The sequence below is a fragment of the Streptomyces sp. NPDC005878 genome, assembly GCF_040629815.1.
GTDB lineage: Bacteria > Actinomycetota > Actinomycetes > Streptomycetales > Streptomycetaceae > Streptomyces.
Map to the genome: position 1 here is coordinate 1 of NZ_JBEXWK010000003.1, position 57461 is coordinate 57461.

Below are 57461 nucleotides of genomic sequence, written 5' to 3' on the forward strand. Positions count from 1 at the left end.
CGACAGGGTCTCCTCGTCGATCCCGTTGCGCAACCGTCCATCGCGCCACCGCCGTATCCGCTTACGTTCTTCCCGCTGCGAGTCGCCGGTGCAACGGCGGCCGCCCACCAGGGAGATCGGGGGTGCGTACTGTGCGGATCGGACTGCTCACCGACGGCGGATACCCGTACACGACCGGCGAGTCCAGGCTGTGGTGCGACCGGCTCGTGCGCGGGCTCGCGCGGCACGAGTTCGACATATACGCGCTCAGCCGCACGGCGGCGCAGGAGGAACGCGGCTGGGTGGCCCTGCCCCCGCATGTCCGCAGGGTGCGCACGGCCCCGCTGTGGGGTACGCAGGACGGGGGGCACGTCCGCGCGCGCTCCTCGCGGGCCCGCCGCCTCGGCCGCCGCGAGCGCGACCGGTTCGCCACCTGCCTGCGTGAACTGGCCGGAGCGATCTGCATGGCCGGGCCGGGCGGCGCGGACGGCGAACGCGGCCTGCCCGGCGTGCCGGGACGGGCGGACGTGCCGACCGGCGTGCCGGGCCGGGGCGGACCGGTCGTCGCCGACCTGGGCGAACCCGGCCGTGGCGGCGACCCGGACGCGCTCACGGTCGCCTTCGAGACCGTGGCGAGCGGGGAGCTAGGCGCCCCCTCCCCGGGCGCGGGCGGCGGGTCCGCCCCGGGTGCGGGCGGCGGCTCCTCGCGATTCGCGGAAGCGCTGTACGGCCTGGCCGACTTGGCGTCGGAGTACGGCGGGCTGTCCACCGTCCTGCGCTCCGAGACGGCCGTGCGCGTCCTTGAGGCCGCCTGCCGCACCCCCGGCGCCGGCCGCGCGATGCAGGCCGCGCGCGTCCCCGACTACCTCGCCTTCGCCGACATACTGGAGCGCGCCCTGCGCCCCCTCTCGCTCGACTGGTACGACGCGGCCGGCCTCGGCGACGTCGACCTCTGCCACGCGGCCGGAGGCGGCTGCGCCGCCCTCCCGGGCCTGCTGGCCAAACGCTTCTTCGGAGTGCCGCTCCTGGTCACCGAGTACGGGGTGCGGCTGCGCGCCCAGTACCTCGCGGCGGGCGACGCGCGCGTCCCGGTCCGGGCGCTGACGGCCGCGTTCCACCGGCGGCTCGCCGCCGAGGTGTACGAACGGGCCGCGCTCATCACGCCCGGCAACACCCACACCCGCCGCTGGCAGGAGAAGTGCGGCGCCGACCGCGCCAAGCTGCGCACGGTGTACCCCGGCATGGCCGCCGACCGCTTCCAGTCGGTGGGCGAGGGCGAGGGCGCCGACGCGGGCGACCCCATGACGCTGGTCTGGGTCGGCCGCGTCGACCCGACCAAGGACCTCATCGCCCTGCTGCACGCCTTCGCGGAGATCCGGCGCGCGGAGCCGGACGCCCGCCTGCGGATCTTCTACGCGGGCCGGACCCCCGGGGCCGCCCCGGGCACCCAGCTCCACGGCCCGGGCCCGGGCCCGTACGGGTACGGCGACGCGCCGGGCGCGGGGCGCGACGGGGGAGCGGCGGGACCGGTCGGACCGGTGGGGCCGGTCGACGGGGACGCCGGCGCAGCGGCTCCCGGCGGGGAGGGGTTCCGCGGGGACGGGTTCGGTGGCGCGGTGGTCCGTGGTGCGGCGTTCGGCGGTGCGGCGTTCGGCGGCGGAGCTTTCGGCGCCGGGGCCAAGGGGTTCGGGGCCAACGGGTTCGGGGGAGTGGGCCGTTTCGGCGGGCCGGGGTGCTCGGGAAGTACGGGCCACGGGCCCGGAGGGGGCCGCGGGTCTCGTGCGGGGCACGGCGCGGGTTCGGGGTACGCGGCCGGGGCGGGTCGTGGGGTCGGTCCTGGCCGCGGGGATGGTGCTGGTTACGGGGCTGTTGGTGCCGGCTATGGAGCCGGGTCTGGTTCGGGGTACGCGGCCGGTTCGGGGTACGGGTCCGGCTCGGCGGACGCCGAGGGTGTGGGCTATGGCGACGGGCCTAATCACATGGGCGGTTATGGCGACGGGCCGGGGCACGCGGGCGGCTATGGCGGCGGCGCGCACGCTTTCGGTAGCCCTCTCTCGTCCTCCGCCTCCACGTCCGCGTCCGTCCTCTCGCCCGAGGCCGCCGCCTACCTCGCCCACTGCCGCGCCCTCGCGGCCCACCTCTTCCCCGACGAGGCCGTGGACGCGCACGCGGTCGGGGACAACCCGGTCTCCTTCGAGGAGATCGGCGGCCCGGGCGCGCCGGAGCTGGCCGACGCGTACGCGGGCGGCAGCGTCGTCGTCCTGTCCAGCGTCGTCGAGGGCTTCCCGGTCAGCCTGGTCGAGGCGATGCTCTGCGGCCGGGCCACGGTCTCCACGGACACGGGCGCGGTGGTCGAGGTCATCGGCGGTACCGGGCTCGTGGTCCCACCGCGCAACCCCCGTGCGCTCGCGGACGCGTGTCTGGCGCTGCTGCGCGACCCCGAGCGGCGCGAACGGCTCGGCGCCGCCGCCCGGGCCCGCGCCCTCGAACTCTTCACCGTCGAGCAGAACCTCGCGGCATTTCGCGGCATTTACCTGGAGCTGATGTCCCACTGCCCGGTGCGCCGGGAGGCCGTGGACGAGAGCGGCGCCCCCGTGCCCTTCGCCCATCCGGCCGAGTCCCACGTCCCCGGCAGTTGGACGGCCCTCACCGGCTCGGCCTCGTACGCCCTCCGCCGCCCCGGCTCCGCGCACGCCGAGGAGGCGACCCGATGACCCTCCCGCCGACGACCCGCCCGACGGACGGCCCCGCCGAGAACGACATCCCGCGCGCCCCCGAGAGCGCGGGCGCCTGGGACATCCGCTCGGAGGCCCTGCTGTCCGACCCGACCCCCAAGCGCCCCACAGGCGTACGAGGCCAACGCCTCCCGATCCCGAGGCCCGACGCGGGCGCACGCAGGGGGAGTTCGACGGGGGCAGGCACGGCGGAGCCGATGGCCGACCCGATGGCCGACCCGATGGCCGACCCGATGGCCGACCCGATGGCCGACCCGATGGCCGACCCGATGGCCGGACCGATGGCCGGACCGATGGCCGACCCGACGGCCGGACCAACGGCCGGACCGACGGCCGGACCGACGGCCGGACCAACGGCCGGACCAACGGCCGAGCCTGGCACCCAGTCCCCGGAGTCCCCGGAGGCCCCGCAGTCCCCGCAGTCCCTAGGGTTTCCGGAGTCCCCCAAGTCCCTAGAGCCCCCAGCCCCCAGAGATCCCCTCGCTTCCCAGGAGTCCCCCGCCCCCCAGGAACCCCCCGCCCCCCGGCGGCCCGCGTCCCCCGACCGGACCCCGGCGGCCGCCCCCCGCCCCCGCCCTCGCAGAGGCCCCGCAGACCCCGTCAAGGCGCTCATGCACCGGCACCGGGACCTCTGCGAGCGGGCCGTCGACCCGTTGGAGATCGCCGCCGGGCTCGAAGCGCACGGGGTGACCGACCGGACCGCCGCGCGTTTCCGGCACCGGGACGTGTTCTCGCTCGCCGAGGAGCTCTACGCGCGCGTGCCGCGTGGCACCGAACCGCCGCGCCACGACCTGGAACCCGCGCCCGAGCCCCCCGGACGGCCGTTCCGGGTGCTGCGGGCCCTGCTGCCGGGCGCCCTGTGCGCGCTCACCGTGACGGCCGCCCGGCTCACCGTCGGCGGGGCGCGCCTCGCCGTGATCGCGGCCGGTGCCGCCGGCGTCGGCGCGGCCCTCGCGTACGCCGTCCGGTGCGGCCCCCTGCGGACCGGGCGCGGCGCCGGGCTGCCGTGGGCGCTCTGGCTCGCCCTCTACGCGGTCGCGGGCAACGGCCTCCTGGACGCGCTGATCGCGGGCGGCCCGGACGGCGGCCCGGGCGCGCCCGACGGCTGGGGCGCCGACCCGGCGGCCGCGGTCGGCCTCGCCCTGGCCGTCGCCCCCGCCACCTGGTGCGCCCGCCTCTTCGCCGTACGCGCCCGGCGCGGCCTCGCCACCAGCCGGGGACTCGAGGAGTTCGCCGACCGCTCCCGCCCGCTCCTGCTCGGCGCGGTCGCCGTGTTCCTGGCCGCCCTCACCGCCGTCCTGCTCACCGGCCGACTCGCGTACGGGCACGGCTCGTTCGCGTCCGCCGCCGCCCCCGGCGCGCTGCTCTTCCTGGCGCGGCTGCTCGCCCTGCACGGCCACGCGCCGGCCGCCGCCGCCGGACTGCGCGCGGCCGCCTGCGCGGAGGCCGCCGCCCTCGCGCTGGTGCTCGCCGGACGGCTGCCGGGCTGCGACGCCCTCGCCCGCCCGGTGACCGCCGCCGTCGAGGCGGGCGGCGCCGGAGCCGTCCCGGCGGCCGTCTGCGGCGCCGCCGCCCTTGCCCTCCTTGCCCGGGCCACCGCGGTCCTCGCCCGCGCGTCGGCCCACTCCGTACACCCCCCGACCCCCGAACAGCACCCCACGCGTTGACGCGCGTGCACGCCCGAAGGAGAACGAGACACATGACCGCCCTGCCCCCGGCCTGCTGCCGCCCGTACGGAAAGGCCGTGCGATGAGGGTGCTACTGCTCGGTGCCAACGGATACCTGGGCCGTTTCGTCGCCGACCGCCTGCTCGCCGACCCGGCCGTACAGCTCACCGCGCTCGGCCGCGGCGACGACGCCGACGTACGGTTCGACCTCGCCTCCGGCAGCCCGGGAGCCCTCACCCGCTTCCTGGACGCCGTCCACCCCGGAGTCGTGATCAACTGCGCCGGTGCCACCCGCGGCGGCGCCCGCGAGCTGACCCGGCACAACACGGTCGCCGTCGCCACCGTCTGCGAGGCCCTGCGCCGCAGCGGCTGCGGCGCCCGGCTCGTCCAGCTCGGCTGCGCCTCCGAATACGGCCCCTCGCAGCCCGGTTCCTCCACCGCCGAGGACGCGGTGCCGCGCCCCGGCGGCCCGTACGGCGTGAGCAAGCTCGCCGGGACCGAACTGGTCCTCGGCTCCGGCCTGGACGCCATCGTGCTGCGGGTCTTCTCCCCCGTGGGGCCCGGCACCCCCGCCGGGTCCCCGCTCGGCCGCCTCGCCGAGGCGATGCGCCGGGCCATGCAGTCCGGCGACGGGGAACTCAAGCTCGCCGGGCTCGGGGTGCAGCGCGACTTCGTCGACGTCCGCGACGTGGCCCGCGCCGTGCACGCCGCCTCCCTCTCGGCCGCCCAGGGCGTCGTCAACATCGGCACCGGCCGCTCGGTGAAGCTGCGCGACGCCGCCGCCGTCCTCGCCCGGGTCGCCGGGTACGGCGGCGCGCTGCACGAGCTGGACGCGGGCCCCGGTCTGCGCCCGGGTGTGATCGGCGCGCCCCGCCCGTCCGCCGACGCCATGGAGCATCTGGCGGCGCCCCCGGCCCCGTACCCCGACGGCTGCGGCAGCTGGCAGCAGGCCGACGTCCGCACCGCGCGCGACCGGCTCGGCTGGCGGCCCCGGATCAACCTGGAGGAGTCCCTGGCCGACATCTGGATGGAGGCGGCGTGCCGCATCTGACCCGCACCGGAGCCCCGCGCGCGGCGACCTCGGGCCGGCTCGGCTTCGGCGTCCCCGGCTGCGCGCACCCCCTGGTCGCCCCGGTCGAGTGGGCCGAGCTGACCCGCCCCGGCACCCCGCTGCACTGGGCGGTCCTGAACGTCGCGCAGGGGCCGGGCACCCGGCCGGACCCGCACTGCCTGGAGGCCGCCGGGAAGCTGCGCAACGCGGGCGTCCGCGTGCTCGGCCACCTCGACACCGCGTACGGCACGCGCCCCCTCGGCAAGCTGATCTCCGACGCGCACCGCTTCCTCGACTGGTACCGCGTCGACGGCTTCCTGCTGGACCGCTGTCCCACGGACCGGGACGCCCTGCCCGGGGTGCGGCGCACGGTGTCCGCCCTGCGGGCCCTGCGCGAGGGTGCCCACGTGGTCCTCGGCCAGGGCGCCCACCCGTACCCGGGCTACGCGGAGAGCGCCGACCAGCTGGTCACCTTCTCCGGGCCGTGGAGCGAGTACCGCTGGTCCCAGGTGGCCGAGTGGACCGCCGACCACCCGGCGGAGCGCTTCTGCCACTTCGTCCACGGAGTGCCCCGCACCCACCTCGACGAGGCGCTGCGGATCGCCCGCTGGCAGGGCGCGGGAACGATCTACTTCACCGACCGGGGCGACGACGGGGGACAAATGAACCCATTTGAAACACTGCCCGGCTACTGGGACGAAATCGTCTCGCGTATCGGACCAGGTATCTCGGAATGAGAAGTGGCGTGGCAGTGTTACGGAGAGAACAACCGTACTGACATACCGACCGACGGAGATTCCGTGTCGCTGCCACCCTTGGTCGAGCCGGCTGCCGAGCTCACCGTAGACGAGGTCCGCAGGTACTCGCGTCACCTGATCATTCCCGATGTCGGGATGGACGGGCAGAAGCGGCTGAAGAACGCCAAGGTGCTCTGCGTGGGCGCCGGCGGCCTCGGCTCGCCGGCCCTGATGTACCTGGCAGCCGCCGGTGTCGGCACCCTCGGCATCGTCGAGTTCGACGAGGTCGACGAGTCGAACCTGCAGCGCCAGATCATCCACAGCCAGGCCGACATCGGCCGCTCCAAGGCCGTGTCCGCCAAGGACTCGGTGCTCGGCATCAACCCGTACGTGAACGTGGTCCTGCACGAAGAGCGGCTCGAGGCCGACAACGTGATGGACATCTTCAGCCAGTACGACCTGATCGTCGACGGCACGGACAACTTCGCCACCCGGTACCTCGTCAACGACGCGTGCGTGCTGCTGAACAAGCCGTACGTATGGGGTTCGATCTACCGCTTCGACGGCCAGGCCTCGGTCTTCTGGTCCGAGCACGGCCCCTGCTACCGCTGCCTCTACCCGGAGCCCCCGCCGCCGGGCATGGTGCCCTCGTGCGCCGAGGGCGGCGTCCTGGGCGTGCTCTGCGCGTCCATCGGCTCCATCCAGGTCAACGAGGCGATCAAGCTCCTGGCGGGCATCGGCGAGCCGCTCGTCGGCCGACTGATGATCTACGACGCCCTGGAGATGCAGTACCGCCAGGTGAAGGTCCGCAAGGACCCCGACTGCGCGGTCTGCGGCGAGAACCCGACCGTCACCGAGCTCATCGACTACGAGGCCTTCTGCGGCGTCGTGTCCGAGGAGGCCCAGGAGGCGGCGCTCGGCTCGACCATCACTCCCCAGCAGCTCAAGGAGTGGATCGACGCCGACGAGAAGATCGAGATCATCGACGTCCGCGAGCCGAACGAGTACGAGATCGTCTCCATCCCGGGCGCCCGCCTGATCCCCAAGAACGAGTTCCTGATGGGCAACGCCCTGCAGGACCTGCCCCAGGACAAGCGCATCGTGCTGCACTGCAAGACGGGCGTCCGCTCGGCCGAGGTGCTCGCGGTCCTGAAGTCCGCGGGCTTCGCGGACGCGGTCCACGTCGGCGGCGGCGTGATCGGCTGGGTCCACCAGATCGAGCCCGAGAAGCCCGTCTACTGATCCCGGTCCGGTCCCGTGGGACATTTGTCCTGCGGGACCGAGGACGGTCATCTCTGCCGGGCCCGGTGCCCCCTGAGCGAAGCTCTTACCTGTCAGCAGGTGAGCGCACGCGAAGGGGGCACTGTGATGAGCACGGTGGCAGTCGAGAACCAGGTCCTTACGAGGGCGGCCGAGGTCCGGACGGAGACCGGGGCACCGGCCAAAGGCGCCCCGCGGCCCGAGATCAAGGGCCTTCCCGCCTGGTACTTCCCGTTGGTCGGTTGCTTCGCCGGGATCTTCGACATCGCCCGCGCGTACCCGGTCGTCTACTGGATGATCCCGGTCGTCGCCGCCGTGAACATCACCCTCACGTTCACCGTCCTGAGGGCCCGGATGCGGTACATGAAGGTGCTCTGGAAGAACAAGCGCACCCGACTGCTGGCCCTCGGGCTGCTGGCCCTGCGCTTCGCGGTCCGCTTCGGCCTGGGCATGGCCGGTCTCGCCATGGGCGCGGCGAGCGGCAGCCTCGCCGTCGGCGTCGTGATGGCGGTGCTGGGCACGGCGATGGCCTGGGGCGACCAGTGGCTGATCCTGCGCACCCTCAAGCGCGCCGGCGCCTGACGGCCACCCTCTACGGCTGGAGCCGCGCCCCGCCCGCCCCGCTAGGACGAGCAGACGGTCCCGTCCGCCGGCACCCGGCCCTCCAGCAGATACGCGTCGACGGTCCGCCGCACACAGGTGTTGTCCTCCGTGTACGCGCCATGGCCCTCGCCCTTGTTCGTCAGCAGCACCCCCACGCCCGCGCCCAGCTTCCGCGCCATCTTCCTCGCGCCCTCGTACGGGGTCGCCGGGTCGCCGGTGGTGCCCACCACCAGGACCGGGCCCGCCCCCGGGGCGCTCGCCTCCGGCACGTCCCGCTCGCCCGGCACCGGCCAGCCGGCACACCACCCGGCCGTGTCCCAGGCCAGGAACTCCCCGAAGACCGGCGATATGCGCCGGAACTCGGGCAGCAGCGCCTTCGCCTGCGCGGCGGTCGGCCGGACCTTGCTGTCGTCGCAGGAGATCGCCCGCTGTGCGTGGCTCTGCGTCCCGTAGTGCCCGTCCTTGGATCGGTCGTTGTACGAGTCGGCCATCGCGAGCAGCAGATTGCCGGTGCCGCGCCGGTCGACCTCGGCGAGCGCCTGGGTGAGGTAGGGCCAGTTCTCCTTCGAGTAGAGGGGCATGACGATGCCGGTCAGCGCCAGGGTCTGGGTGAGCCGGCGCCCGCTCGACGTCGGCAGCGGCCGCTCGTCGAGCCGGGCGAGCAGCTTCGCGATCCGCTCGGTGCCCTGCTCCGGGTCCTGTCCGGTCGACTTCAGGTAGTCCTCCAGCGCCCGCTGGAAGCCGGTGGCCTGGTTGCGGGCATGGCCCACCGCGTCGGCGGTCGGGTCGACCACCGCGTCCAGCACGGTGCGCCCCACCTGGTGCGGGAACAAGTGGGCGTAGGTGCCGCCCAGTTCGGTTCCGTACGATATTCCGAAGTAGTTGAGCTTCGCGTCGCCGAGGACCTGGCGGAGCAGGTCCATGTCCCGGGCCGCGTTGCTCGTCGACACATACGGCAGGACCTTCCCGGAGCGGCGCGCGCAGCCCGCGCCGACCTCGGCGCCGTCCTTGAGGAAGGCGGCCTCCTCGGCGGCGGTGTCCGGGGTGGCGTCGATCCGCCGCTCGGCGTCCGCCTGCTCCTTGTCGTCGCGGCACACCACGCCGGAGCTCTTGGCGACGCCGCGCGGGTCGAACCCCACGAGGTCGTAGCGGGAGTTGAGGGCGCTGTAGGTCTTCGCCGCCCGTGGCAGGATCTCGACGCCCGAGCCGCCGGGGCCGCCGAAGTTGAAGAGCAGCGAGCCGATCCGCTTGTCCTTCTCGCGCGCCTGCTTGCGCACGAGCGCGAGGGAAAGGGTGTCACCGGCCGGTTTCGTGTAGTCGAGCGGCACCTTGACCTCGGCGCACTGCCATCCCGGGCTCGCGCACGCACTCCACCGCGGCCGCTGGGCGGTGAGCGCCTGCGGAAGCGCCCGCGCCTCGCCCGCCGTGCCCGGCCGGGGCGCCGCGGAGACCGTGCTCTTCGGCGGGGCGCTCGGCCCCGCGCTCTTCCCGCCGGAATCGCAGCCCGCCAGGAGCCCGGCCCCAAGCACGGCGACGGCGGCCAGCGCTCCTGCCCGTACACGTACAAGACTGTTCATGGACGCCCCCCACAGGCCCGGCAGCGGACCGGCGTGTCGGGCCGGCCCGATCCGCGGAAATCCGATCAAGCGAATCAAGTCCCGTCATCGTAGGCGGGCCCACTGACAACGCCCCCGCGAGCCCGCCCCGAGGGCCCGGGGCTACTGGCAGACCGTCCCGGCCGCCGGGGCCCTGCCGTCCAGCAGATACGTGTTCACCGCGTCCTGCACGCACTTGCTGCCGCTGTTGTACGCGCCGTGGCCCTGCCCCTTGTACGTCAGCTCCACCCCGACGCCCGCCCCGAGCTTCTCCGCCATGTGCCGGGCGCCCTCGTACGGCGTGGCGGGGTCGCCGGTGTTGCCGACGACGACGATCGGCGCCGAGCCGGGCGCGCTCACATCGGGGGTGCTCCACTGCCCCGGCACCGGCCACGCGGTGCAGCCGATCAAGCCCCAGCCGAGGAAGTCGCCGAAGACGGGGGAGGCCTTGCGGAACTCGGGGAGCTTGGCCCTCGTTTGGTCGAGTGAGTAACGGTCCTTGAAATCAGCACAGTTGATGGCGGTGTTGGCCGCCTGGATGTTGCTGTACGTCCCGTCCTTGGCCCGGCCGTTCATCGCGTCGGAGAGGGCGAGCAGCAGGGATCCGTTCCCGCCCTGCGCCTCGTCGACGCCCTGTTCGAGGAGCTGCCAGTACTCCTTGGAGTAGAGGGCCTGGGCGATGCCGTTGGTGGCCTCGGTCTGCGTCAGCATGCGGATGCCGCTGCCGGGGATGGGCTGCTTGTCGAGGTCGGCGAGGAGCTTGACGATGCCGGCCTCGACCTCCTTCACGTTCGCCCCGGACAGCTGGCACTTGTCGCCCCGGTCCACGCAGTCCTGGGCGAAGTTGTCGAGGGCGAGCTGGAAGCCCTTGGCCTGCCCGAGCGCGCCCTGCTCGGAGGTGCTGGTGGGGTCGACGACGGCGTCGAAGACGGCCCGGCCGACGTTCTTGGGGAACAAGTGGGCGTACACCCCGCCCAGTTCCGTTCCGTAGGAGATGCCGAAGTAGTACAGCTTGTCGTCGCCCAGGACCTGGCGCATCAGATCCATGTCGCGTGCGGCGCTGGTGGTGCCGACATGGGGCAGGACCCGCCCCGAGTTGGACTGGCAGGTCGCGGCGAACGCCTTCATGTGGCCGGTGAGGGACTTCTCCTCGGCCGCGTCGTCGGGGGTGAAGTCCTGGGCGAAGTAGCGGTCGAGCTGGCTGTCGCTCTCGCACTGGACGGGGGCGCTGGAGCCGACCCCGCGCGGGTCGAAGCTCACCAGGTCGTAGCGGGCCCTGAGCTTGTCGTAGTCGCCCGCGGCGGCGGGCAGGGTGGTCACCCCGGAGCCGCCGGGGCCGCCGAAGTTGAAGATCAGCGACCCGATGCGCCGGCTCTTGTCGAGGGCCTCGGCGCGGATGAGCGCGAGTTCGACGGACCCGGCGTCGGGCTTGTCGTAGTCGAGAGGCACGCGCAGGGTGGCGCACTTCCACTCGCCCCCGCCGGGCGGCGGCGAGGGGGCGTCCCCGGTCCCCTCCGCCTGGGAGGGCGCGCCGCACTTCTTCCAGGTCGGCTTCTGGGAGGCCAGCGCCGAGGCCTTGGCCGGGGACGACTCCTTGGTCCCGCTGTCGGAGCAGCCGGTGGCGGCGAGCAGCAGGGCGGCGGTGGCCGTGGCGAGAGAGGCGGCACGCAGGGCGGCGGGGTTCTCCATGCTCCCCATCGTGGGCCCGTCAGCCGTGGCCCGCGCGAAACCGCAGGCCATGCGGGTGGCAGCGGCGTGTGCCGAGCCCGGTCAGAGCTCGCCCCTGCGGGTCAGGTAGTTGAAGCACAGCCATCCCGGCAGCACCGGCAGCCAGAAGGTGAGCAGCCGGTAGAGCAGCACGGCCGACGCCGCCGTCTCGGCCGGCAGGCCCGCGATGGTCAGGGCCGTGGAGAGCGCCAGCTCCACCGCGCCGACACCGCCCGGGGTCGGGGCGGCCGAGCCGAGCGCGTTGGCGGTGAGGAAGACGACCGCCACGCTCGCGTAGCTGAGCGAGTTGGTGCCCGATCCGAAGGCCCGGATGGACGCGTCCAGGCACATCACGAAGGTGCCGGTGATCAGCAGTATGCCGCCGAGGCCGGTAAGCAGCTTCTGGGGCCGCTGGAGCACGTCCAGCATGCGCGGCACCACACCGGCGAAGAGCGACCGCACCCGGGTGACGACGAACTTCCGCAGGAAGGGGATGGCGGTGACCACCAGGATCAGCACGGCGGCCGTCAGCAGACCGGCGATCACGGTCCGGGAGGGCGACAGGTCCGGGGTCTTCTCGGTGCCCGTCACATAGCCGAACACCAGCAGCAGCGAGATGTGCGAGGCGAGCCCGAAGAGCTGCGAGGCGCCCACGCTCGCCACGGCGAGGCCAGGGCGGACCCCGGCGCGCTGGAGGAACCGGGTGTTGAGGGCCACGCCGCCGACCGCCGCCGGGGCGACCAGCTTCACGAACGAGCCCGCGACCTGCGCGATCACGGCCCGCCCGAACGGCACCTTCTCGGGGACGAAGCCCAGCAGGCTCGCCGCCGCCGCCGGGTAGGAGAGCGCCGAGAAGAGCACGGCCGCCGCCACCCAGCCCCACTGCGCGTTCGCCACCAGATCGCCGAACTTGATGTGGGTGATCTGCACCAGCAGGTAGTACGCGGCGATGGCCCCGGCGACGAACGTCAGCAGCGTCTTCACCTTGATGCGCTCCAGGCGCACCGGCTCCACCGGCGCCTGCGGGCGGATCAGCAGCACCTGGGCGCGGATCTGGGTGAGCAGATCGTCCTCGCGCGCGTTCTCCAGCGCCTCGTCGATGGCCTCCTTCTCGGCCTTCTTCTCGGCGCGTACGGCCTTGTTGTCGGCCCGTACGGTCTTGCGCTCCTCCCCGGCGGCGAGCGGCTGCTCCTCGGGGACGCTGGCGGTCGCGGCCTCGCGCCGCCTGGCCTCGGCCGCCTCGGCGGCGCGCACCTCCTTGGCCGCCAGCGACGCCTCGATGACGGCCTCGCGCTCGCGCTGCGCCTGCTCGCGCGCCAGGCGCCGCAGCGTCGCGCGCGTGGAGCGGGTCAGCGCGATCGGCTGGAGCAGCGGAAGGCTGTCGGCGACGGTGTCGGGGCCGAGCACCTCCACGGCGGCGGCGACCGCCCGCTCGGCGCCGACCCGCAGCCCCAGGGTGACCAGGAGCTGGGCGATGTCCATGCGCAGGACCACGTCGCCGGCCGCGATCTCGCCGCCGCGCAGGTCCGTGAGGATGACGGTGCCGGAACGATCCACCAGGATCGCGTCCCCGGCGAGCCTGCGGTGGGCGATGCGCCGCGACTGGAGCGCCCGCACCTGCTGCCAGGCGCTGCGCATCAGGTCGTCGGTGATCTCCTTGTCGTCCAGCGAGTCCAGGGACCGCCCCCCGGTGTGCTCGTACACCAGCATCACGGCGTCGGGGCCGAGCTCGGAGGTGGCGATGAGCTTCGGCGCGTGGGCCCCGGCGGCGATCGCCGCGTACGCGAGCAGCGCCTCCTGCTCCAGGGCCTGGCGCAGCGACTGGATGGAGCGCCGGGTGGTGATGGAGCGCAGGGTCAGCCGCCGCCACACCCGGTAGAAGAAGCCCTGGGCCTGCTGCTCGCGGTCGACGACGGTCACGTCGAGCGGGGCCGCGTCCTCCAGGGTGACGAAGTAGCGCCGGCCCCGGTCGCCCTGCTCCATGGAGTCCGGGACGTCCTCGGCGCGCATGGCGGTGAGCGGCCGGAAGCCCACGTTCCGCAGTCCGGCGAGGAGGGTCTGGCCGGTGGGCCGGACGTTGGGCGAGCCCACCGCGTACAGCGTTCCGTAGGCCACGGTCCAGCCGAGCAGGACCGTGACGAGGATCGAGAACGCGGTCGTCTGGCCGCCGACGAGCACCGCGAAGGAGTTGAGCAGCAGGACCGCCCACAGGGCGACCCGCCAGCGTGGCCGGCGGGCCATGCCGACGGCCGTCATATAGGCGATGACCGGCGCGAGATAGCCGTGCACGGGGTCGGTGAGACCGCCCGTACCGGACTGCTGGGTGAGCGCGCTGGTGATCGAGTCGGGCGCCGACTTGGCCACCCACAGATCGGTGGCGAGGGCGGCGCCGTGGGCGAGCACGGCCGCGAGCACACCGTCCGCGATGCGCAGCCCGTCGCGTTTGATCAGCCGCTCGATGGCGAAGGCGACCGGCAGGATCAGCACGGCGATGGACGAGACCAGACCGGCCAGCCGGATCAGGACGTCCGGCGCCTGGTCCGAGCCCTTGCTGATGTCCTGTTCGAGGCCGGAGGTGGTGTGGTGGGCGATGGCGGCGATGGTGAGCACGATCGCGATGGCCAGCACACCGCTGATCAGCCGAACGAGGTCGGAGGGGCGGTGCACGCGCGCGGGGAGCAGGGGTTCGTCCACGGAGACGCGCTCGATGGCGCCCGCGTTCTCACACGCCTCGAAGTCCGTGTGTCCCGTGTGTGGCGTCCCGTGCGGCGCGGAGACGGCCGTCGCGCCCGAGGGCGGCACCGACGCGATCCTGGCGCCGGACGCGGGGGAGGGCCCGGCCGGGCCCGGGGACTCCGCTTCCGGGCCGGACGCGGAGGCGGGCGTGGCGCCGGAGGCGGGTACGTCGGACCGCGCCCCCGTCTCCGGGGTGCTGCCGGCCGCCGCTTCGGGTGGCTGCACGCCCCGCTCCTTCGCCGTCTGGTCCGCTGTCTCGCCGCTCTGGTCTTCGGTCTGCTCTTCGTGCTCTCGTATCACCGGTCACCGCCCGCATGATGGTGGCATGACCGGCCCCCGCCGGGAGGCATCAGGGTGCGCCGGGGGGACGTGCACCGCGCGGCGCGCGCCCGGCGGCCGCGGTGTGCGCGGTCGGCCGGAGCCCGCTTCCGGCCGCACTGTCGGTGGCGTACGGCAGGATGGACCGGGTGAGCGATGAGCTGCCGGAACTCCCGGAGTATGCCGAACGGGTGCTGGACGTCGCCGAGCAGATCCCGCCCGGCCGGGTGATGACGTACGGGGACGTCGCCGAATGGCTGGGCGAGGGCGGACCCCGCCAGGTCGGCCGCGTCATGGCGCTCTACGGCGGCGCCGCGCCCTGGTGGCGCGTGGTGCGCTCGGACGGCGCGCTGCTGCCCGGCCACGAGCTGCGTGCTCTTGGTCACTACCGGGAGGAGTCCACGCCGCTGCGCGAGGCGGGCCGCGCCGCCGAGGGGCATCTGCCGCGCCTCGACATGCGCCGCGCGCGCTGGGACGGCGGCGGGCGGGGCCCCGGGGGCCCTTCCGGGGATGCCGGGGACAGCGCGGGCACCGCGCGGACGGGCGCGGAACGCGAGGTCGGCGGCGAGGCGGCTCATATCTGACAGCTTCGGCCATCGGACGCCACCGGGGGCGGCCGCAGGCCCGTACGGATGACTCGCTGCGTGCCGGCCGCGCTTCGGCGTACCGTCGACAGTCGGCACGGCCCCCGTCCGCATCCTCATCACCAGCACACCCACCAGGACCGGCGATCCACGTGAGCTCCTCCTCCTCCACCGGGCGTACGACGTACCCCCAGGTACGACGGCGGTCCGCCGGCGCGTACCGACTGGTACGTACCCCGTTGAGGCCGGTGGACCCCCCTTTGCTGGACGCACGTCAGCGGGCGGTGGTTGACCACGCGCACGGGCCGCTGCTCGTCCTGGCCGGACCGGGCACCGGCAAGACCACCACGCTCGTCGAGGCGGTCGCCGCCCGGGTCGCCGCCGGGGCCGACCCCGAACGCATCCTCGTCCTCACCTTCAGCCGCAGGGCCGCGGTCGAGCTGCGCGACCGCATGGCGCTGCGGCTCGGCGGCGCGCGAGCCCCGCAGGCCACCACCTTCCACTCCTACTGCTACGCCCTGGTCCGCGCCCACCAGGACGCCGACCTGTTCGCGGAGCCGCTGCGGCTGCTGTCCGGCCCCGAGCAGGACGTGGCGGTACGCGACCTGCTGGCCGGGCAGCTCGGCCTGGAGCGCGAGGGGCTCGCCTCCGTGCGCTGGCCCGACGAGCTGCGCGCCTGTCTGACCACGCGCGGCTTCGCCGACGAGGTGCGCGCGGTGCTCGCCCGCAGCCGCGAGCTGGGCCTGGGGCCGCACGCGCTGGCCGACTTCGCCCGGCGCACCGGCCGCCCCGACTGGCGTGCGGCGGCCGCGTTCTTGGCCGAATATCTCGACGTCCTGGACCTCCAGGGCGTACTGGACTACGCGGAGCTGGTCCACCGGGCCGTCCTGCTCGCCGAGCGCGCCCCGTACTCCGGCACGTCGTCCCACGTCTCCTCCTCCGCCCCGCCGCACGGGCCCGCTCCGGCCGATGCGTACGACGCGGTGTTCGTCGACGAGTACCAGGACACCGACCCGGCTCAGGTCCGCCTGCTGCGGGCCCTCGCGGGCGGTGGCCGCACGCTGATCGCCTTCGGCGACCCGGACCAGTCGATCTACGCGTTCCGGGGCGCGGACGTCAACGGGATCCTCGACTTTCCGGACACGTTCCGGCGGGCGGGCGGCGCTCCGGCGCCGGTCGAGGTGCTGACGACGTCCCGCCGCTCCGGCGAGAAGCTGCTGGAGGCGACCCGGCTGCTGACCCGGCGGATGCCGATGCCGCGTCTGCCGTCCGAGAAGGTACGGGCCCACCGTGACCTCGCCCCGGTCCGCGCGGGCGGGCGCGTCGAGGCGTACACCTACCCGACGGCCTCCACGGAGCTGGAGAACATCGCGGACATCATCCGGCGCGCCCATCTGGAGGAGGGCGTTCCGTGGCACGACATCGCCGTCCTCACGCGCGCGGGCACCCGCGCCCTGCCGGCCCTGCGCCGCGCCCTGACGGCGGCGGGCGTTCCGGTGGAGGTGGACGGGATGGACATCCCCCTGCGCCACGAGCCCGCGGTGACACCCCTGCTGACGGCCCTGCGCGCGGTGGCGAGGGCGGCGCTGTCGGGGGCGGGGGAGGAGGAGCAGGAGTACGAGGGCGAGCAGGACGACGAGAGGGTGGTGCGGGGCGGGGGCGAGGGGCGTGACGGGGGTGAGGCGCGTGACGGGGCGTTCCCCGAGGATGACGCCTCCTCTGACGGTGACGCGTCCGTCGACGGCGACGCGATCTCTGCCGGCGAGGTGTCCTCTGGCGGCGACCTGTCCCCGGAGAGCGGCGCGTCCTTTGACGGTGACGTGTCCGTCGACGGCGACGCGATCTCTGTCGGCGAGGTGTCCTCTGGCGGCGACCTGTTCCCGGAGAGCGGCGCGTCCTTTGACGGTGACGCGTCCGCCGACGACGGCGGCGCGATCCCTGCCGGCGAGGTGTCCTCTGGCGGCGACCTGTCCCCGGAGAGCGACGTGCCCTCCGAAGGCGGCGCGTCCCCCGACGGTGACCCGTCCCCCGACGGCCACCCGGACGCCGCTCCCCCCGACGCCGCCCCCGCCTCCCATACCGCCCCGCCCTCCTGGCTCGACCCCGAGACCGCTCTCGATCTGCTCACCTCGCCCCTCGGGGGCATGGACAGCGCCGACATCCGTCGCCTCGGCCGGGCCCTGCGCGACGAGGAGCGGGCCGCCGGCACCCGGGTGCCGGCGCCCTCCGACGTCCTCCTCGCGCGCGTGCTCGCCGAGCCGGAGCGGCTGGTCGCGCACGACCCCGCGTACGCCCGGGGCGCGCAGCGTCTGAGCGCGCTGCTGCGCAAGGCGCGCGAACTCCTCCAAGGCGGTGGTACCGCGGCCGAGGCCCTGTGGGAGCTGTGGAGCGGCACGCCGTGGCCCCAGCGCCTCGAACGCGCCGCGCTGCGCCGCGGCACGGCGGGCCGCAACGCCCACCGCGACCTGGACGCCGTGTGCGCGCTGTTCGACACCGCGGCGCGCGCCGAGGAGCGCACCGGCGGCCGGGGCGCGCTCAACTTCCTGGAGGAGGTCGACGCCCAGGACATCGCCGCCGACACCCTCACCCGCCGCACCGTGCGCCCCGACGCCGTACGCCTCATGACCGCGCACCGCTCCAAGGGCCTGGAGTGGAGCCTGGTCGTCGTCGCGGGCGTCCAGGAAGGCCTCTGGCCCGATCTGCGCCGCCGCGGCTCGCTCCTGGAGGCCGACCGCATCGGCCGCGACGGTCTCGCCGAACCCCTCACCCCCGGCGCCCTTCTTGCCGAGGAGCGCCGCCTCTTCTACGTCGCCGCCACCCGCGCGCGCGACCGGCTCGTGGTGACGGCGGTCAAGGCCCCGGCCGACGACGGCGACCAGCCCTCCCGCTTCCTCTCCGAGCTGGGCGAGGAGCCGAAGGACGTCACCGGCAGGCCCCGGCGCCCGCTCGCCGTCGCCGCGCTGGTGGCGGAGCTGCGCGCGACCACCGTCGACCCCGAGGCGTCCGACGCGCTGCGGGACGCCGCCGCCCGCCGCCTCGCCCGCCTCGCCGCCCTCACCGACGACGAGGGCCAGCCGCTGGTGCCGGCGGCCCACCCGTACCGCTGGTGGGGATTGAACGAGCCGACGCGCTCCGCGGTTCCCCTGCGCGACCGCGATCACCCGGTCGTGCTCTCCGGCAGCGCGCTCGACCAGCTCGCCAACACCTGTGCGCTCCAGTGGTTCCTGGGCCGCGAGGTGAAGGCCGACGCGCCCGCGACGGCGGCCCAGGGCTTCGGCAACGTGGTGCACGTACTGGCCGACGAGGTCGCCTCCGGGCGTACGCCCGCCGATCTCGCCGTGCTGATGGAGCGGCTGGACTCGGTGTGGGACGCGTTGGCCTTCGACGCCCCCTGGAAGTCGGAGCAGGAGAAGAACAACGCGCGCGTGGCGCTGGAGCGGTTCCTGCGCTGGCACACCCTCGACCGGACGGGCCGCACCCCGGTGGCCACCGAGCACGACTTCGACGTGACGCTGGAGGCGGGCGAGTACGAGGTCCGTATCCGCGGCTCGATGGACCGCGTGGAGCAGGACGAGGCGGGCCGCGCCTACGTCGTCGACTTCAAGACCGGCAAGCAGGCGCCCACGGCGAGCGAGGTGGCGGCGCATCCGCAGCTGGCGGTCTACCAGCTGGCGGTCGAGCGGGGCGCGCTCGACGAGGTGTTCGCGGGTGAGCGCCCCGCGCCCGGCGGCGCCGAGCTGGTCCATCTGCGCCAGGCCGCCCCCAAGCGGGAGGGCGGCGAGGCGTACCCGAAGGTCCAGGCGCAGGAGCCGCTGGCGGGGGAGTGGGTCGGCGACCTCCTCGCCACCGCCGCGGGCCGCGTCCTGGACGAGCACTTCACCCCCAGCCCCGGCCAGCACTGCACGAACTGCACCTTCCGTACGTCGTGCTCCGCCCTGCCGGAGGGGCGGCAGGTGCTGGAGTGACGTTTTGGGCCAGGGGGCCGCTGTACTGACAGGGGCACCTCAATCGCTGATGTCTCCGGTTCACCAGCCTTGAGGAGAGACAGATGCGGGTCAGTCGGAACGCCCTGGTCGTCGCGGTGGTCGGGACGACCGCTGTCGCCGGTCTTGCCGGGTGCGGCACGGAGGGCGGCAACGGGGCCAAGGTCGCCTCCGTGGCCGCCAAGCCGTCCGTGACGGCCTCCCCGACACCCGCGGACCCGTTCGCGGGGATGACCGCCGACGCGATCGCCGAGAAGGCGGTCGGCGTGACGAAGGCGGCGAAGACCGTGAAGGTCGCCGGCGCGGGCGTCTCCGACGGCGTACACATGAGCCTGTCGGTCACCGTCACCCGGGTGGGTGACTGCTCCGGCAGCGTGCACGTCAAGAACGGCACGGCCCGGGTGCTCAAGGCCGACCCCAGGGCGTACTACATGCAGGGCGACGAGAAGTTCTACCGGGCCATGGCCAAGGAGGACGGCACGTCCAAGGAGGAGGCCGACGCCCTGGTCGAGCTCCTCAAGGGCCGCTGGGTGAAGATGCCGACGGAGGCGCCCTCGAAGTCCGGGAAGCGCCACGGCAAGAGCTCCGGCGACGACATGGGCCAGTTCTGCGTGCTCTCCGAGCTTGTCTCCGGCATGGACGACGACAAGGGCGACCGCACCGGGATGACCAAGGGCGCCGACACCGTCGTCGCCGGTGTGCCCGCCGTCACCCTCATCAAGAAGAAGAGCGACGGCTCCGCCGTGACGATGTACGTCGCCAAGCGGGGACCGGCGCATCTGCTGAAGGTCGCCGAGACGGGCGGCGACGAACCCGGCACCGTCACCTTCAGCGACTACGACAAGCCGGTGCGGATCATGGCACCGCCCGCTGACCAGGTCATGGACCTGGAGAAGCTCGGCATGAAGCCGGACGGCGGCACCGGATCCGGCTCCGAAGACACCGGCGGCCTGAAGGTCTGACGACCGACGGCCCGGTCGTCCGTCCCCTCCCGCACCCCGGCAGGGCCGCCCGCGCTCCCACCAGGGGGGCGGGGGCCTGGGGCGCGGGGAGTGTCACATCTGCCCCGCCGGGGCCGGGGATGGGGGAGCGTCACACCTGCCCGCCGGAAACCGGGGATGCGGGGAGTGTCACACCGGTCCCGGCGGGGACCGCCGTTGTCAGTGGTCCCCGTTAGCCTCTCTGGGGTGCCCATCCTCACCGACCCCGAGGAGCTCAAAGAGCTCCTCGGCATCCCGTTCACCCCGGAGCAGACGGCGTGCATCACCGCCCCGCCCGCCCCGCAGGTCGTCGTGGCTGGCGCCGGGTCCGGGAAGACCACCGTGATGGCGGCCCGGGTGGTCTGGCTGGTCGGCACCGGGCAGGTCGCCCCCGAGCAGGTCCTCGGCCTGACCTTCACCAACAAGGCCGCGGGCGAGCTCGCCGAGCGGGTGCGCACGGCCCTGGTCCGCGCGGGCATCACCGACCCCGACGCGATCGACCCGGACAACCCTCCGGGCGAGCCCCGCATCTCCACGTACCACGCGTTCGCCGGACAGCTCCTGACCGACCACGGCCTGCGCATAGGGCTCGAACCCACCTCCCGGCTGCTCGCGGACGCCACCCGCTACCAGCTCGCGGCCCGGGTGCTGCGCGAGGCCCCGGGGCCGTACCCGGCGCTGACCAAGTCCTTCGCCTCCCTCGTCAGCGATCTGCTGGCCCTGGACGCGGAGCTGGCCGAGCACCTCGTACGTCCCGAGGAGCTGCGGGCGTACGACCGGGAGCTGCTGCGGGACCTGGAAAGCGCGAAGCTCAGCAACGCCGATCTGCGCAAAGTGCCCGAAGCGGCCGAGGGCCGACTGGAACTCCTCGACCTCACCGAGCGTTACCGGGAGGCCAAGAAGTCCCGTGACCTGCTCGACTTCGGCGACCAGATCGCGCTCTCCGCCGAGCTCGCCCTCACCCGCCCCGAGGTCGGCCGGATCCTGCGCGACGAGTTCCGCGTCGTGCTGCTCGACGAGTACCAGGACACGTCGGTCGCCCAGCGCCGGCTGCTCGCCGCCCTGTTCGGCGGGGGGACCGGACACGCGGTGACCGCCGTGGGCGACCCCTGCCAGGCCATCTACGGCTGGCGCGGCGCCTCCGTCGCCAACCTCGACGACTTCCCCCGCCACTTCCCGTACGAGGACGGCCGCCCCGCCACCCGCCACTCGCTCAGCGAGAACCGCCGCAGCGGCGGCCGTCTGCTCGACCTCGCCAACTCCCTGGCCGCGCCGCTGCGCGCGATGCACGCCGGCGTGGAGGCACTGCGCCCCGCCCCCGGCGCCGAGCGCGACGGAGTGGTCCGCATCGCGCTGCTCGACACCCACCAGGAAGAGATCGACTGGCTCGCCGACTCCCTCGCCCACCTGGTGCGCACCGGCAAGGAGCCCGGCGAGATCGCCGTCCTGTGCCGGACCGCCGGTGACTTCCCGCAGATCCAGGGCGCGCTCGTGGCGCGCGACATCCCCGTCGAGGTCGTCGGCCTCTCCGGGCTGCTCCACCTGCCCGAGGTCGCCGACCTCGTGGCCGTGTGCGAGGTGCTCCAGGACCCGGGCGCCAACGCCTCCCTCGTACGGGTCCTCACCGGCCCGCGCTGGCGCATCGGCCCCCGCGACCTCGCCCTGCTGGGCCGTCGCGCCCGCCGTCTCGTCCGGCGGGAGAAGGCCGGGTCCGACGACCCCGACCAGCGGCTCGCGGACGCCGTGGAGGGCGTCGACCCGGCCGAGGTGATCTCGCTGGCGGACGCGCTCGACACCTTCCTGGAGGCGGGCGACGACGAGGACGACGGGCTGCCCTTCTCGGCCGAGGCGCGCGTGCGCTTCGCCCGGCTCGCCGCCGAGCTGCGCGATCTGCGCCGCTCGCTCGCGGACTCGCTCATGGACGTGCTCCACCGCGTACTGACCACCACCGGCCTGGAGGTCGAGCTCTCCGCCTCACCGCACGCCCTGGCCGCGCGCCGCCGCGAGACCCTCGGCAACTTCCTCGACATAGCGGCCGGTTTCGCGGCCCTGGACGGCGAGGCCTCGCTCCTGGCCTTCCTCGGCTTCCTGCGCACCGCCGCCCAGTACGAGAAGGGCCTGGACAACGCCCTGCCCGGCGGCGAGAACACGGTGAAGGTGCTCACCGCCCACAAGTCCAAGGGACTTGAGTGGGACGTGGTCGCCGTCCCCGGCCTGGTCAACGGGGTCTTCCCCTCCACCCAGTCGCGCGAGGCCTGGACGGCCCAGGCCAAGGTCCTCCCGCACGCCCTGCGCGGTGACGCCCCGACCCTCCCGGCCACTCCGGAGTGGGACGCCAAGGGCATCAAGGCATTCAAGGAGGAGCTGAAGGAGCACCAGCACACCGAGGAACTGCGCCTGGGCTACGTGACGTTCACCCGTCCCCGTACGCTGCTGCTCGGCTCGGGCCACTGGTGGGGACCGAGCCAGAAGAAGCCGCGGGGCCCGTCCGCGTTCCTGCACGCGCTGTACGCCCACTGCGAGGCGGGGCACGGCGAGATCGAGGCCTGGGCCGACGCCCCGGCCGAGGACGCGGAGAACCCGGCCCTGGGCGAGTCCGCCGCCACGCACGCGTGGCCGCTCCCGCTCGACCCCACCTCCCTGGCACGCCGACGGGCGGCGGCCGAGACGGTCCTGGCCCACCTGGACGCGGAGGGCGCGGAGGGCGCGGCGGGCACCGAAGAGCCGCACCACGCGCGCGAGAGTCGCCCCGAGGCGGACCTTCCGTACGTTCCGTACGAGGACGGGTTCGCCGACGACCCCTTCGACCTCGACCCGGCCTTCGGTCCCGCCTTCGGTCCCGCCTTCGATCCCGACTTCGGCCCTGACCTGGACCCCGGCTTCGATCCCCGTTTCGACGAGGACGGCCCCTTCCCTCCGGACGAGCCGCTGGACGAGCCGATGGACGGACCGGTGAACGGCGCGCGGGGCGAGCACCCGGAAGGGGCGGCGGCGGGGCGGGCCGCCGTGCCCCCGGACGCCTTCGGCGATCCCGACGCCCTCGACGACCTCGCCCTCCTCAAGGACGGCTGGGACTCCCTCCCCACCCAGCGCCCGGCCCCGGTGGACGGCCCGGCGGACAACGCCGCATCCCCTCGCCCCCACCCCGACGTCCCCGTCCAGCACACCCGCCCCGACGCTGACTCCCGCGACCACCGTCTCCTCACCCCCGAGGAGCGCCGGGCCATCGCCTCCTGGGACCGCGACCTGGAGACCCTCACCACCGAGCTGCGCCGCGCCCGCGCCACCAGCCACGAGGTGCCGGTGCCCGCCTCGCTCACCGCCTCGGACCTGCTGCGGCTCGCGGCGGACCCGGACGGCTTCGCCCAGGAGCTCGCCCGCCCGATGCCCAGGCCGCCGCAGCCCGCCGCCCGCCGCGGCACCCGCTTCCACGCCTGGGTGGAGTCCCGCTTCGAGGAGCTGCCGCTGCCCATGCTCGGCCCCGAGGAGGTCCCCGGCGGCGACGAGCGCGACGCGGACATCGCCGACGAACGCGACCTCGCGGCCCTCAAGGAAGCCTTCGAGCGCTCCCCGTACGCCCGGCGCACCCCGCTCCGCACCGAAGCGCCGGTCCAGGTCACGCTGGCGGGCCGGGTGGTCCGCGGCCGTATCGACGCGGTGTACCGGGGCGAGCGGCCGGACACGTACGAGATCGTCGACTGGAAGACCGGCCGCGGCGCCACCGGCGACCCGCTCCAGCTCGCCGTCTACCGCCTCGCCTGGGCCGAGCAGCACGGCATTCCCCTGGAGTCGGTCACCGCCGCTTTCCTCTACGTACGCACCGGGGAGACCGTCCGTCCCGCCCGCCTCCCGGGCCGCGCCGAACTGGAGCGCATCCTGCTGGGCGAGGGCCGCGGCGGGGCGGGGAGCGGCCACGCGCGCCAGGAGGCCGCCCTCGCGCGCGGGAGGGGCCCGGCCGGGACACCGGCGGACGAGCCACCACCGGCGGCCGGATAGGCTCCATGACATGAGCGAGACCCCGGACAGCGCCGTCCACACCGCAGCCGACGACGCGGTGCGCGCGTACATCGAGCAGCACCGCGCCGCCTTCCTCGACGACCTCGCCGAGTGGCTGCGGATCCCGTCCGTGTCGGCCCAGCCCGAGCACGACGGCGACGTACGGCGCAGCGCCGAGTGGCTGGCCGCCAAGCTTCGCGAGACCGGCTTCCCGGTCACCGAGGTCCTCGCGACCCCCGGCGCCCCGGCCGTCTACGCGGAGTGGCCCTCCGGCGACCCGGAGGCTCCCACCGTCCTGGTCTACGGCCACCACGACGTGCAGCCCGCCGCGCGCGAGGACGGCTGGCACACCGAGCCGTTCGAGCCCGAGCTGCGCGACGGACGGCTGTACGGACGGGGCGCGGCCGACGACAAGGGCCAGGTGTTCTTCCACACCCTGGGCGTACGGGCCCACCTCGCCGCCACCGGCCGCACCGCCCCCGCGGTCAACCTGAAGCTCCTGGTCGAGGGCGAGGAGGAGTCCGGCTCGCCGCACTTCCGCGCCCTCGTCGAGGCGCACGCCGACCGGTTCGCCGCCGACGCCGTGATCGTCTCCGACACCGGTATGTGGTCGGAGACGACGCCCACGGTGTGCACGGGCATGCGCGGCCTCGCCGAGTGCGAGATCCGGCTGTACGGACCGGACCAGGACATCCACTCCGGCTCCTTCGGCGGCGCCGTGCCCAACCCCGCCACCGCCGCCGCCCGGCTGGTCGCGGCGCTCCACGACGCCGACGAGCGGATCGCCGTGCCCGGCTTCTACGACGGTGTCGCCGAGCTCACGGACGCCGAGCGCGAACTCGTGGCCGAGCTGCCCTTCGACGAGGCCGAGTGGCTGCGTACAGCCAAGTCCCGCGCCGCCCACGGCGAGGCCGGATACTCGACCCTGGAGCGCGTCTGGGCCCGGCCGACCGCCGAGGTCAACGGCATCGGCGGGGGCTACCAGGGCCCGGGCGGCAAGACGGTCGTCCCTTCCTCGGCGATGGTGAAGCTGTCGTTCCGGCTGGTCGCCGGACAGGACCCGGACCGGATCGAGAAGCTCGTCACGGAGTGGGTCGCCACCCGGATCCCGGACGGCATCCGGCACGAGACCGTCTTCAGCGCCGGCACCCGCCCCTGTCTGACGCCGCTGGACCACCCGGCGCTGCGGTCGGTCGTGCGCTCCATGGAGCGCGCCTTCGGCCAGAAGGTCCGCTTCACGCGCGAGGGCGGCTCGGGCCCGGCCGCCGACCTCCAGGACGTGCTCGGCGCCCCGGTGCTCTTTCTGGGGATCTCCGTCCCGTCCGACGGCTGGCACGCGCCCAACGAGAAGGTCGAGGTCGACCTCCTCCTCAAGGGCGTCGAGACCACCGCCCACCTGTGGGGCGACCTCGCCGCCGTACGGCTGTGAGCGGCCGCGCGCCCCGCGCCGCCACCGCCGAACGAACACCGCTGAACCCATCCACCCGGGGGAGTTGGAAGCACCTGTGAGCACCACCAGCACCACCAGCAGTGACGCCGCCGCGGACCGGCCGATCGGCCTCACCACGCCCATCAGCCTCACCGAGGCCAGCGGCATCGACCGCGCGGCCCACCACCGCCTGGACGAGGCCTGGCTGGCGGCCGCCTGGAGCCACCCGACGACCAGGGTCTTCGTGGTCTCCGGCGGACAGGTCCTGATCGACGACACCGCCGACGGCCGTACGGAACTGGTGATGACCCCGGCCTTCGAGGCCCCCGTCACCGAGACCCACCGCTACTTCCTGGGCACCGACGACGACGGCGTCAGCTACTTCGCGCTCCAGAAGGACTCCCTGCCGGGCCGTATGGACCAGTCCGCGCGCGCGGCGGGCCTGCGCGAGGCCGGACTGCTCCTGTCGCCCCGGGACACGGGCCTGATGGTCCACGCGGTCGCCCTGGAGAACTGGCAGCGGCTGCACCGCTTCTGCTCCCGCTGCGGCGAGCGCACGGTCATCGCCGCCGCCGGCCACATCCGCCGCTGCCAGGCGTGCGGCGCCGAGCACTACCCGCGCACCGACCCGGCCGTGATCATGCTGGTCACGGACGAGCAGGACCGCGCGCTGCTCGGCCGCCAGGTGCACTGGCCGGAGGGCCGCTTCTCGACGCTGGCGGGCTTCGTCGAACCGGGCGAGTCCATCGAGCAGTCGGTGCGCCGCGAGGTCTTCGAGGAGGCGGGCGTCACGGTCGGCGAGGTCGAGTACGTCGCCAGCCAGCCCTGGCCCTTCCCCTCCAGCCTGATGCTCGGCTTCATGGCGCACGCCACCTCGTCCGAGATCAACGTGGACGGCGAGGAGATCCACGAGGCCCGCTGGTTCTCCCGCGAGGACCTGCGCGCCGCCTTCGAGTCCGGCGAGGTCCTGCCGCCCTACGGCATCTCCATCGCGGCCCGTCTCATCGAGCTCTGGTACGGCAAGCCGCTGCCCCGCCCCACGCACTGAGCCCCGGCCCGGAGCCACGGCCCCGGGCACGCGAAAGGCCCCCACCTCGGCGGTGGGGGCCTCGCTACGCGCGCGTGGCGGACAAGCGCCCGCGGCTCAGACGCCGATCTTCTGCTTGACCTGGGCGAGCGAGGGGTTCGTGAGGGTCGAGCCGTCGGGGAAGAGCACGGTCGGAACCGTCTGGTTGCCCCCGTTGGCCTTCTCGACGAAGGCCGCCGACTCCGGGTCCTGCTCGATGTTGATCTCGTTGTACGTGATGCCCTCGCGGTCCATCTGGCTCTTCAGCCGGCGGCAGTAGCCGCACCACGTGGTGCTGTACATCGTCACAGTGCCCGGCATGCTCTCGCACTCCTCATGTTCGGCCCGATTGCTCGGTGCGGCTGGTGGCTCGGCTGTTCGGCCTGGCGGGTGAACGCCACGGGATGGAACGTACGCGACGGCGTCACCATTCCCGAGCCGGTACGACTAATGCCGCCCCCTGTGGACAACGCGTCCCGTGGGCCTCCTCCGACCTGGCAGCATGGCGGGGTGACATCAGCAACGCACTCCTCTCTCTTCCCCCAGGTCCCCGAGTCGGCGGACGCGGTGCTCGACGGCCTCGACCCCGAGCAGCGCGAGGTCGCGACGGCCCTGCACGGGCCGGTGTGCGTGCTGGCCGGCGCGGGGACGGGCAAGACCCGCGCGATCACCCACCGGATCGCGTACGGGGTGCGGGCCGGGATCCTGCAACCGAGCAGTGTGCTGGCCGTCACGTTCACCAACCGCGCCGCGGGCGAGATGCGGGGCCGGCTGCGCCAGCTCGGCGCCGGCGGCGTCCAGGCCCGCACCTTCCACTCGGCCGCCCTGCGCCAGCTCCAGTACTTCTGGCCCAAGGCGGTCGGCGGGGAGCTGCCCCGCCTGGTCGAGCGCAAGGTCCAGCTGGTCGCGGAGGCGGGAGCGCGCTGCCGGCTCAGGCTGGACCGGGGCGAGCTGCGGGACGTCACGAGCGAGATCGAGTGGGCGAAGGTCACCCAGACCGTCCCCGCCGACTACCCGGCCGCGGTCGCCAAGTCCCTGCGCGACGCCCCGCGCGACCCGGCGGAGATCTCCCAGATCTACGGGACGTACGAGGAGCTCAAGCGCGACCGGGGAATGATCGACTTCGAGGACGTGCTGCTGCTCACCGTGGGCGTCCTCCAGGACCGGCACGACATCGCCGAGCAGATCCGCGCCCAGTACCAGCACTTCGTGGTCGACGAGTACCAGGACGTCAGCCCCCTCCAGCAGCGCCTGCTGGAGCTGTGGCTCGGCGACCGGGACAACCTCTGTGTCGTGGGCGACGCCAGCCAGACGATCTACTCGTTCACCGGCGCCACCCCCGACCACCTGCTGAACTTCCGCACCCGCCATCCGCACGCGACGGTCGTCAAGCTGGTCCGGGACTACCGGTCGACCCCCCAGGTGGTGCACCTCGCCAACGGCCTGCTCGCCCAGGCGCGCGGCCGGGCCGCCGAGCACCGCCTGGAACTGGTCTCCCAGCGCGAGCCGGGCCCCGAGCCGCTCTACACGGAGTACGGGGACGAGCCCGCCGAGGCCGAGGGCGTCGCCCGCCGCATCCGCGACCTCATCGCCTCCGGGGTCTCGGCCGGCGAGATCGCCGTGCTCTACCGGATCAACGCCCAGTCGGAGATCTACGAGCAGGCCCTCGCGGACGCGGGCGTGCCCTACCAGCTGCGCGGCGCCGAGCGCTTCTTCGAGCGGCCCGAGGTCAGGGAGGCCGGTGTCGCCCTGCGCGGCGCGGCCCGGGCGGGGGGCAACGACTCCCTCCTCGACGACGCCGTGGACCTGCCGTCCCAGGTGCGGGCCGTCCTCGGCACCAAGGGCTGGACCGACGCGCCCCCGGCGGGCTCCGGCGCGGTCCGCGACCGCTGGGAGTCGCTGGCGGCGCTGGTCCGGCTGGCGGAGGACTTCGCGCGTGCCAAGGCCAAAGCGACGCTCTCCGACCTCGTGGCCGAGCTCGACGAGCGCGCGGCGGCGCAGCACGCGCCGACGGTCGAGGGCGTCACCCTCGCCTCGCTGCACGCGGCGAAGGGCCTGGAGTGGGACGCCGTCTTCCTGGTCGGCCTCACCGAAGGCATGATGCCGATCACATATGCGAAGACCGACGAACAGGTCGAGGAGGAGCGCCGCCTGCTGTACGTGGGCGTCACCCGGGCCCGGGCGCACCTGGCCCTGTCGTGGTCGCTCTCCCGCTCTCCCGGAGGCCGGCCGTCGCGCAGGCCCAGCCGCTTCCTGAACGGCCTGCGGCCCGGCTCCGCCGCCGTCGGCGCCCGCTCCGCCCCGGCGGCCTCCGCCGGCGGGGTCGAGCGCGGCGCCGCCCGCAGACGCACCCGGCGCGGCCCGGTCCTGTGCCGGGTGTGCGGCAAGACGCTCACCGAGGCCGGCGAGATGAAGCTGATGCGCTGCGAGGACTGCCCCTCCGACATGGACGAGGGTCTGTATGAGCGCCTGCGCGACTGGCGGGCGGGGCAGGCGAGCCTGCTCGGGCAGCCGCCCTACTGCGTCTTCACCGACAAGACCCTGATGGCGATCGCGGAGGCCGTGCCGTCCAGCGGCGGCGAGCTCGCGGTGATCTCGGGCGTCGGCGCCCGCAAGCTGGACCGCTTCGGCGCCGATGTCCTGGCCATCTGCGCTGGTCAAGAGGTTGGTGGGAGCGAGGACGGGCCGTCGTGAAAACTCGTGGGAAAAATAGTTTGCGCCCGCCCGGGGAAGCCCCATAGGTTCTTAACCACGGAAACAGCGGCTTCTCAGAGGCCCTGCGTCCGTGCTCTACTTGCTGTACTTATCCGAATACGCATGGGATCAGGGCCCCCGGGCCCCAGCTCCCCGAGACGCCGAGAGGAGGCGAGACCAGTGACCAGCTTCATGAACTTCACCAGCATCAGCACCACCAAAATGACCGATCGCTCGGTCGTCGCCACCTGCCCGCTCGGCTCCTCGTTCCAGGGCACCGGTCTGTCCACCGGTGTCTCCGGTCTGCTCGGCCTCTCGGTCGTCATTCCGTCCTCCCTGGCGAGCTTCCCCGTGCGGACCGGCAATGAGCGACCGACCCAGGCACCGGAAGCAGTGGTGGCGAAGGGACAGGCCCAGGCCTATGCCTTTGCGGCTGCCGGTGCCGGAGCCGAGAAGCAGACGACGCAGCACCACACCATGTGGGCCTTCCGTGGGCTCGAACCCTGGAGCGATCCAGCCTGATCCAGGATCAGGCAGGCGCCTTCAGGGCCGCGGAACCCCACCAGGGATCCGCGGCCCTTCTGTTTGCCCTGAACAGGGAGAACAGCGCGAGGGTCTCGGTACCAGCCGAAACCCGGCCGACCGGCCGGACCGACAACAAGACGAGGAAGAAAACACCGTGCAACTCGAAGCGCACGCCCCGTCCGTACCGCCCGCCCAGACGATCCCCCCGCCCGGTCTCACGGAGGACCCCGCCTTGACTCCCCTCACCGCGCTCACCGCGCTCGACGACGCCATCGAGAACCTCGGCGTACCCGTCCCCTGCCGCTCGTACGACCCGGAGGTCTTCTTCGCCGAGTCCCCGGCCGATGTCGAGTACGCCAAGTCCCTCTGCCGTACCTGCCCGCTGGTCGAGGCCTGCCTCGCCGGAGCCAAGGAGCGGCGCGAGCCGTGGGGCGTCTGGGGCGGCGAGCTCTTCGTCCAGGGCGTGGTCGTGGCCCGCAAGCGGCCCCGCGGCCGCCCGCGCAAGAACCCGGTCTCCGCATGAACCGCCCGGGAACCATCGACCGCCCCCTCACGAACGACCCCCAGAAGCAGGCCCCGATGACGACGTCCACCAGCGAGCCCAAGGGCTCCGCGACCCCAGACTTCACCACCACCGGCGCGAACGCCTCGCGTCAGAACAGGACCCTCGAAATGCAACTCATGCCAGAAGCCCTCGCCCGTGCCCATATGCACGAGCGCATGCGCGAGGCCGAGGCCGAGCGGCAGGCCATGCGCCTGATCGCCGCCCGGCGGATGCAGCGCCGCGCCGAGCGCGTGTCGATGCGTGCCCGCCGCGCCCTGGCCATGGCCGTCATGCAGTGACGACCGCACCGCCAGACCGCGTGTGAAGTGACGAATCAGCCCCCCCCGGGGGCCGGTCCGAACGGACCGGCCCCCGCGGTGCGTTGTGCCCGCAACCCCCGGCCGTGGCGGTATCGTCACGAAATGGACGACCCGACTCAGCCGACTGCCGAGACCGTTGTGTGCTCGCGCTGCGGCACCCCCGCCGAGAGCACTCCGCCCACGTGGACCTACTCCGTGGAGAACGGCCACCGTCTCTACTTCTGCGACGCCTGTGCGCGCGCCAACATCCGGGCGATCGAGAGCAGACTCGACTCCGTGTGGTGGTGACCGGCGGGGGGGGCCGCCCCCCCGTCCCCCGCCCCCCCCGCCCCACCACCCCTGGCCTCACGCCCCCGCGGGCTGCTCGTCCACCTCGTTCTCCGGCTCCTCGGCCCCCAGGGTCTCCCCGGGCTCCATGGCAGCCGGCGTTCCCGGCCCGACGGGCTCCTCGTCCCCGGGCAGGAACCCGGGCACCCACCGCTCCAGCTCGTCCCGCAGCCGGACCGTCGCGGCCAGCTGGCACAGCACCCCGATGGTGGAGAGCGTCACCCGGTGTATCAGCAGATACGCGGGCGGCAGGTTGAGCTGCTTGCCCAACTGGTGCGCGGGGGAGCGCGGGTCCGCTATCCGCGCCGCCTGCCCGCGCATCCAGGCGCGCGTGAAGGTGAACTCCTCCGCCTGCGCGGGCTCGATGATCGGCAGCAGATAGTCCAGGACGGCATCCGGGTCGAGGTCTATGGTCTCCTTCACGAAGCCCTCCTCGCACAGCAGCGCGTAGACCGCTTCCGCGTTGCCGTCGAGCGTCATCCGCAGCGATTCGCCGATCGTGCGGGGCAGCCCGCCCGGCAGCCGGTCCACCGTCCCGAAGTCCAGCACGCCGAGGCGCCAGGGGCCGTCCTCCTTCTCCGGCGGCAGCAGCCGGAAGTTGCCCGGATGGGGATCCGCGTGCAGCAGCCCGGTCCGCGCCGGACCCGAGAAGAGGAACCGCGCCAGCAGCTGGCCGGCCCGGTCGCGCTGCTCCTCCGTACCGTCCGTGATCACCTCGGACAGCGGGGTGCCGTCGATCCACTCGGTCACCAGGACCTGGTCGCGCTGGTGCACCACATCGGGCACCACCACATCGGGGTCGTCGGCGAACTCCGCCGCGTGCGCCCGCTGGGCCCGTGCCTCCAGCTCGTAGTCCAGCTCCTCCGAGACCCGGTCGCGCAGCTCCGAGATGAGCGGCTTGATGTCCATACCGGGGATCAGCGGCCCGAGCAGCCGCGCGAACCGGCTGAGCTGCGTCAGATCGGAGAGCAGCGCCTCCCCGGCGCCCGGGTACTGCACCTTGACCGCCACGTCGCGTCCGTCGTGCCAGACGGCCCGGTGCACCTGCCCGATGGAGGCCGCGGCGGCGGGCTTCTCGTCGAACTCAAGGAACAGCTCGCGCCACTCCTCGCCGAGCCGCTCCGCGAGCACCGTGTGCACGGTCCGGGTCGGCATGGGCGGGGCCGCCTCCTGGAGCTTGGTCAGCGCGGCCCGGTAGGGCCCGGCGACCTCCTCGGGCAGCGCCGACTCGAAGACGGACATGGCCTGCCCGAACTTCATAGCCCCGCCCTTGAGTTCCCCCAGGACCTTGAAGAGCTGCTCGGCGGTGCGCTGCTGGAGCTCGCGGCCCACGATCTCGGCGGACTTGCCGCCGATCCGCTTGCCCAGGCCCCAGGTGGCACGTCCGGCGAAACCAAGTGGCAGCGCGGCCAACTTGGCGGTCCGGGTGACCGCCTTCCGGGGAAGATCAGACATGCGCCCCTCCAATTCCCAGCCGGCCGTGCCGCGCGCCTCGCGGCAGTGCGTCGTCGACAGCGGATACCGGGGCCATTGTGTCCTGCGTCCGGGCGCCCCCGGAGGTGTCCTCCCTCTCACTGTCGCCGGCGGCGCCGCAGGGACAGTCGAGCCGGGCCGCCAGACGCCGCGGCCGCCAGTCGAGCGTGGGCAGTGACGCCTCCCACCGCGTGCCCGTGCTCGCCGGGAGGTCGCCGTCGAGGAAGGCCAGCGCGTGCGCCGCGGCCAGGCCCGCCACGGCGGTCGCGAGCGAGAGGTCACAGGCGGGGACCGCGACCCGGCGGCGGCCCGAACGCCACTGCGCCAGCATCCGGGGCCAGCCGGGATCGCGCTCGGCCCGCTCCAGCGCCAGACAGCCCGCGCACCCGGTGCCGCCGGGCAGGACCAGCGGCCCCACCAGCCCGGTGGTCTCCAGGACTCCCGCGTACAGATGCGGGACGCCCGCCGCCACCCACTCGGCGCCGGTCACCGGATCCGGCGCGTACACATCGAGGCCGTCCCGGGGGGCCACCACGATCAGTGACAGCCCTGTCGGCTCGTCGGCCTCGCCCGCCCGGGGCGGACGGGCCGGGGCCGCGCCCCGGACGAGCTGCCGGGCCGCCGGGCCCCGGCGCTCACCGACGGCCCGGCCGGGCAGCCCGCCGGGCGCCACGTCCCAGGGCCGCACCGTCCCGCCGTCCAGCACCTCCACCCGCCCGACCCCCGACGCGGCCAGCACCGAGGCGATCGTCGCGCCGACCCGCCCGGCGCCCCGCACCTGCACCCGCAGGGACCGGCGGGCCGCCAAGCGCCGGGCGCCGGCGCCCGGTTCGGGGTGGACCAGGCAGAGCGAGGCCAGGTCGGGCCTGGTCCGGTCGGACGCCTCGGTCCGCCCCCGCGAAGCCCGCGCGGCGGGGCCGCCTGCCGTGGCGTCGTCGACCACCCCGGCCTCGGTCAACCTCCGCACCAGGGCGTCCACTTGGCCGGGCGAGAGGCCCACCGCCCGCGCCTCCTCGTACAGCAGCGGCAGGCCGCGGGTGCCGTCCAGGAGCTCCAGGAAGCTCCCGGTCGCCGTGTCCACCGGCGAGAGCACCACGGCCCGTGCCGGAGTCACCCCGAACTGCACGGTCTGCCGGTCCCGCCATGCCCGGCGCAGCGCCGGTTTCAGCATGGGGTGGGCGTCCATCGGATGCATGTCGATCCCCCGTCGTTCCGCGTGTGCGCGGCCGGGCGCGGGCCATGTGGTCGCCGCCCGCCCGGTCACGTCCCGTCCTGCGATCCGTTGCCAGAATGCCCGGTGCGGCGGACGCGTGCGGAAAGTTGTCCACAGGCGCGGGCGTTAGTCGTACTAATGGTGCAAGCGCCGAATGGATCATGGGCGAACCCTTCCGGAGGCGGGACTTCCCCCACTGACAGCGGGTAACGTCGGGGCGTGCCCGCCGACCCACTGCAGAGTGCCGGAAGCCCGCCCCGCAGTCCGACAAGTCCGCCGCCCCGCGGTCATGCGACGAGCGCGGTCGAGGTGCGCAGAAGCGCCCGGCGCAGCAGGACGGTCAGCGCCTACCGCGAGGGCGACCGCACCATCGTGCTGATCCCGGCCCGGATGTCCGAGGCCGAGGAGCAGCGCTGGGTGAGCGTGATGCTCGACAAGCTCGCCGCCCAGGAGAGCAAGCGGATGCTGGGCGACGCGGAGCTCACCGAGCGTGCCGAGCGCCTGTCCGACCTGTACTTCGAGGGCCGCGCGCGTCCCGCCTCGGTGCGCTGGGTGACCAACCAGAACACCCGCTGGGGCTCGTGCACCCCGGCCGAGGGCAGTATCCGGCTCTCGCACCGGCTCCAGGGCATGCCCGAGTACGTCGTGGACTACGTCCTGGTCCACGAGCTGGCGCACCTGCTGGTGCCGGGCCACGGACCGCGCTTCTGGCGGCTGCTGGAGGCCTATCCCCGTACGGAACGCGCGCGGGGATACCTCGAAGGGGTGGTGGCCGCGGAGCGGCTGCCGCATCTGCCCGCCGCTCGCGGGGAGTGATCTCGGCGATCGTGTACCGAATGCGTACCGGTGCTTCCCGGCTTGGGTGATTGTCGCAGGCAGCCGTTAGCCTGGCGCGACCAATCACACTCGGGATGGGGGACGGTCGTTACGCATGGCCAGGGAATTCCAACGCGGCCACAAGGCCAAGATCAGTGACCTGACACCGGGGACGGATCTGTATGTAGGCGTGCAGATCGGCGCCCCCGGGCTGTCCTTCGACATCAGCTGCTTCGGCCTCGACGCCAACGAGCAGCTGTCCGACGACCGGTACTTCATCTTCTTCAACCAGCCCAAGTCGCCCGAGGAGTCCGTCCAGCTGCTGGGCGCCCAGGCCGGTGACACCGAGTCGTTCCGCGTCACCCTGGACCGCCTCCCCGCCCACATCCACAAGCTGTCGTTCACCGCGACGATCGACGGCGCGGGCCAGATGTCGCAGATCGGCCCCGGGTACATCAGAGTCGTCGCCGGTGGCGAGGAGGTCGTCAGATACTCCTTCACCGGCGCCGAGTTCAGCACCGAGCGCGCGGTGATGCTGGGCGACTTCTACCTGAAGGACGTCTGGCGTTTCGCGGCCGTCGGCCAGGGCTTCGACGGTGGCCTGGAGGCGCTGCTGAAGAACTTCGGCGGCGAGGTCGCCGAGGAGGAGCCCGCGCAGCCGCAGCAGGCGCAGCAGCCGCAGGGCGCCGCCCCGGGCTTCGCCCCGCCCGCGCAGACCGCCCCCGCGCCCGGGTTCGGCGCGCCGGGGACACCGCAGCAGCCCCATCCGCCGCAGCCGGCCCCCCACTTCCAAGCCCCGGCCCCGGCCCCCGCGCAGCACTACGCGCCGCCGCCGCCCGGATCCACCCCGCCGCCGGCCCCCGCGCCCAGCCCGCAGATCCACGCGGCGCCGACCCTCGCCGCGCCCCTGAGCATGCCGCCGGGCACCGTGCCGCCCCCGGCCGCCCCTGCGCCGCCGTACGGGCAGCCGCCCCAGCAGCCCTCGTACGGCCAGGTCCCCGGCCAGTACCCGGGCCAGGTCCCGCCGCCCGGCGCGCCCTCCCCGTACGGAGGCCCCGCGCCCTACGGACAGCCGGCGCCGTACGGGCAGCCCGCTCCCTACGGTCAGCAGCCCGGGCTTCCCCAGGGGATGCCGCCGCAAGGGATGCCGCAGTCCGGCGGCGGGCTCGCGGGTGCCATCCAGCAGTACCGCGAGCTGCCCACCGGGCAGCGCTGGACCCCGCAGAACAAGCAGCTCGTCCGGGTCGACCTCGGTGCCGGCGGTTCCCCGGTGCTGGCCCGTCAGGGCAGCATGGTGATGTACCAGGGCAAGGTCGACTTCGGCTACAAGGGCGCCGGGTTCGCCGGCCGGATCGTCGGCAACGCGACCGGCCAGGAGATGCAGCTGATGCGCTGCAGCGGCCGCGGCCAGGTCTTCCTCGCCGAGAACAGCGCCCATCTGCACCCCATCGAACTCCAGGGCGACGGCATCTGCGTCTCCGCCGAGCACGTCCTGGCGTTCGACGAGTCACTTCAGTACGAGGTGCGTCGCATCGAGGGCCACGGCATCCCCGGCGGCGCGCTGTTCACCATGCAGTTCCAGGGCACCGGCACGCTCGTGGTGATGACCCACGGCGCCCCGGTCGTGCTGCCGGTCACCCCGACCACGTTCGCGGACAGCGACGCGATCGTGGCCTGGTCGTCGGCCTCGCAGGTGATCGTCTCCAGCCAGGTCAGGCTGCGCCGCAACGCCTACCCCGGCCACAGCGGCGAGTCCGTCAACCTGCAGTTCCGCGGCGCGCCCGGGAACTTCATCGTCGTCCAGCCGTACGAGGTCTGAGGGAGCCGGGACCATGAACCAGCAGCTCGCGGGCTACGCCCCCGCCCCCGTCACCGCCCGGATGGAGAACCACGGCAGCGCCATGCTCAAGGTGGCCATGGCCACCGGGCAGGACCTCTTCGCGCGCGTGGGCTCGATGGTCGCCTACGAGGGCTTCATCCAGTACGAGCCGAACCCGCCGGCCGTGCGCCAGATCGCCCGTGACTGGATCACCGGCGAGGGCGCCCCGCTGATGAAGTGCACCGGCGACGGACTGCTCTACCTCGCCGACTACGGAGCCAATGTGGTCGTCGTCCAGCTCAACAACGACGCGCTGTCCGTCAACGGCACCAATGTGCTCGCCTTCGACGCGAGCCTCCAGTGGGGCGTCGAACGGGTCAAGGGCCTCGCCAAGTTCGCCGGCCAGGGCCTGTTCAACGTGAAGATCACCGGCACCGGCTGGGTCGCCCTGACCTCCCGCGGCACGCCGGTCGTCGTCGACTGCGGAAGCGGCGAGGACGAGACGTACGTCGACCCGGACGCCCTGGTGGCGTGGTCCCCGAACCTCAAGGTGAAGGGCAAGCGCAGCTTCAAGGCGTCCTCGCTGATCGGCCGGGGCAGCGGAGAGGCGTACCAGATGGCCTTCTCGGGCCAGGGGATCGTCGTCGTACAGCCGAGTGAGGACAGCACCGACCGCCTGCGGGCCCGGGGCTGAGGGGGAGCGAGAACACCATGCAGAGCCCGCTTTTCAGCTACACCGAGCAGCAGTCCCCGGAGCGCTACAGCGCGCAGAACGCACAGCTGCTGCGCGTGGTGCTCACCGGCCACGACGACATCCTCGCCCGCAAGGGCTCGATGGTCGCCTACCAGGGGCTGATGGAGTTCGACGGCGAGTACCAGTCGCGCGGCAACCAGAACGCCCGTGTCCGCACCGGCGAGGGCCTGGACCTGATGCGTGTCTCGGGCCAGGGAACCGTCTACCTCGCCAACCTCGCGCAGTACGTCCACGTGGTGGACGTGGACCGGGACGGGCTGACCGTGGACAGCGGCTACGTCCTGGCGATGGACTCCTCGCTGCACTACGAGGTCGTCGCCGTGGACAGTCAGTACGGCATCTCCGGCACCGGCAAGTTCCAGCTCCACATCACCGGCACCGGCAAGGTCGTCCTGATGACCTCGGGACAGCCGCTGATGCTCCAGGTCACCCCGGACAAGTACGTCAACGCCGACGCGGACGCGATCGTGGCCTGGTCCACCTCGCTGCGGGTGCAGATGCAGGCGCAGACGCACTCCACGGGGGTGTGGCGGCGCCGCGGCAACACGGGTGAGGGCTGGGAGCTCAGCTTCCTCGGCCAGGGCTTCGCGCTGGTGCAGCCCAGCGAGGTGCTGCCGCCGCAGAACGCGGTGATCGGCCAGGGCCTGCGGGCCCAGTACGGCGTGGGCCAGCAGGGCGCCCACGCGCAGAACCAGGGCAACGCCTGGAGCTGACCGGGCGTCGGTCATCGGTCATCGGTAAGGGGCGGCCGCCATGGGCGACCGCCCCTTACCCGTTCCTCTCGTTCCCGGCCGGCCGGGCCGTCAGCCCGTCACAGACGGGCCCGCGCGCCCTCCAGCAGCCGCACCACCGAGTCGTCGGCGACCCGGGCCACCTCGTCGTAGTCGAACCAGCGCAGGTCCAGCGACTCGTCACTGATCGCCTCGACCGCTCCGGCCGGGGCCAGCGCCGCGTACTGCACGTCCAGGTGCCAATTGCACGGCGAGGGGATCGGGTGCCGGTCGAGCCGGACGGGCCCGCCCGGCAGCAGTGTGAGACCGGCCACACCGGACTCCTCGGCGGCCTCGCGCAGGGCCGCCGCCGTCAGCGAGGTGTCCTGCGGCTCGCAGTGCCCGCCCATCTGGAGCCACATGTTCAGCTTGCGGTGCAGCGTCAGCAGCACCTGGCCGCGCTCCGGGGCGATCACCAGCGCGCTCGCCGTGAGGTGGCCGGCCTCGCAGGCCTTCCACATCCCGTCCGGGTGCGCCGAGAGATGGTCGAGGTAGGCCCGGCGCAGCTCGGGCTGGTCCTCGTACGCCTTCAGTACGAGGACCGCGTCTTCGTGCAGACTCACTTGCCGTCGTCGTCCTTGTCCTCGTCGCCCTTGGCCGCGGGGCCGTCCTGGGGCTCGTCCTTGCGGGAGGCGGCCTCGCCGAGCATCTTGTCGAGCTCCGAGAAGTCCAGCTGCTCGCGGTGGACGAAGCCGTCCGGGTCGTCCAGGTCGGAGGCGGTCGGCAGCATGTCCGGGTGCTCCCACAGGCCGTCGCGGCCGTCGACCCCGCGCGCGTCCGTGAGCGAGGCCCACAGGCGCGAGGCGTCGCGCAGCCGGCGCGGGCGCAGCTGGAGGCCGATCAGGGTGGCGAAGGTCTGCTCGGCGGGACCGCCGCTCGCGCGGCGCCTGCGCAGGGTCTCGCGCAGGGCGTCCGCCGAGGTCAGACGCGGCTTGGCGGCCTCGTGCACCACCGCGTCCACCCAGCCTTCGACCAGCGCGAGCGCCGTCTCCAGACGGGCCAGGGCGGCCTTCTGCTCCGGGGTGTCCTCCGGCTGGAACATGCCCTGCTGAAGCGCTTCCTGGAGCTGCTCGGGGTTGGACACGTCGAGCTGGCCGACCGCGTCCTCCAGCTTCGCCGTGTCGACCTTGATCCCGCGCGCGTAGCCCTCGACCGCGCCGAACAGGTGCGAGCGCAGCCACGGCACATGGGCGAAGAGGCGGTGGTGGGCTGCCTCGCGCAGCGCCAGGTAGAGCCTGATCTCGTCCTTCGGGACGCCCAGGTCCTTGCCGAACGCCTCGATGTTCAGCGGCAGCAGCGCGGCCTTGCCGGCCGGGCCGAGCGGCAGCCCGATGTCGCTGGAGCCGACGACCTCGCCCGCGAGGACGCCGACGGCCTGCCCGATCTGCTGGCCGAACATGGCGCCGCCCATGGAGCGCATCATGCCGATCAGCGGGCCCGCCATGGCCTGCATCTCCTCGGGCAGCACCCCGCCCATGGCCGCGCCCACACGCTCGGCGACCGGGTCGACGAGCTCCTTCCAGGCCGGCTGGGTCGCCTCGACCCACTCCGCGCGGCTCCACGCCACGGCCGTCGACGCGCCCGAGGGCAGCGACGTCACCCCGTCCAGCCACAGGTCGGCCAGGCGCACGGCCTCCTGGACGGCGGCGCGCTCGGCCGGGCCGACGCTCGCGTCCTTGCTGCCGTCTGCGGTGCCCTGGGCGACCGTCTGACGCGCGATCTGCTTGGCCATGTCCCAGTTCACGGGACCGCCCTCGTAGCTGAGCATCTGGCCGAGCTGCTGGAAGGCGGCTCCCAGGTCGTTCGGGTTCAGCGAACCGAACATCGCCGCGAACGGGTTGTCCGCGCCACCGGCCCCGCCGCCGAACCCGAACGGATTCGCCGGGCCGCCCTGGTTGCCCTTGCCCTTCTCCTTGCCCTCGTCGCCGTTCTCCGGCTCCTCCGGCGGAAGGCCGAATCCGAATGGGTTGTCACTCACGGGTTTCCTCGGCTCCTAGGGCCGCCGGCTCCTGCCGACGGCGACTGCCCGACCAACACCACCAGCGTAGACATCCGCGCCGGATAAGGGCTCGGTGCTCCGCCGACTCCCGGCCTGCGGCAGGATGGACGTCACCTGGTCCGTACGCGTCATTCGTGTACGTACTGAAGACAACCGCTGGAGACGCCCGGTGAGTTCCCCAGATCCGCAGGTTCGCGCAGCGCGAAACCCTTCCCCCTCCGCAGCGCGGGGTCCCGTCGTCGCGGTCACCGGTGCCGCGGCCGGGATCGGCGCGCTCCTCACGGCGCGGCTCGCCGCGTCCGAGGAGATCAAGCAGGTCATCGCCATCGACGAGCGCCGGGGCGAGGTGACCGAGGCCACCTGGCACATCCTGGACGTCCGCGACCCGGCGATCGCCGAGAAGCTGCGCGGCGCCGACGTCGTCGTCCACCTGGCGCTCGACCTCGACCTGGAGTCCGACGCGGCCGCCCGCACGGCCTACAACGTACGCGGCACGCAGACGGTGCTCACGGCCGCCGCGGCGGCCGGGGTCCACCGGGTAGTGCTGTGCACCTCGGCGATGGTCTACGGGGCGCTGCCCGACAACGACATCCCCCTCTCCGAGGACGCCGAGCTGCGTGCCACCGCCGAGGCGACCGGTGTCGGCGACCTCCTGGAGATCGAGCGGCTGGGCCGCCGCGCCCCGCGCGCCCACCCCGGCCTCAACGTCACGGTGGTAAGGCCCGCCGTCCTGGTGGGCGGTACTGACACCGCCCTCACCCGGTACTTCGAGTCGCCCCGCCTCCTGGTGGTCGCCGGATCGCGTCCGACCTGGCAGTTCTGCCATGTGGAGGACCTGTGCAGCGCTCTGGAGTACGCGGCGCTGGGGAAGGTCGACGGGGAGTTCGCGGTCGGCTGCGACGGCTGGCTCGAACAGGAGGAGGTCGAGGAGCTCAGCGGCATCCGGCGCATGGAGCTGCCCTCCGCGGTCGCGCTCGGCGCCGCCGCCCGGCTGCACCGGATCGGGCTCACCCCGTCCCCGGCGGGCGACCTGGCGTACACGATGCACCCCTGGGTGGTCAGCGTCGGGCGGCTGCACGACGCGGGCTGGCGGCCGCAGTGGACCAACGAGGAGGTCCTCGCGGAGCTCCTGGATGAGGCCGCCGGGCGACACACCGTGGCGGGCCGCAGGCTGGGCCGGAAGGACGCGACGGCCGCCGGGGCCGCCGGAGCGACGGTCGCCCTGCTGGGAGCGGCCGCCGCGATCCGCCGGGCCCGTAAGCGCCGGGGCCTGTAGGACCCTCCTACGGGGGGCGCCGGTGACGGGGTGAAAGAGCTATACCGCGATGTCCGTGCGGTACGGCACGATGGGGCCATGGCACAGACCCCTCACGACCACCCCGGCGAGCAGGGGGCGGACGACCCGATCCGGCTGCTCGAGATCCGTGACACCCCGCTCTCCCTGGACGAGGTGTTCCGCGCCGTGGGAGACCCCTCGGCGGGCGGCACCGCGCTCTTCGTCGGCACCGTCCGCGACCACGACGGCGGTGCCGACGTATCGGCCCTCGGGTACTCGTGCCATCCGACGGCCGAGGCGGAGATGCGCCGAGTGGCGGACAAGGTCGTCGCCGAGTTCCCGGTCCGCGCGCTGGCGGCCGTCCACCGAGTGGGCGAACTGGGTGTGGGCGATCTGGCGGTCGTCGTGGCGGTCTCCTGTCCGCACCGCGGGGAGGCGTTCGCGGCCTGTCGCAAGCTGATCGACGACCTGAAACACGAGGTCCCGATCTGGAAGCACCAGCGTTTCTCCGACGGCACGGACGAATGGGTGGGCGCCTGCTGACCGCGGGGGGCCGCCCCCCAGGGGTGAACGGGCCGCCCGAGGGGTGAGGCTGAAACCCTGTCGGGGGGATCCGCCCCGATTTGCGTAACCGCACCCCTGCCGCGAGCGTTGATCTCGCAGATGGTTAATCTGCTGATCTGTCAGTTGCGGTCGCTCATCTAGGGGACGGGAGGACGGAATGGCTGCGCTCACCTGGTTGCTGATTCCGCTTTTCGCTGCTGTCGGCGCGGCGATATGGGCGCGCTGGGCCGCCCGCAATCGCACGTCCGGCGACGTCGCTGAACTCGCCGGTTACAGCCGGTTCCGAGAAGCCATGGAGAAGTCCCAGGCCGGAACCGAGCCCGCCTGACCCCCTTCGGCGCGGCTCTCGCGCCCCCGGATGTACGCGGATGTCCACCCTCCCCGTACGGACCGGCCCCGGCGGTGCACCGACAGGCACGTCCCGTACTGTCGTTCCATGCCACGCCGCACCGCGACGATGCTCGCCTCCACCTTGATCCTGATCGCGCTGCTCTGCGCAGGCGTCCTCATCAAAGTGCCCTACTCGGAGATGTCGCCCGGCCCCACGGTGAACACGCTCGGTGAGGCGCGCGGCGAGCCCGTCCTGCAGATCTCCGGGCACAAGACGTACCCGACGACCGGCCACCTCAACATGACGACGGTCAGGGTCACCGGTGCGGACTACAACATGAACCTGGTCGAGGCCGTCTACGGCTGGCTGGCCCACGACAACAAGGTCGTGCCGCACGACACGCTCTACCCGGACGGCAAGACCGAGGAGCAGTCCTCGCAGGAGAACGCCGAGGAGTTCAGCCAGTCCCAGGAGAGCGCCAAGGTCGCGGCCCTGAACGAGCTGAAGATCCCGGTGAAGTCCCGGGTCGTCGTGGCGTCCGTGGTCAAGGGCAGCCCGGCCGAGAACAAGCTGCACGCGGGCGACGTGGTCAGGTCCGTCGACGGCTCGCCCGTCAAGGAGCCGGCCGACGTGGCGAAGCTGGTCACCAAGCACCGCCCCGGCCAGAACGTGGTGTTCTCCGTCGTCCCCGCCAAGGAGGCGGCCGCGGCGGAGAAGGCGGGCAAGGAGCCCGAGGGCGGCGAGAACGTCACGATCACCACGGAGAAGGCCAAGGACGGCGACCGGGCGATCGTCGGGATCCAGGCCGGGACGGACCACACCTTCCCGTTCTCCATCGACATCAAGCTCGCCGACGTCGGCGGCCCGAGCGCGGGCCTGATGTTCGCCCTCGGCATCGTCGACAAGCTCACCCCCGGAGATCTGACCGGCGGCAAGTTCATCGCCGGTACGGGGACGATCGACGACGCGGGCAAGGTCGGCCCGATCGGCGGCATCGAGATGAAGCTGATCGGCGCGCGCGGCGCGGGCGCCCGGTACTTCCTGACGCCCGCCGAGAACTGCGCGGCGGCCGCCTCGGACACCCCCAGCGGGCTCACCCTGGTGAAGGTCTCCACCATCGACGACGCCACCAAGGCGCTGGAGAAGCTCCGCAAGGGGGACACGGCCGGTCTGCCGAGCTGCTCGGCGAAGTGACCGGCCGCGTCCACGCGCGCGTGGACGCGCCCCGCGCGTAGCGGTCCGCTACTCCGCGAAGGTCGCGGCGAGCGCCTCGGCCAGGCCCGGGACGAGCCCGGCGCCGGTGAGCACCTCGGTCGGCGAGTCCTTCTCGCGCAGCCGTACGGCCGAGTCGCGGGCACCGTCGCGCAGCACCGCGACCGTCATCCGCACCTCCTGGCGGTCGGGGTGCTTGGCCACCCACTTCGCCAGCTGCTTCTCGCTCAGACCCTCGGGCACGGACGCCTCGGCCGACGGCGGCAGCATCAGGCGCTCCACGGTCAGCGCGCAGCCGACCACCGCGTCCGGCCAGGCGATGGTGCCCAGGAACTCGTCGAGGGCCTGGCCGGCCGGGATCTCGTCCTGTTCGATCGGGGTCAGCGGGGCGGCCGCGTCGCCCTGGTCGAGGCCGAGCTGGGCGGCGAGCCCGGGCTCCTGGGTACGGAGCTTGGCGGTGTCGACGAGGGCGAACAGCCGGGCCGGCTGGTCCCAGCCGAGGCCGGAGGCGTACTCGTCGATTTCCAGCACTGCGCGGGTGAGGGGGCTCGCGGCCATCGGGGGGCCGGAGGGGGAAACGTTGGACATGAGCAACATCCTGCCCTCTTTCACCCCGGAATCGGGAACTGAGTAAAGCCTCAGTAAGTTGCATGAGTGGGCTCTACGATCGCGGGGCCTGCTCAATCGACAGCGAACTTCGAGGTGCGCACCTTGGCTTTCCAGATGCCGGACCGCGGCGGAGGCCCGTCCGGGCCACGGATCAGAGTCGGCCGGCCGTCCCGCCGGGTCCGGACCCTGCTCATGACATTGGGCATCCTGGCCGTACTGGCCATGGCCTTCGTCATGTTCGCCGGGTTCTGGACGGACTGGCTCTGGTACCGCTCGGTGCACTATTCGTCCGTCTTCACCACCACCCTGTGGACCAAGATCGGCCTGTTCTCCTTCTTCGGCGTCCTGATGGCCGTGGCCGTCGGGCTCAACATCTGGCTGGCGCACCGGCTGCGGCCGCCGCTCAGCGCGATGTCGCTGGAGCAGCAGAGCCTGGACCGCTACCGGATGGGCATCGCCCCGTTCAAGAAGTGGCTGCTCCTGGGCATCACCGCGCTCGTCGGCCTGATCGCCGGAGCCTCCGCCTCCGGGCAGTGGCGCACCTGGCTGCTGTGGGTCAACGGAGTGCCGTTCGGGCAGAAGGACCCCCAGTTCCACCTGGACGTGTCGTTCTACGCCTTCGACCTGCCCTGGTACCGGTTCCTGGTGGGCTTCGGCTTCGCGGCGACCGTGCTCTCCCTGATCGCCGCGGCCCTCACGCACTACCTCTACGGCGGCCTGCGGATCACCAGCCCCGGCGCGCGGGCCACCGGCGCCGCCACCGGGCACCTGTCGGTGCTGCTCGGTGTCTTCGTCGCCCTGAAGGCCGTGGCGTACTGGCTGGACAGGTACGGCCTGGCGGTGAAGTCCAGTGACTTCAAGGCCAGCAGCAACTGGACCGGCCTGCGGTACGTGGACGCCAACGCCTATCTCCCGGCGAAGACGATCCTGTTCTGCATCGCCGTCATCTGCGCGCTGCTCTTCTTCGCGACGCTGTGGCGCCGCACCTGGCAGCTCCCGGTGATCGGCTTCGGCCTGATGGTCCTCTCGGCCATCCTGATCGGCGGGCTCTACCCGGCGATCGTGCAGAAGTTCCAGGTCCAGCCGAACGAGCAGGCCAAGGAAGCGCCGTACATCCAGAAGAACATCGACGCCACGCGCAAGGCGTACGGCATCGACCGCACCGAGGTGCGGGACTACCAGGGGACGACGGCGGCGGAGGACAACGCCAAGCTGCGCGCCGACGCCGACACGGCGGCCAGCTACCGCCTGATCGACCCCAATGTGGTCACCCCGGCCTTCCAGCAGCTCCAGCAGGAGCGCAAGTACTACCAGTTCGCCGTACCGCTGGACGTGGACCGCTACACGGACAAGGACGGCAAGGAGCAGGACACGGTCGTCGGTCTGCGTGAGCTGAACCTCAACGGCATCGACAAGCGCAACTGGATCAACGACCACTTCACCTACACCCACGGCTACGGAATGATCGCGGCCAAGGGCACCAGCGTGGACTCCACGGGCTCCCCGGACTTCACCGAGTCCGGTCTGCCCACCCGGGGCCAGTTCGACAAGAACACGTACGAGCAGCGGATCTACTACGGCGAGAAGACCGAGCAGTACTCGATCGTCGGCGGTCCGCAGAAGGAGCTCGACTACGAGGCCGAGGGCAAGGGCCAGAAGACGACGAGCTTCGACGGCAAGGGCGGCGTCAGCCTCTCCAACCCGTTCAACCGCGCCGCGTACGCGGTGGCCTTCAGCGAGCCGCAGATCCTCTACTCGGGGGCCATCGGCGAGGGTTCGAAGATCCTCTACAACCGCACCCCGAAGCAGCGGGTGGAGGCGGTCGCCCCGTGGCTGACCATCGACGGCGATCCCTACCCGGCCAAGATCGGCCACCGGATCCAGTGGGTCGTCGACGCGTACACCACGACCAACGGCTATCCCTATGCCTCGCGCACCACGCTGGGTGAGACGACCGCCGACTCGCTGACCACCCGCCAGCGCGCGGTGGTGGCCCAGCAGAACCAGGTCAACTACATCCGCAACTCGGTGAAGGCCACCGTCGACGCCTACGACGGCACGGTCACGCTGTACCAGTGGGACACCCAGGACCCGGTCCTGAAGACCTGGATGAAGGCGTTCCCGCACACGGTGAAGCCGAAGGCCGCCATCCCCGAGGACCTGCTGGCCCATCTGCGGTATCCGCAGGACATGTTCAAGGTCCAGCGCGAGCTGCTGACGCGGTACCACGTCACCGAGCCGGTGCAGTTCTACAGCGGCAGTGACGCCTGGCAGGTGCCGGACGACCCGACCAACAAGGACGGCGTCGCGGTCCCGCCGTACTACCTGTCGATGAAGATGCCGGGCGCCGAGAAGGAGGGCAACAAGTTCTCCCTCACCACGACGTTCACGCCGAACGGACGGCCCAACCTGGGCGGGTTCATGGCGATCGACGCGGACGCGGCCAGCAAGGACTACGGCACGATCAGACTGCTCAGGGTCACGGACAACGTCCAGGGCCCGCAGCAGGTGCAGAGCAAGCTCAACGGCCTTCCCGAGGTCGCCGAGTTCGTCCGCAACCTGCGGGGCAGTGACTCCGAGATCGACTACGGCAATCTGCTGACCGTGCCCCTGGGCGGCGGGTTCCTGTACATCGAGCCGGTGTACGCGCGCGGTGGCTCCGCCAACTATCCGCTCCTAAAGAAGGTCGGCGTCTCCTACGGCGACAAGACCGTCTTCAAGGACACCCTGGCCCAGGCGCTGAACGCGGTGTTCGGCGTGGACGGGGCCGAGCCGCCCGCGACCAAACCGCCGACGGACACCACCAAGCCGCCGGCCACCGGGACCGACGCCACGGTGGAGCAGGCCATCAAGGACGCCCAGAAGGCGTACGACGACGGCCAGAAGGCGTTGCAGAAGGGCGACTTCGCGGCGTACGGCAAGGCCCAGCAGGAGCTCCAGGCGGCGCTCAAGCGGGCCGCCGAGGCCGAGGCCAGGGCGAAGGGGTCCTCCCAGGGAGCCCCGGCCGACGGCTCCGGCGGGGGAGGAAGCGGCTGAGCACCGGCCCGGCCGGACGATTATCCGGTCGGGCTCCGTTCCGTGTCGTGATACGTTGTGTTCACCGACGCGGGGTGGAGCAGCTCGGTAGCTCGCTGGGCTCATAACCCAGAGGTCGCAGGTTCAAATCCTGTCCCCGCTACTCACGGACGAGGGCCCGGATCCATCAGGATCCGGGCCCTCGTCGATTTGCGCTGTCCGGATGTGCCCCTGCTGCGTTTGGCTTATCTCTCTGTGGGCATGTCGACAAAACGCCGAAGTGACCTCACTGGCTGCGGTATACCAGGTGTACGCGGGTAGCGGGTGGTGCGACGATGGTATTTATGGGGGACAGGGCAACTCTGTTGGAGACAGGGCGGTTTGCGCAGATGCGCTCCGATGACGCCGCCGATGCCGAGACCGAGGCACGGCACCGGCGTGCTGCCGACGGCGGCGACGCCGCGTCCATGAGCGTTCTCGGCTCCCTGCTGCTGCGCCGCGGCGACCTCGACAGCGCCGAGCCCTACCTGCGCGGCGCCACCGCCGAGGGCGACCGCGCCGCGGCCAACAACCTCGGAGTCCTGCTGCACCAGCGCGGCTACGCCGACGAGGCGGCCGGGTGGTGGCGCATCGCCGCCGTCGCGGGCTCCGCCGCCGCGGCCCACGCGCTGGGCCGCCACTACCGCGAGCGCGGCGACGAGCCGGCGGCCGAGTACTGGCTGCGCCAGTCCGCCGAGCAGGGCCACGCGCTGGGGGCTTACGCCCTGGCCGACCTGCTGGAGCACCGCGGCGACGTGGGCGCCGAGCGGTGGCTGCGCGCCGCCGCCGAGCAGGGCCACCGCGAGGCCGCGTACCGCCTCGCCCGGCTCATCGACCAGCGCGGCGAGCGCGACGGCGCCGAGCCTGACATCGCTGTCGAGCCCGAGGCGGACGCCGGGGCCAGGAGCACCGAGGCCGAGCAGTGGTACCGCCAGGCCGCCGCGCGCGGGCACCGCAGGGCCGCGCTGCACCTCGGCGCGATCCTGGAGAAGCGCGGCGAGCTGAAGGAGGCCGGGCGCTGGTACCTCACCTCGGCCAAGGACGGCGAGGCCAAGGCCGCCTGCGCGCTCGGCTTCCTGCTCATGGACGCGGGCGACGAGGAGAGCGCGGCCGTGTGGTGGCTGCGCGCCGCCCAGGACGGCGACGGCAACGCCGCCAACGCGCTGGGCGCCCTGCACGCGGCCCGGGGCGAGACGCAGACCGCCGAGCGCTGGTACCGGGCGGCGATGGACGCCGGGGACGACAACGGGGCGTACAACCTGGCGCTGCTCTGCGCCGCCCAGGAGCGCACCGCGCAGGCCGAGCAGTGGTACCGGCGCGCCGCGTACGCGGGCCACCGCGAGGCGGCCAACGCGCTCGCCGTCCTGTTGCTCCAGGCCGGCGACGCGACCGGCGCCGAGCCGTGGTTCTCCAAGGCGGCCGAGGCCGGCAGCGTCGACGCGGCCTTCAACCTCGGCATCCTCTTCGCCAGCCGCGACGACGACCGGACCGCCCTGAAGTGGTACGAGCGGGCGGCGGCGGCCGGGCACACCGAGGCGGCCCTCCAGGTCGGCATGGCGCTGCTCCGGGACGGCGAGGAGGCCGCGGCCGAGCGGTACCTGCGCTGCGCCGCGGGCGGCGGCAGCGCGGAGGCGGCGTTCCGGCTCGCCACGGTCCTCGACGCGCGCCAGCCGCCGGCCGGCGCGCCGGTGCTCGGCGAGCCGGTGGCCGAGAAGACGGAGTGCGAGGAGTGGTACGAGCGTGCCGCCTCCCAGGGGCACCGGCGCGCCCAGGTCCGGGTGGGCATGCTCGCGGCGGCCCGGGGCGACCAGGAGGGCGCCGCGCGCTGGTACCGGGAGGCGGCCGAGGCGGGCAGCCGCAACGGCGCCTTCAACCTCGGGCTGCTGCTGGCCCGCGAGGGCCGCGAGCGGGAGGCCGCCCTGTGGTGGGCCCGGGCCGCCCGGGCGGGCCACGGGCGCGCCGCGCTGCGGCTCGCGCTGCTCGCCGCCCGGTGCGGGGAGCTGGCGGAGGGGCAGCGCTGGTGCGCGCGGGCGGTGGAGCTCGGTCCGGCCGAGGTGGCGGAGCGGGCGGCGCGGCTGCGGGAGGCGCTGCACCAGGAGCTGACGGCGTAGCGCCGCGCGAGCGGGCGGCGGCCGATCGGGTTTGCGCTGGTCCGCGCGGTGACGTACTGTTGGGTTCACCGACGCGGGGTGGAGCAGCTCGGTAGCTCGCTGGGCTCATAACCCAGAGGTCGCAGGTTCAAATCCTGTCCCCGCTACCACGTACTCAGGGCCCGGATCCCATGGATCCGGGCCCTGAGTCGTTTGCGTGTGGGGGTACGGAGAACCGTGTGATTCGGGTGGCGCGGTCTGCGGCCGGCCGGCCCATGCCCGGGCCGTGGGCGGGAGGCCCACGGCCCCGCCCTAGGCCTTCGCGCAGTCCGGGCAGAGGCCCCGGTAGGTGACCTCGACGTCGGAGACCGTGAACCCGAAGCGCTCCCCGGCGGGGAGGTCCGCCAGCGGGTCGCCCGTCGGGTGGACGTCGCGGATCGCGCCGCACCGGGCGCAGACCAGGTGGTGGTGCGGCCGGTGCGCGTTCGGGTCGTACCGCTTGGCACGGCGGTCCGTCGAGACCTCGATGACCTCACCGAGCGTCACCATCTCGCCCAGCGTGTTGTAGACGGTCGCGCGGGAGATCTCGGGCAGCTTGGCCACCGCGCGCGCGTGGACCTCGTCCGCCGTCAGATGCGTGTGGTCCCCGTCGAGGACTTCGGCCACGACGCGCCGCTGAGCCGTCATGCGCCAGCCGCGTCCGCGGAGTCGTTCCAGCAGGTCACTCATAAGGGCCAGCCTAACAGTCGGGGGACCGTGTCCCGAACGGGTGTGACTTTGGATGGCTGCTTGACTTAGACAAAGTCCATTGTAGGATCGGAATCGGCACAGGCCAAGGGACAGGACTCGCAGGAATGACGCAGGAGGCGCACGTGACGCAGGGACCGCTCACCACGGAGGCCGGCGCGCCGGTGGCCGACAACCAGAACAGCGAGACCGCGGGCGTCGGCGGCCCGGTGCTTCTCCAGGACCAGGCGCTCCTGGAGAAGCTCGCGCACTTCAACCGGGAGCGCATCCCGGAGCGCATAGTCCACGCGCGCGGCGCGGGCGCCTACGGCACCTTCACGGTGACCCGGGACGTCACTCAGTGGACGCGCGCGAAGTTCCTCTCCGAGGTCGGCAAGCAGACCGAGACGTTCCTGCGCTTCTCCACCGTGGCCGGCAACCTCGGCTCGGCCGACGCCGTGCGCGACCCGCGCGGCTTCGCGCTGAAGTTCTACACGGAGGAGGGGAACTACGACCTGGTCGGCAACAACACGCCCGTCTTCTTCATCCGGGACGCCATCAAGTTCCCCGACTTCATCCACACCCAGAAGCGCGACCCGTACACGGGCTCCCAGGAGGCCGACAACGTATGGGACTTCTGGGGCCTGAGCCCGGAGTCGACCCACCAGGTCACCTGGCTCTTCGGCGACCGCGGCATCCCGGCCACGCTGCGCCACATGAACGGGTACGGCTCGCACACGTACCAGTGGAACAACGAGGCGGGCGAGGTCTTCTGGGTCAAGTACCACTTCAAGACCGACCAGGGCATCAAGAACCTCACCCAGGCCGAGGCCAACAAGCTGGCCGGCGAGGACCCCGACAGCCACCAGCGCGACCTGCGGGAGGCCATCGAGCGCGGTGACTTCCCGTCCTGGACCGTGCAGGTGCAGATCATGCCGGCGGCCGACGCGGCGACCTACCGCTTCAACCCGTTCGACCTCACCAAGGTGTGGCCGCACGCGGACTACCCGCCGATCGAGATCGGCAAGCTGGAGCTCAACCGCAACCCGGAGAACATCTTCGCCGAGGTCGAGCAGTCGATCTTCAGCCCTGCGCACTTCGTGCCCGGCATCGGGCCGTCCCCCGACAAGATGCTCCAGGGCCGCCTCTTCGCGTACGGCGACGCGCACCGCTACCGCGTCGGCATCAACGCCGACCACCTGCCGGTCAACCGCCCGCACGCCACCGAGGCGCGCACCAACTCGCGTGACGGCTACCTCTACGACGGCCGCCACAAGGGCGCGAAGAACTACGAGCCGAACAGCTTCGGCGGACCGCGGCAGACCGGCCGCCCGCTGTGGCAGCCGGTCCCGGTCACGGACGTGACGGGCAACCACCCCGCCCCGCTCCACGCCGAGGACGACGACTTCGTCCAGGCGGGCAACCTGTACCGGCTCTACTCCGAGGACGAGAAGACCCGGCTGATCGAGAACCTGTCCGGCTTCATCGCCAAGGTCTCGCGCGACGACATCGCCGAGCGCGCGATCGAGAACTTCCGCCAGGCGGACGAGGACTTCGGCAAGCGGCTGGAGGCCGCGGTCCAGGCCCTGCGCGGCTGAACAGCACTGGACCGCTTGCCGTGGGCGGTCGGAGGGCCGGTTCCCCCAGGAAGCCGGCCCTCCGCGCGTGCCCAGGAGCGTGCCCCGGTGCGGGTGCGTGCCCATGTGTGTGTCTGTGCGCGGTGCCGGCGCGCGCCCGTGGCGCTTCAGCCGACCAGTTCGGCCGGATGGCGCCGGGAGGGCGCCCAGCAGCGGATGATGTCCCGGACCGAGACCACGCCGACGGGGCCGGCCCCGTCCAGCACGATCAGGTGCCGGAAGCCGCCGTGGGACATCGCGTCGGCCGCCTCCTCCAGGGTCCAGCCCGGCGCCGCGAAGACGACGTCGGTGGTGGTGTGGGTGCTCGCGGTCTCCCGGTCCGGGTCCTGGCCCTGGCCGAGGGAGTTGAGGATGTCGCGCTCGGTGAGGATGCCGAGCCCGCTGGTGTCGGGGTCGAGGACGACGGCCGCTCCGACGCGGCGCGCGGCCATCAGCCGGGCGGCCTGACGGAGGGTGTGCGTGGGTCCGATGGTGAGGACCACCGTGCTCATGGCGTCACGGACGAGCATGGATGGAGCCACCTCCTTGGTGAACCCCCGTGGTCCCGTACGGGAGTACGGGAAACGAGAACGGATTCACAAGTTCACAAGTGGGGGGGCTCCTAGAGTCGCATCGGGGAAGCGCGTCAACAAGAGGGTGGTAGAGGTCAGTTGAGGGGCGCGTAAAAGTACGACCCACGCCCCTCTCGCGCCCCAGGCGCGCGGCCGCGCCGGGCCGCGCCTCAGTCCGCGGTGCCCACGTGGTTCAACAGCTCGTCGTGGAGCAGCCCGTTGGAGGCCGCCGCGCTGCCGCTGTGCGGGCCCTCCTCGCCGTCCAGACCGGTGAAGACGCCGCCCGCCTCCTGCACCACGATGACGTTGGCCGCCATGTCCCACAGCGAGAGCTCCGGCTCGGCGCAGATGTCCACCGACCCCTCCGCGACCATCATGTACGGCCAGAAGTCGCCGTACGCGCGCGTACGCCAGCACGCCCGCGTCAGGTCCAGGAAGTCGTCGAGCTTGCCCCGCTCCTCCCAGCCGCTCAGCGAGGAGTACGCGAACGAGGCGTCCGCCAGCCGGGAGACGCTGGAGACCCGCAGCCGGGACGCCTGCGACAGACTGCGGCCGGTGTACGCGCCGTGCCCCTTCGCCGCCCACCAGCGCCGGTTGAGCGCGGGCGCCGACACCACGCCGACCACCGGCCGGTAACCGCCCTCGCCCGCCTCCATCAGCGCGATCAGCGTCGCCCAGACCGGCACCCCGCGCACGTAGTTCTTCGTGCCGTCGATCGGGTCGATCACCCAGCGGCGCGGACCCGTGCCCTCCAGGCCGTACTCCTCGCCCAGGATGGCGTCCCGGGGCCGCGCCCGCTGGAGATGGCCGCGGATCAGCTCCTCGGCGGCCTTGTCGGCCTCGCTCACCGGCGTCATGTCCGGCTTGGTCTCGACCTTGAGGTCGAGCGCCTTGAACCGGTCCATCGTGGCGGCGTCGGCGGCGTCCGCCAGGACGTGGGCGAGCCGCAGATCATCGTGGTAGTCGGGCATGGCCACACCGTATCGACCGGCACCCGCGGGGACCACATGGCCCGGGATGCGGACACCGGCCATGGTCCCCCTCCCGCCCGCCGCGGCTCTTGACAGTGCCGGGGCGCGCGTCAACCCTGAGGACGGCCCGCTCGCACGGCCCGGGGAGGCGCGATGCCCACAGCGCGGGAAGCCCTACTGGACGCCGCCGTCTCGGCGCTCACGGCACGGCCCTGGTCGGCGGTGCGGATGGTGGACGTGGCCGCGGCCGCCGGGGTGTCCCGGCAGACGCTCTACAACGAGTTCGGCAGCAAGGAGGGCCTGGCCCGCGCCCTGGTGCGGCGCGAGGCCGACATCTATCTGCGCGGCGTCGACCGCGTCCTGGCCGAACGGGTGGGCCCGGCCGACCGGCTGGTCGCGCTCGTGGAGTGGACCGTGCGCTCGGCGCGCACCAGTGCGCTGATCCGGGCGCTGCTCACCGGCTGCCGGGACGAACGGCTGCCCGCCCCACGCGCGCCCCGCACGCTGGGCGCGCACTCTCCCGTACCGGCGCAGCGGCGCGCGGACGCCGGGGTTCCGGGGCCGTCCGAGCTGGTGGCGACGGTCCGGGACCGCTCGCTCGCGGCGCTGGAGAAGGAGCTGCCCGGGGCGGAGCCGGGCGAGCTCGCGCGCTGCTGCGAGACGGTGGTGCGGCTCGCCCTCTCGTACGTCGTGGCGCCGGATCCGGGGCCGCCCGCGGGGCCCGGCGGGACCGGCCACGCGGCCCATGTCCGCGCGGTCCTGGCCCGCACCCCGGTACGGCCCGCGCTCTGAGGACGGGCGCCGAATCTGGCAGGCGCGCGCCCGGCGCGGGCCTCAGTGCGCCGAGCCCGAGATCTGGAGGCCGATCACGCCCACGATCACCAGCGAGATGGACACCAGCTTCAGCGTGGAGACCACGTCACCGAGGAAGACCATGCCGTAGATCGCGGTGCCCGCCGCGCCGATGCCCGTCCACACCGCGTACGCCGGGCCGACGTCCAGCTTCCTCAGGGAGAGGGTCAGCAGACCGAACGAGCCCAGCGCGAAGGCCGCGAAGGCGATGGTCGGGGCGATCCGGGTGAAGCCGTGCGACAGTTTGAGGCAGACGGCGAACCCCGTCTCCAGGATTCCGGCGACCACCACCAGCAGCCACGCCATGTCCAAGCCCTCCCGCAACACATAGGTGACTGCTCGTCATCGCTAGGGCGATTATGCACGCGGCGCCCGTCAGTCGCCCTCGTGGCGCTCCCGGGTGGCGAGCAGCCGGCGCAGCGAGTAGAGCCGCGCCGGGTCGGCGTGCCCCTCCGCGACCCAGGCGTCCAGCGCGCACTCCGCCTCGTCGTGGCTGCACGCGCGCGGGCAGTTCTCGGTGCCCGGCACCAGGTCCGGGAAGGCCAGGATGACCCGGGACGGGTCGACGTGGTGCAGGCCGAACGACCGCACGCCCGGGGTGTCGATCACCCAGCCGCCGTCGCTGCTCGCCAGCGGCAGCGCGAGCGCCGAGGTGGTGGTGTGCCGGCCGCGGCCGGTGACCGCGTTGACATGGCCGGTGACGCGCCGGCGGTCCTCCGGGACCAGCGCGTTGACCAGCGTCGTCTTGCCGACACCGGAGTGGCCGACGAACGCGGTGGCCTTGCCGCCGAGGTGCGCGCGCACCCGGTCCGCCGCGTCGCCGCTGTAGAGCTCCTCGCGCGAGGTGACGACGTGCGGGACGCCCAGCGCCCCGTACATCTCCAGGAGTTCGTCCGCCGGGGCGAGATCCGACTTGGTGAGCACGAGCAGCGGGGTGAGCCCCGCGTCGTACGCGGCGACCAGGCAGCGGTCGATCAGCCGCGGGCGCGGCTCGGGGTCGGCCAGCGCGGTGACGATCGCCAGCTGGTCCGCGTTGGCGACGATCACCCGCTCGAAGGGGTCGTCGTCGTCCGCCGTGCGGCGCAGCACCGAGCTGCGCTCCTGGATGCGCACGATCCGCGCCAGGGTGTCCTTCTCGCCCGAGAGATCACCGACGATCATGACGCGGTCGCCGACCACCGCGGCCTTGCGGCCCAGCTCGCGGGCCTTCATCGCGGTGACCGTGCGGCCCTCGACGAGACAGGTCAGCCGGCCCCGGTCGACGGTGAGGACCATGCCCTCGCAGGCGTCCTCGTGCTTGGGGCGGATGGTGGTGCGGGGACGGTTGCCCTTGCGGTTCGGGCGGACCCGGATGTCGTCCTCGTCGGGGTTCTTGCCGTAGCGGCGCATCTGCTCAGGCCCCGCTCAGTTTCCGGCCCCGGTCAGCATCTCGGTCCACATCCGCGGGAAGTCGGGCAGCGTCTTGGCGGTCGTGGCCACGTTCTCGATCCCGACCCCCTCCACGGCGAGGCCGATGATCGAGCCGGCCGTGGCCATGCGGTGGTCGTCGTACGTGTGGAAGACACCGCCGTGCAGAGCGCGCGGGCGGATGTGCAGACCGTCGGCGGTCTCGGTGACATCGCCGCCGAGCTCGTTGATCTCCTTGGTGAGGGCCGCCAGGCGGTCCGTCTCGTGCAGGCGCAGATGGGCGACCCCGCGCAGCGTCGAGGGCGAGTCGGCCAGCGCCGCCACCGCCGCGATGCCCGGGGTGAGCTCGCCGACCTCGCTCAGGTCCACGTCGATGCCGTGGATCGCGCCCGAGCCGGCGAAGACCAGGCCCCGCTCGGTCAGCTCGCAGGAACCGCCCATCTCGGTGAAGATCCGCCGCAGCTGGTCGCCCGGCTGGGTGGTGCGCTCGGGCCAGTCCGGGATCGTCACCCTGCCGCCGGTGATCAGGGCGGCCGCCAGGAACGGCTGGGCGTTGGAGAGGTCCGGCTCGACGGTGAGGTCGCGGCCGAGCAGCGCGGACGGCGAGACCCGCCACACGTTCGGCTCGCCGCCGGTCTCCGGCTCGTCCACCTGCGCGCCGACCGAGCGCAGCATGTCGACCGTCATCCGGATGTGCGGCATGGACGGCAGGGTGGCGCCGGTGTGCCGTACCTCCACGCCCTGGTTGAAGCGGGGCGCGGAGAGCAGCAGCGCGGAGACGAACTGGGACGAGGAGGAGGCGTCGATCCGGACCCGCCCGCCGTCGAGGGCGCCGCTGCCGTGCACGGTCAGCGGGAGCGCGCCCCGGCCGTCGTCGTCGATCCGCGCGCCGAGCGCGCGCAGCGCGTCGATCACGCCGTTCAGGGGCCGTTCGTAGGAGCGGGGGTCGCCGTCGAAGCGGACCGGGCCGTCGGCGAGGGCGGCGACCGGTGGCAGGAAGCGCATGACCGTACCGGCGTTGCCCACGTCGATGGCGGCCGGGCCGTGCAGACCGGCCGGGATCACGCGCCAGGCCTCGCCCGAGCCGTCGGGGCCCACGCCCTCCTCGATGCCGACGCCGAGGGCGCGCAGCGCCTCGGCCATCAGCAGGGTGTCCCGGGAGCGCAGGGGGCGGCGCAGCCAGCCGGGCTCGGCGGCGAGGGAGGCCAGCACCAGCGCCCGGTTGGTGACCGATTTCGATCCGGGCACGGTGACCGTCGCGTCGACGGCTCCGCTTGCGACGGGGGCGGGCCAGAGGGCGGGGTGCACGGGCGTTTCGGTCATGGCTCTCACTTTAGTGGGGGGAGAACCTAGAGTCCGAGCAGCCACCGTCCGCCGCCGATGAGCGAGCAGACCGAGACGGCGTGGAAGAGGAAGAGCCAGAGCGCCGGTGGTACGGACGTGAGCCGCGCCAGCTGGTCGGCGTCGGAATCGCCGCTGTTGTGCCGGCGCCGCTTGGCCTGGAGCTCGAAGGCCGGCCGGACGCCCCCGAGCAGCAGGAACCACACCACCGCGTACGCGAACGCGGACTGCACGTCGGGCGAGGTCAGCCAGGACACCAGCAGGAAGGCGGCGCCGCTGAGGACCACGGTGAGCACGCCGTACGCGTTGCGGATCATCACCAGCATCACGAGCAGCAGGGCGGTGGCGATCCAGAGCAGCAGGGTGACGCGGTGGGCGGCGAGCAGCCAGGCGCCGCCGAGGCCGAGCAGCGGGGGAGCGGTGTAGCCGGCGGCGGCGGTCAGGATCATGCCGAGACCGGTCGGGCGGCCCCGGCTGACGGTGAGGCCACTGGTGTCGGAGTGGAGCCGGATGCCGTCCAGGCGGCGGCCCGTGAGCAGGGCGACCAGGCCGTGGCCGCCCTCGTGGGCGATGGTGATCGCGTTGCGGGACAGCCGCCAGACGCCGTGCGGCAGTACGACGGCGAGGGCGGCCACGGCGGTGGCGACCACCAGCCACTGGGCGGGGGCGGCCTGGGTGTCGAACACGTGCAGATCGGGCAATTCGTCGGCCATTTCCGGGACGGCTCCTCGTGGTGGGCTGCCGCGTGGCAGGGTGACGGTCATGTGTGGGAGGTATGCGGCGAGTCGTGGCCCCGAGGATCTCGCGGACGTCTTCGGGATAGAGAAGTGGGACCCCGATCCGGGCGAGGCGCTGGCGCCCGACTGGAACGTGGCCCCGACCAAAGAGGTCTACGCGGTCCTGGAGCGTCCACTGAAAGACGCGGACGACCCGCGTCCGGTTCGCCAGCTGCGCAAGCTCCGGTGGGGCCTGGTGCCGTCCTGGGCGAGCTCGCCGGACGGGGCGGCCCGGATGATCAACGCACGGGCGGAGACGGTGCACGAGAAGCCGTCCTTCCGCCGCCCCTTCGCCGCCCGCCGCTGCGTCATCCCGGCGGACGGCTACTACGAGTGGGTCACCGGGGCGGACGAGCGCGAGCTGGAGGTCGAGGGGAAGCGGAA

Annotated in this window: 46 protein-coding genes and 2 tRNA genes (1 of these 48 running past the window's edge); 32 read left to right on the forward strand and 16 right to left on the reverse strand. The window is 73.0% G+C overall.

The window, feature by feature from the left end; translation table 11 throughout:
- Nucleotides 1–131: 131 nt before the first annotated feature.
- The 6 genes from ABZ404_RS06325 (at nucleotide 132) to ABZ404_RS06350 (ending at nucleotide 8011) form a co-directional block, all read left to right on the forward strand.
- Entirely contained in the window at nucleotides 132–2693 is a 2562-nt protein-coding gene (locus ABZ404_RS06325) for a DUF3492 domain-containing protein (RefSeq protein ID WP_358837605.1), read from the forward strand.
- Nucleotides 2690–4381 carry a hypothetical protein gene (locus ABZ404_RS06330; RefSeq protein WP_358990189.1) on the forward strand — a complete coding sequence of 564 codons (1692 nt, stop codon included), beginning with the start codon at nucleotides 2690–2692 and terminating at the stop codon, nucleotides 4379–4381. The genes ABZ404_RS06325 and ABZ404_RS06330 overlap by 4 nt, the downstream gene beginning before the upstream one ends.
- A gap of 82 nt (nucleotides 4382–4463) precedes the next feature.
- Complete coding sequence (locus tag ABZ404_RS06335) at nucleotides 4464–5432, forward strand: NAD-dependent epimerase/dehydratase family protein (protein WP_358835882.1); 969 nt, start codon at nucleotides 4464–4466, stop codon at nucleotides 5430–5432.
- Nucleotides 5420–6169: a spherulation-specific family 4 protein gene (locus tag ABZ404_RS06340; protein WP_358835881.1), complete on the forward strand. Its 750-nt coding sequence runs from the start codon at nucleotides 5420–5422 to the stop codon at nucleotides 6167–6169. Before ABZ404_RS06335 ends, ABZ404_RS06340 begins: the two co-directional genes overlap by 13 nt.
- A 63-nt stretch (nucleotides 6170–6232) precedes the next feature.
- The gene (gene moeZ, locus ABZ404_RS06345) at nucleotides 6233–7411 is read left to right on the forward strand and encodes an adenylyltransferase/sulfurtransferase MoeZ (RefSeq protein WP_358835880.1); all 1179 of its coding nucleotides are present in this window, start codon (nucleotides 6233–6235) and stop codon (nucleotides 7409–7411) included.
- 126 nt (nucleotides 7412–7537) lie between these two features.
- On the forward strand, nucleotides 7538–8011 hold the full coding sequence (locus ABZ404_RS06350) for a hypothetical protein (protein ID WP_358835879.1): 474 nt from the start codon (nucleotides 7538–7540) through the stop codon (nucleotides 8009–8011).
- 41 nt (nucleotides 8012–8052) lie between these two features.
- Here the strand turns inward: ABZ404_RS06350 and ABZ404_RS06355 are convergent, their stop codons facing one another.
- From ABZ404_RS06355 to ABZ404_RS06365, 3 genes are all read right to left on the reverse strand, one after another.
- On the reverse strand, nucleotides 8053–9609 hold the full coding sequence (locus ABZ404_RS06355) for an alpha/beta hydrolase (protein ID WP_358835878.1): 1557 nt from the start codon (nucleotides 9607–9609) through the stop codon (nucleotides 8053–8055).
- A gap of 141 nt (nucleotides 9610–9750) precedes the next feature.
- Nucleotides 9751–11316, reverse strand: coding sequence for an alpha/beta hydrolase (locus tag ABZ404_RS06360; protein WP_358835877.1), 1566 nt, complete (start codon nucleotides 11314–11316; stop codon nucleotides 9751–9753).
- Nucleotides 11317–11397: 81 nt separating this feature from the next.
- Nucleotides 11398–14295 carry a lysylphosphatidylglycerol synthase domain-containing protein gene (locus tag ABZ404_RS06365; RefSeq protein ID WP_358835876.1) on the reverse strand — a complete coding sequence of 966 codons (2898 nt, stop codon included), beginning with the start codon at nucleotides 14293–14295 and terminating at the stop codon, nucleotides 11398–11400.
- Nucleotides 14296–14528: 233 nt separating this feature from the next.
- On the opposite strand from ABZ404_RS06365, the gene ABZ404_RS06370 reads away from it, so the two are divergent.
- The 6 genes from ABZ404_RS06370 to nudC all read left to right on the forward strand — a co-directional run bounded on the left by ABZ404_RS06370 (nucleotide 14529) and on the right by nudC (nucleotide 26408).
- Nucleotides 14529–14972, forward strand: a complete 444-nt coding sequence (locus ABZ404_RS06370) for an MGMT family protein (RefSeq protein WP_358835883.1) — start codon at nucleotides 14529–14531, stop codon at nucleotides 14970–14972.
- A gap of 152 nt (nucleotides 14973–15124) precedes the next feature.
- Nucleotides 15125–18937 carry an ATP-dependent DNA helicase gene (locus tag ABZ404_RS06375; RefSeq protein ID WP_358990191.1) on the forward strand — a complete coding sequence of 1271 codons (3813 nt, stop codon included), beginning with the start codon at nucleotides 15125–15127 and terminating at the stop codon, nucleotides 18935–18937.
- 83 nt (nucleotides 18938–19020) lie between these two features.
- Nucleotides 19021–19917, forward strand: coding sequence for a hypothetical protein (locus ABZ404_RS06380; protein ID WP_358836172.1), 897 nt, complete (start codon nucleotides 19021–19023; stop codon nucleotides 19915–19917).
- 195 nt (nucleotides 19918–20112) lie between these two features.
- A complete protein-coding gene (locus tag ABZ404_RS06385; protein ID WP_358836173.1) occupies nucleotides 20113–23931 on the forward strand; it encodes a UvrD-helicase domain-containing protein in 3819 nt (1272 codons plus the stop codon).
- A gap of 10 nt (nucleotides 23932–23941) precedes the next feature.
- Nucleotides 23942–25360 (forward strand): dipeptidase, encoded by a 1419-nt coding sequence (locus ABZ404_RS06390; RefSeq protein WP_358836174.1) that lies wholly within the window; start codon nucleotides 23942–23944, stop codon nucleotides 25358–25360.
- Nucleotides 25361–25436: 76 nt separating this feature from the next.
- On the forward strand, nucleotides 25437–26408 hold the full coding sequence (gene nudC / locus ABZ404_RS06395) for an NAD(+) diphosphatase (protein ID WP_358836175.1): 972 nt from the start codon (nucleotides 25437–25439) through the stop codon (nucleotides 26406–26408).
- Between the two features lie 96 nt (nucleotides 26409–26504).
- On the opposite strand, the gene ABZ404_RS06400 is transcribed toward nudC, so the two are convergent.
- A complete protein-coding gene (locus ABZ404_RS06400; RefSeq protein ID WP_358836176.1) occupies nucleotides 26505–26747 on the reverse strand; it encodes a mycoredoxin in 243 nt (80 codons plus the stop codon).
- A 129-nt stretch (nucleotides 26748–26876) separates the two neighbouring features.
- Between ABZ404_RS06400 and ABZ404_RS06405 the strand changes: the two genes are divergently transcribed.
- From ABZ404_RS06405 to ABZ404_RS06425, 5 genes are all read left to right on the forward strand, one after another.
- Nucleotides 26877–29120: an ATP-dependent DNA helicase UvrD2 gene (locus ABZ404_RS06405; protein WP_358990193.1), complete on the forward strand. Its 2244-nt coding sequence runs from the start codon at nucleotides 26877–26879 to the stop codon at nucleotides 29118–29120.
- Nucleotides 29121–29312: 192 nt separating this feature from the next.
- Entirely contained in the window at nucleotides 29313–29642 is a 330-nt protein-coding gene (locus ABZ404_RS06410; RefSeq protein WP_358837515.1) for a hypothetical protein, read from the forward strand.
- 157 nt (nucleotides 29643–29799) lie between these two features.
- Nucleotides 29800–30168 carry a WhiB family transcriptional regulator gene (locus tag ABZ404_RS06415; protein WP_358837513.1) on the forward strand — a complete coding sequence of 123 codons (369 nt, stop codon included), beginning with the start codon at nucleotides 29800–29802 and terminating at the stop codon, nucleotides 30166–30168.
- Nucleotides 30165–30488 (forward strand): hypothetical protein, encoded by a 324-nt coding sequence (locus tag ABZ404_RS06420; protein ID WP_358837512.1) that lies wholly within the window; start codon nucleotides 30165–30167, stop codon nucleotides 30486–30488. Before ABZ404_RS06415 ends, ABZ404_RS06420 begins: the two co-directional genes overlap by 4 nt.
- Nucleotides 30489–30611: 123 nt before the next feature.
- Nucleotides 30612–30797, forward strand: a complete 186-nt coding sequence (locus ABZ404_RS06425) for a hypothetical protein (RefSeq protein ID WP_358837511.1) — start codon at nucleotides 30612–30614, stop codon at nucleotides 30795–30797.
- A gap of 57 nt (nucleotides 30798–30854) precedes the next feature.
- On the opposite strand, the gene ABZ404_RS06430 is transcribed toward ABZ404_RS06425, so the two are convergent.
- A complete protein-coding gene (locus ABZ404_RS06430) occupies nucleotides 30855–32291 on the reverse strand; it encodes an AarF/ABC1/UbiB kinase family protein (RefSeq protein WP_358837510.1) in 1437 nt (478 codons plus the stop codon).
- Nucleotides 32284–33504, reverse strand: a complete 1221-nt coding sequence (locus ABZ404_RS06435) for a ThiF family adenylyltransferase (protein ID WP_358990196.1) — start codon at nucleotides 33502–33504, stop codon at nucleotides 32284–32286. Before ABZ404_RS06435 ends, ABZ404_RS06430 begins: the two co-directional genes overlap by 8 nt.
- Nucleotides 33505–33741: 237 nt before the next feature.
- Here ABZ404_RS06435 and ABZ404_RS06440 point away from each other — a divergent pair, with 237 nt between their 5' ends.
- The 4 genes from ABZ404_RS06440 (at nucleotide 33742) to ABZ404_RS06455 (ending at nucleotide 37624) form a co-directional block, all read left to right on the forward strand.
- A complete protein-coding gene (locus ABZ404_RS06440; RefSeq protein WP_358832412.1) occupies nucleotides 33742–34338 on the forward strand; it encodes a M48 family metallopeptidase in 597 nt (198 codons plus the stop codon).
- Nucleotides 34339–34453: 115 nt separating this feature from the next.
- Complete coding sequence (locus tag ABZ404_RS06445; protein ID WP_358832411.1) at nucleotides 34454–36157, forward strand: TerD family protein; 1704 nt, start codon at nucleotides 34454–34456, stop codon at nucleotides 36155–36157.
- Between the two features lie 13 nt (nucleotides 36158–36170).
- Entirely contained in the window at nucleotides 36171–36851 is a 681-nt protein-coding gene (locus ABZ404_RS06450) for an AIM24 family protein (RefSeq protein WP_358832410.1), read from the forward strand.
- Between the two features lie 17 nt (nucleotides 36852–36868).
- The gene (locus ABZ404_RS06455) at nucleotides 36869–37624 is read left to right on the forward strand and encodes an AIM24 family protein (RefSeq protein ID WP_358832409.1); all 756 of its coding nucleotides are present in this window, start codon (nucleotides 36869–36871) and stop codon (nucleotides 37622–37624) included.
- Between the two features lie 98 nt (nucleotides 37625–37722).
- Here the strand turns inward: ABZ404_RS06455 and ABZ404_RS06460 are convergent, their stop codons facing one another.
- Nucleotides 37723–38244, reverse strand: a complete 522-nt coding sequence (locus ABZ404_RS06460; RefSeq protein WP_358832408.1) for an NUDIX domain-containing protein — start codon at nucleotides 38242–38244, stop codon at nucleotides 37723–37725.
- The gene (locus tag ABZ404_RS06465) at nucleotides 38241–39659 is read right to left on the reverse strand and encodes a zinc-dependent metalloprotease (protein WP_358832407.1); all 1419 of its coding nucleotides are present in this window, start codon (nucleotides 39657–39659) and stop codon (nucleotides 38241–38243) included. The genes ABZ404_RS06460 and ABZ404_RS06465 overlap by 4 nt, the downstream gene beginning before the upstream one ends.
- 190 nt (nucleotides 39660–39849) lie before the next feature.
- On the opposite strand from ABZ404_RS06465, the gene ABZ404_RS06470 reads away from it, so the two are divergent.
- The 4 genes from ABZ404_RS06470 (at nucleotide 39850) to ABZ404_RS06485 (ending at nucleotide 43045) form a co-directional block, all read left to right on the forward strand.
- The gene (locus ABZ404_RS06470; RefSeq protein WP_358832406.1) at nucleotides 39850–40956 is read left to right on the forward strand and encodes an SDR family oxidoreductase; all 1107 of its coding nucleotides are present in this window, start codon (nucleotides 39850–39852) and stop codon (nucleotides 40954–40956) included.
- Between the two features lie 78 nt (nucleotides 40957–41034).
- The gene (locus tag ABZ404_RS06475) at nucleotides 41035–41499 is read left to right on the forward strand and encodes a molybdenum cofactor biosynthesis protein MoaE (RefSeq protein ID WP_358832405.1); all 465 of its coding nucleotides are present in this window, start codon (nucleotides 41035–41037) and stop codon (nucleotides 41497–41499) included.
- Between the two features lie 178 nt (nucleotides 41500–41677).
- Complete coding sequence (locus ABZ404_RS06480) at nucleotides 41678–41848, forward strand: hypothetical protein (RefSeq protein ID WP_358832404.1); 171 nt, start codon at nucleotides 41678–41680, stop codon at nucleotides 41846–41848.
- Between the two features lie 108 nt (nucleotides 41849–41956).
- Entirely contained in the window at nucleotides 41957–43045 is a 1089-nt protein-coding gene (locus ABZ404_RS06485; RefSeq protein WP_358832403.1) for a PDZ domain-containing protein, read from the forward strand.
- 48 nt (nucleotides 43046–43093) lie between these two features.
- On the opposite strand, the gene ABZ404_RS06490 is transcribed toward ABZ404_RS06485, so the two are convergent.
- The gene (locus tag ABZ404_RS06490) at nucleotides 43094–43660 is read right to left on the reverse strand and encodes a PPA1309 family protein (protein WP_358832402.1); all 567 of its coding nucleotides are present in this window, start codon (nucleotides 43658–43660) and stop codon (nucleotides 43094–43096) included.
- Between the two features lie 126 nt (nucleotides 43661–43786).
- On the opposite strand from ABZ404_RS06490, the gene ABZ404_RS06495 reads away from it, so the two are divergent.
- The 4 genes from ABZ404_RS06495 (at nucleotide 43787) to ABZ404_RS06510 (ending at nucleotide 48986) form a co-directional block, all read left to right on the forward strand.
- Nucleotides 43787–46708 (forward strand): UPF0182 family protein, encoded by a 2922-nt coding sequence (locus ABZ404_RS06495; RefSeq protein WP_358832415.1) that lies wholly within the window; start codon nucleotides 43787–43789, stop codon nucleotides 46706–46708.
- Between the two features lie 68 nt (nucleotides 46709–46776).
- Nucleotides 46777–46850: transfer RNA gene (locus ABZ404_RS06500), tRNA-Met, on the forward strand.
- A 172-nt stretch (nucleotides 46851–47022) separates the two neighbouring features.
- Nucleotides 47023–48837: a tetratricopeptide repeat protein gene (locus ABZ404_RS06505; protein ID WP_358832401.1), complete on the forward strand. Its 1815-nt coding sequence runs from the start codon at nucleotides 47023–47025 to the stop codon at nucleotides 48835–48837.
- A 72-nt stretch (nucleotides 48838–48909) separates the two neighbouring features.
- Nucleotides 48910–48986 (forward strand) — tRNA-Met (locus ABZ404_RS06510).
- 142 nt (nucleotides 48987–49128) lie between these two features.
- Here the strand turns inward: ABZ404_RS06510 and ABZ404_RS06515 are convergent.
- Nucleotides 49129–49545 carry a Fur family transcriptional regulator gene (locus ABZ404_RS06515; protein WP_358832400.1) on the reverse strand — a complete coding sequence of 139 codons (417 nt, stop codon included), beginning with the start codon at nucleotides 49543–49545 and terminating at the stop codon, nucleotides 49129–49131.
- Between the two features lie 125 nt (nucleotides 49546–49670).
- On the opposite strand from ABZ404_RS06515, the gene ABZ404_RS06520 reads away from it, so the two are divergent.
- Nucleotides 49671–51140 carry a catalase gene (locus ABZ404_RS06520; RefSeq protein WP_358832399.1) on the forward strand — a complete coding sequence of 490 codons (1470 nt, stop codon included), beginning with the start codon at nucleotides 49671–49673 and terminating at the stop codon, nucleotides 51138–51140.
- Nucleotides 51141–51286: 146 nt separating this feature from the next.
- On the opposite strand, the gene ABZ404_RS06525 is transcribed toward ABZ404_RS06520, so the two are convergent.
- Nucleotides 51287–51688 carry a CBS domain-containing protein gene (locus tag ABZ404_RS06525; protein WP_358832398.1) on the reverse strand — a complete coding sequence of 134 codons (402 nt, stop codon included), beginning with the start codon at nucleotides 51686–51688 and terminating at the stop codon, nucleotides 51287–51289.
- Between the two features lie 212 nt (nucleotides 51689–51900).
- Nucleotides 51901–52701 carry a histidinol-phosphatase gene (hisN, locus tag ABZ404_RS06530; RefSeq protein WP_358832397.1) on the reverse strand — a complete coding sequence of 267 codons (801 nt, stop codon included), beginning with the start codon at nucleotides 52699–52701 and terminating at the stop codon, nucleotides 51901–51903.
- Nucleotides 52702–52854: 153 nt separating this feature from the next.
- On the opposite strand from hisN, the gene ABZ404_RS06535 reads away from it, so the two are divergent.
- On the forward strand, nucleotides 52855–53493 hold the full coding sequence (locus ABZ404_RS06535) for a helix-turn-helix domain-containing protein (RefSeq protein WP_358832396.1): 639 nt from the start codon (nucleotides 52855–52857) through the stop codon (nucleotides 53491–53493).
- Nucleotides 53494–53535: 42 nt separating this feature from the next.
- On the opposite strand, the gene ABZ404_RS06540 is transcribed toward ABZ404_RS06535, so the two are convergent.
- From ABZ404_RS06540 to ABZ404_RS06555, 4 genes are all read right to left on the reverse strand, one after another.
- A complete protein-coding gene (locus ABZ404_RS06540; protein ID WP_358832395.1) occupies nucleotides 53536–53859 on the reverse strand; it encodes a multidrug efflux SMR transporter in 324 nt (107 codons plus the stop codon).
- Nucleotides 53860–53928: 69 nt separating this feature from the next.
- Complete coding sequence (gene rsgA, locus ABZ404_RS06545; protein ID WP_358832394.1) at nucleotides 53929–54942, reverse strand: ribosome small subunit-dependent GTPase A; 1014 nt, start codon at nucleotides 54940–54942, stop codon at nucleotides 53929–53931.
- A gap of 15 nt (nucleotides 54943–54957) precedes the next feature.
- A complete protein-coding gene (gene aroA, locus ABZ404_RS06550) occupies nucleotides 54958–56283 on the reverse strand; it encodes a 3-phosphoshikimate 1-carboxyvinyltransferase (RefSeq protein WP_358832393.1) in 1326 nt (441 codons plus the stop codon).
- Between the two features lie 26 nt (nucleotides 56284–56309).
- Nucleotides 56310–57014, reverse strand: a complete 705-nt coding sequence (locus ABZ404_RS06555; RefSeq protein WP_358832392.1) for a M50 family metallopeptidase — start codon at nucleotides 57012–57014, stop codon at nucleotides 56310–56312.
- Between the two features lie 49 nt (nucleotides 57015–57063).
- Here ABZ404_RS06555 and ABZ404_RS06560 point away from each other — a divergent pair, with 49 nt between their 5' ends.
- Nucleotides 57064–57461, forward strand: the 5' end (the start) of a protein-coding gene (locus ABZ404_RS06560; protein WP_358832391.1) for an SOS response-associated peptidase. The gene runs 424 nt beyond the window's last position; only the first 398 of its 822 coding nucleotides appear in the window; it begins with the start codon at nucleotides 57064–57066; its stop codon lies off the right edge, out of view.

Bases quoted from the DNA above. Each gene is read 5' to 3' on its own strand.
- aroA (WP_358832393.1), bottom strand. From the start codon at position 56,283: ATGACCGAAACGCCCGTGCACCCCGCCCTCTGGCCCGCCCCCGTCGCA.
- ABZ404_RS06515 (WP_358832400.1), bottom strand. From the start codon at position 49,545: ATGAGTGACCTGCTGGAACGACTCCGCGGACGCGGCTGGCGCATGACG.
- ABZ404_RS06525 (WP_358832398.1), bottom strand. From the start codon at position 51,688: ATGCTCGTCCGTGACGCCATGAGCACGGTGGTCCTCACCATCGGACCC.
- ABZ404_RS06480 (WP_358832404.1), top strand. From the start codon at position 41,678: ATGGCTGCGCTCACCTGGTTGCTGATTCCGCTTTTCGCTGCTGTCGGC.
- ABZ404_RS06555 (WP_358832392.1), bottom strand. From the start codon at position 57,014: ATGGCCGACGAATTGCCCGATCTGCACGTGTTCGACACCCAGGCCGCC.
- ABZ404_RS06520 (WP_358832399.1), top strand. From the start codon at position 49,671: ATGACGCAGGAGGCGCACGTGACGCAGGGACCGCTCACCACGGAGGCC.
- ABZ404_RS06390 (WP_358836174.1), top strand. From the start codon at position 23,942: ATGAGCGAGACCCCGGACAGCGCCGTCCACACCGCAGCCGACGACGCG.
- ABZ404_RS06490 (WP_358832402.1), bottom strand. From the start codon at position 43,660: ATGTTGCTCATGTCCAACGTTTCCCCCTCCGGCCCCCCGATGGCCGCG.
- ABZ404_RS06355 (WP_358835878.1), bottom strand. From the start codon at position 9,609: ATGAACAGTCTTGTACGTGTACGGGCAGGAGCGCTGGCCGCCGTCGCC.
- ABZ404_RS06435 (WP_358990196.1), bottom strand. From the start codon at position 33,504: ATGCATCCGATGGACGCCCACCCCATGCTGAAACCGGCGCTGCGCCGG.
- rsgA (WP_358832394.1), bottom strand. From the start codon at position 54,942: ATGCGCCGCTACGGCAAGAACCCCGACGAGGACGACATCCGGGTCCGC.
- ABZ404_RS06475 (WP_358832405.1), top strand. From the start codon at position 41,035: ATGGCACAGACCCCTCACGACCACCCCGGCGAGCAGGGGGCGGACGAC.
- ABZ404_RS06420 (WP_358837512.1), top strand. From the start codon at position 30,165: ATGAACCGCCCGGGAACCATCGACCGCCCCCTCACGAACGACCCCCAG.
- ABZ404_RS06485 (WP_358832403.1), top strand. From the start codon at position 41,957: ATGCCACGCCGCACCGCGACGATGCTCGCCTCCACCTTGATCCTGATC.
- ABZ404_RS06535 (WP_358832396.1), top strand. From the start codon at position 52,855: ATGCCCACAGCGCGGGAAGCCCTACTGGACGCCGCCGTCTCGGCGCTC.
- ABZ404_RS06405 (WP_358990193.1), top strand. From the start codon at position 26,877: ATGCCGCCCCCTGTGGACAACGCGTCCCGTGGGCCTCCTCCGACCTGG.
- ABZ404_RS06330 (WP_358990189.1), top strand. From the start codon at position 2,690: ATGACCCTCCCGCCGACGACCCGCCCGACGGACGGCCCCGCCGAGAAC.
- ABZ404_RS06350 (WP_358835879.1), top strand. From the start codon at position 7,538: ATGAGCACGGTGGCAGTCGAGAACCAGGTCCTTACGAGGGCGGCCGAG.
- ABZ404_RS06410 (WP_358837515.1), top strand. From the start codon at position 29,313: ATGAACTTCACCAGCATCAGCACCACCAAAATGACCGATCGCTCGGTC.
- ABZ404_RS06495 (WP_358832415.1), top strand. From the start codon at position 43,787: ATGCCGGACCGCGGCGGAGGCCCGTCCGGGCCACGGATCAGAGTCGGC.
- ABZ404_RS06430 (WP_358837510.1), bottom strand. From the start codon at position 32,291: ATGTCTGATCTTCCCCGGAAGGCGGTCACCCGGACCGCCAAGTTGGCC.
- ABZ404_RS06425 (WP_358837511.1), top strand. From the start codon at position 30,612: ATGGACGACCCGACTCAGCCGACTGCCGAGACCGTTGTGTGCTCGCGC.
- ABZ404_RS06400 (WP_358836176.1), bottom strand. From the start codon at position 26,747: ATGCCGGGCACTGTGACGATGTACAGCACCACGTGGTGCGGCTACTGC.
- ABZ404_RS06540 (WP_358832395.1), bottom strand. From the start codon at position 53,859: ATGGCGTGGCTGCTGGTGGTGGTCGCCGGAATCCTGGAGACGGGGTTC.
- ABZ404_RS06455 (WP_358832409.1), top strand. From the start codon at position 36,869: ATGCAGAGCCCGCTTTTCAGCTACACCGAGCAGCAGTCCCCGGAGCGC.
- ABZ404_RS06445 (WP_358832411.1), top strand. From the start codon at position 34,454: ATGGCCAGGGAATTCCAACGCGGCCACAAGGCCAAGATCAGTGACCTG.
- ABZ404_RS06335 (WP_358835882.1), top strand. From the start codon at position 4,464: ATGAGGGTGCTACTGCTCGGTGCCAACGGATACCTGGGCCGTTTCGTC.
- ABZ404_RS06505 (WP_358832401.1), top strand. From the start codon at position 47,023: ATGGTATTTATGGGGGACAGGGCAACTCTGTTGGAGACAGGGCGGTTT.
- ABZ404_RS06360 (WP_358835877.1), bottom strand. From the start codon at position 11,316: ATGGAGAACCCCGCCGCCCTGCGTGCCGCCTCTCTCGCCACGGCCACC.
- ABZ404_RS06380 (WP_358836172.1), top strand. From the start codon at position 19,021: ATGCGGGTCAGTCGGAACGCCCTGGTCGTCGCGGTGGTCGGGACGACC.
- ABZ404_RS06370 (WP_358835883.1), top strand. From the start codon at position 14,529: ATGGACCGGGTGAGCGATGAGCTGCCGGAACTCCCGGAGTATGCCGAA.
- hisN (WP_358832397.1), bottom strand. From the start codon at position 52,701: ATGCCCGACTACCACGATGATCTGCGGCTCGCCCACGTCCTGGCGGAC.
- ABZ404_RS06450 (WP_358832410.1), top strand. From the start codon at position 36,171: ATGAACCAGCAGCTCGCGGGCTACGCCCCCGCCCCCGTCACCGCCCGG.